This is a genomic window from Listeria immobilis (assembly GCF_014322845.1).
GTDB lineage: Bacteria > Bacillota > Bacilli > Lactobacillales > Listeriaceae > Listeria > Listeria immobilis.
This window is the reverse complement of record NZ_JAASUA010000014.1, coordinates 1-56,922: the sequence shown is the minus strand read 5'-3', so window position 1 is coordinate 56,922 and position 56,922 is coordinate 1. Positions and strand designations below refer to the sequence as shown.

Here is a 56,922-nt window from a genome sequence, read left to right as displayed (position 1 = left end):
CTAAAAGAGCTTTATCAAAAGTACCATCCATTATTTCAGAATAATTATCAAAGAAAGTTTTAACAACTGCTTTGATTAATCCTCCTCTAATAAATCTTGTAGACCATTCTTGGAAAATGCATATGTCTTGTGTGCCATTCTTTTTTATTTCAGATAATTCATCATATTTATAGCGTATTATAGAATCCTTACTTTTCTCAAATTGAGATTTTAATGTGTCTAAAATGACATCGATAGTAAGAATACCTTTTTTTATGGCATCTTCTAAATCAGCTATTAAGTAGCTAATATCATCTGCTGCCTCTAATAAAAAAGTAACTGGATGTCTTTTTTGAAAAGTTCCTGTTTTCTCTACGATTTGTTTGAATATATCTTCCTCAGAATAAAAGTAACCCATTTTCTTGCTTTTTATATGCTTTTTATTTATTTCTAGTGAATTTACAGGATATTTAATAAACGAATTCAGTGTTGCGGCAGTTAAATTCATGCCGTGACTCGTTTCAAAAAGTTGATGTAATTTAGTTACAACACGTAAAACTTGTGCATTACCTTCAAAATTCAAAAAATCTTCTCGCATTTGTGAATCTAAAATTGTCTCAACAGGAATATTATTCAATTTAAGGGAAGGAAAATTTTTTGCAAACCATTGTCGTATAGCTGTTTCCCCAAAATGGCCGAATGGTGGGTTTCCAATATCATGAAGTAATCCAGCCGATGCTAAAAGATCAGACAATTCTCGAATGTTTGTTTCTGTGAAATTCGGATCAATGTTCTCTTCAACAATTTGTGTTCCAACTAAAGTCCCCATCGATTTAGCGATTGTAGAAACTTCTAAAGAATGCGTTAATCTCGTTCTAATAAAATCATTTTTCTCTAGAGGGAAAACCTGCGTTTTATCTTGAAGTCTGCGAAATGAAGCACTCAATATTATTCTTTGATAATCATTTTCAAATGCGCTTCTTAAATCCCTGTTGCTAGTAGTTCTCTTTCTCGTTAATGTTTTACGGTGTAACAAAGTTGTCCATTCCATCTCCATCATCCTTTTTTAAATTTATATTAATACAATCATTGTGAATAATCAAACAATATCCACGGTAAATTATATCGAAACCACCTTGACATCTCCAGCTTAAGGTGTTATGATATTCAAGGTGCCTCTACTATAGAAAGAGGTCTGAAAATAAAACAGTGTTGTAGGTCGATCTTACAGCCATTTTATTTTACCGAAAAAATGAACCACCTGGATGTGTGGAACTACTAAATAAGGAAGGAGGAATTTATCCCATGCCTACAATTAACCAATTAGTACGCAAACCTCGTCAATCTAAAATTAAAAAATCTACATCACCTGCTTTGAACAAGGGCCTAAACAGTTTTAAAAGAGAATTAACAGATGTTAACTCTCCGCAAAAACGTGGCGTATGTACTCGTGTTGGTACCATGACTCCTAAAAAACCTAACTCGGCGCTTCGTAAATATGCCCGTGTACGTTTGAGTAATGGTATTGAAGTAACAGCTTACATTCCTGGTATTGGTCACAACTTACAAGAACATAGTGTTGTTCTTATTCGTGGTGGACGTGTAAAAGATTTACCAGGGGTACGTTATCATATCGTTCGTGGCGCTCTTGATACAGCTGGTGTTGAAAATAGAGGACAAAGCCGTTCTAAATACGGTACGAAAAAACCTAAAAAATAATACTTATAAAATATGAAAGGAGGATATCCGATGCCTCGTAAAGGTCCTGTTACTAAACGTGACGTGTTACCAGATCCGATTTATAATTCGAAACTAGTAACTCGTTTAATCAATAAAATGATGGTTGACGGAAAACGTGGAAAGTCTCAAGCTATCCTGTATTCCGCATTCGATATCATTGCACAAGAAACTGGTAAAGATCCAATGGAAGTATTTGAACAAGCTATGAAGAACATCATGCCTCTTCTTGAAGTTAAAGCTCGCCGTGTTGGTGGTGCTAACTATCAAGTGCCTATCGAAGTACGTGCTGACCGTCGTTCTACTCTTGGTCTTCGTTGGTTAGTAAATTATGCTCGCCTTCGTGGAGAGAAAACAATGGAAGTACGTGTTGCTCGCGAAATCATGGATGCTGCCAATAATACTGGTGCTTCTGTTAAGAAACGCGAAGATACACACAAAATGGCTGATGCTAACAGAGCGTTCGCGCACTATCGTTGGTAAAAAAATCACTAACAAATTCCAGGTTATTGCCTGAAAAATTGTTTTAATGGAAGGAGAAATACAACATGGCTAGAGAGTTCTCCTTAGAAAAGACTCGTAATATTGGTATCATGGCCCACATTGATGCGGGTAAAACTACCACTACTGAACGTATCCTTTTCTATACAGGGCGTATTCACAAAATTGGTGAAACCCATGAAGGTGCTTCTCAAATGGACTGGATGGAGCAAGAGCAAGAACGTGGTATTACAATCACTTCTGCTGCGACAACAGCTCAATGGAAAGGCTACCGAGTAAACATTATCGATACACCTGGACACGTAGACTTCACAGTTGAAGTTGAACGTTCGCTTCGTGTACTTGATGGTGCTGTAGCGGTTCTAGATGCACAATCTGGTGTAGAACCACAAACAGAAACAGTTTGGCGTCAAGCTACTACTTACGGGGTTCCTCGTGTAGTATTCGTCAACAAAATGGACAAAATCGGCGCAGACTTCCTATATTCTGTAGGTACTTTGCATGAACGTTTGGCTGCTAATGCGCATCCAATCCAACTCCCAATCGGGGCCGAAGATACATTTGAAGGTATCATTGACTTAATCGAAATGAACGCATTATATTACGAAGATGATTTAGGAAATGATCCTCATATTAAAGAAATTCCAGCTGATCTAAAAGAATTAGCAGATGAATACCGCGGTAAGTTAGTGGAAGCAGTTGCTGAACTTGACGAAGAGCTAATGATGAAATATCTAGAAGGCGAAGAAATTACAAAAGAAGAACTTAAAGCAGGTATCCGTAAAGGAACACTTAACGTTGAGTTCTATCCTGTAGTTTGTGGTACAGCATTTAAAAACAAAGGTGTTCAACCAATGTTAGATGCAGTACTTGATTACCTTCCAGCACCAACAGATGTTCCAGCTATTAACGGCGTATTGCCTGATGGAGAAGAAGCTGCTCGTCACGCTGATGATTCAGAACCATTCTCTTCCCTAGCATTCAAAGTTATGACTGACCCTTATGTTGGACGCTTAACTTTCTTCCGTGTTTATTCTGGTACTTTGAACTCAGGTTCTTATGTACAAAACTCGACTAAAGGTAAACGTGAGCGTGTTGGACGTATCCTTCAAATGCATGCTAATCACCGTGAAGAGATTTCAATCGTATACGCTGGTGACATTGCTGCTGCTGTTGGACTTAAAGATACAACTACTGGGGACACTTTATGTGATGAAAAAGATCAAATTATCTTAGAATCCATGGAATTCCCAGAACCAGTTATCCAAGTAGCTATCGAACCTAAATCGAAAGCTGACCAAGATAAAATGGGGCAAGCTCTTGCGAAACTAGCGGAAGAAGATCCAACTTTCCGTGCTGAAACAGACCAAGAAACTGGCCAAACACTTATCTCTGGTATGGGTGAACTTCACCTTGACATTCTTGTTGACCGTATGAAACGTGAATTCCGCGTTGAAGCTAACGTTGGTGATCCACAAGTTTCTTATCGTGAAACATTCCGTAAATCTGCTCAAGTTGAAGGTAAATTCGTACGTCAATCTGGTGGACGTGGACAATATGGTCACGTTTGGATTGAATTCGGACCAAATGAAGAAGGTAAAGGATTTGAATTTGAAAATGCAATCGTTGGTGGGGTTGTTCCACGTGAATACATCCCAGCTGTTCAAGCAGGTCTTGAAGGCGCACTAGATAATGGTGTACTTGCAGGATACCCATTGATTGACATCAAAGCAAAACTTTACGACGGATCTTACCATGACGTCGATTCCAATGAAATGGCCTTTAAAGTGGCTGCTTCAATGGCTTTACGTAATGCTGCTAAGAAATGTGACCCTGTAATCCTTGAGCCAATGATGGCTGTAGAGGTTGTTATCCCAGAAGAATATCTTGGTGATATCATGGGTAATATTACTTCCCGTCGTGGTCGTGTAGATGGTATGGAAGCTCGCGGTAACGCTCAAGTTGTTCGCGCATTTGTACCACTTGCAAACATGTTTGGTTATGCAACTCACCTTCGTTCAGGTACGCAAGGTCGTGGTGTATACACTATGCAATTTGACCACTATGAAGAAGTTCCTAAATCTATTGCTGAAGAAATCATTAAAGCTAATGGTGGAAACAACAAAGAAGATTAATTGATTTTTTTCGCAACATCAAGTATAACTTTAGTTAGAAGTATTACTTAGTTTAAAATTTAAGCTAAGTAAAAAATAATTATTGAATTATCGAGGAGGATATTTTAAAATGGCAAAAGAAAAATTTGACCGCTCTAAACCCCATGTTAACATTGGTACTATTGGACACGTTGACCATGGTAAAACTACTTTAACTGCTGCAATTACAACTGTACTTGCTAAAAAAGGCTTTGCTGATGCACAAGCTTACGACCAAATTGACGGTGCTCCAGAAGAAAGAGAACGTGGAATCACAATCTCTACTGCACACGTTGAGTATCAAACTGACAACCGTCACTATGCACACGTTGACTGCCCAGGACATGCCGATTACGTTAAAAACATGATCACTGGTGCTGCACAAATGGACGGAGCTATCTTAGTAGTATCTGCTGCTGATGGCCCAATGCCACAAACTCGTGAACATATCTTACTTTCACGTCAAGTTGGTGTTCCATATATCGTTGTATTCATGAACAAATGTGACATGGTTGACGATGAAGAATTACTAGAATTAGTTGAAATGGAAATTCGTGATCTATTAACTGAATATGAATTCCCTGGCGATGACATTCCTGTAATCAAAGGTTCAGCTCTTAAAGCACTTCAAGGTGAAGCTGATTGGGAAGCTAAAATTGATGAGTTAATGGAAGCTGTAGATTCTTACATTCCAACTCCAGAACGTGATACTGACAAACCATTCATGATGCCAGTTGAGGATGTATTCTCAATCACTGGTCGTGGAACTGTTGCAACTGGGCGTGTTGAACGTGGACAAGTTAAAGTTGGTGACGAAGTAGAAGTTATCGGTATTGAAGAAGAAAGCAAAAAAGTAGTAGTAACTGGAGTAGAAATGTTCCGTAAATTACTAGACTACGCTGAAGCTGGCGACAACATTGGCGCACTTCTACGTGGTGTTGCTCGTGAAGATATCCAACGTGGTCAAGTATTAGCTAAACCAGGTTCGATTACTCCACACACTAACTTCAAAGCTGAAACTTATGTTTTAACTAAAGAAGAAGGTGGACGTCATACTCCATTCTTCAACAACTATCGTCCACAATTCTATTTCCGTACTACTGACGTAACTGGTATTGTTACGCTTCCAGAAGGTTCTGAAATGGTTATGCCTGGCGATAACATTGAACTTGAAGTAGAATTAATTGCACCAATCGCTATTGAAGATGGTACAAAATTCTCCATCCGTGAAGGTGGACGTACAGTAGGCGCTGGCGTTGTTTCTAACATCAGCAAATAATATCTGATACACTTCAAACCGACAAAGCTATTTAGCTTTGTCGGTTTTTTTATACATAAAACTAAAATACACTTGAAAAATTTCACATTTTCGCATAACCTTAAGATAGACATATCTTTTTACCTTCTAGACCGAAATCAGGGAGGTAGATTAAATGGTACAATTGGATGCCAGAAATATGACGTTACTTGAATCACTCGTAGTGGCGAATGTATACCTTGCACCCGAGAAATTACAGGAAGAACTTGGAATTTCCAAGCGAACACTTCAATACGATGTTGAAAAAATCAATAAAGAATTAGATGGTGCTGGACTGGATGGTATTCAATCAGTTCGCGGACAAGGCTATTATTTATTGGAAGAAGAAAAAGGAGTAATTAAAGAACTTCTTGAAAATAGGGAAACGAGGCACAAAGTTTTTTCGGCAAGTGAACGTCGCATTCGTATTTTATTTTTTCTGCTTATAACAGATGCGAGAGTAATCATAGATACAATTAATGAATGCAATGAAGTCAGCCGTAATACAAGTTTACAAGATATTAAACAACTAAAATTAGCCCTCAAACAGTTTAATCTAAAGCTTACATATGATCGTAAAAACGGCAATATGGTTGTTGGTGACGAGCGAAGTATCCGCCAATTTTTCCTTCATTATTGTATGAACAATGAAGAAATAGCAATGGCGGATCAGCTGCTCGATTTAATGAAAATAAATCCAATGATTAAAAACAAAGAACTTTTTCCACATTTAGATACGATATTTGAAATATTAGCAGTGACAGAGAAAAAAATTGGTATTCGCTATACAGATGAAGTTATTGAGCGAATTGGCGTTATGATCTTGTTCTTTAAAGAACGAATGAAGCGAGATTGCTATTTAAATGAACAGGAAGAACAGAAAGTAGAATCTTTTGATATTGCGCAGGAAATTTATGAACAGTTACAGAAAACAGAAGATTTTAAAATCAACCATGCGGAAATCACTTATTTAGGAAAACTTTTACTTGGCGCTAGTCGTTTAAATGATAATGCAGCTGTCGCAGGAAAATTAGATATTATCGTTGAGAAAATAATTGCTGAATTTGAACGGCTCGCATGTGTGAATTTTGAAGACCATCGCAATTTAAAAAAAGACTTATTACTTCATTTACAACCAGCCTATTATCGCCTTAAGTTCCAAATTGAATGGATTAATCCGTTACGTACAGATATTAAACAGAGTTATAGTGATGTTTATGAAATTACGAAAAAATCATTAGAACCATTAGAAGATTTACTCGGAGAAACAATTCCAGAAGATGAAATAGCCTATGTAACGATTTTATTCGGAGGCTATCTTTCGCGTAAAAATAATACGTTAGTTGAACGGAAAAAGCTTTTAATTGTTTGTTCAAAAGGAGTTGGGACTTCACGGATGATTGAACGGCAACTTTCGCAATTGCTCGGCGAACGAGTCGAAATATTGGAGCCGATTTCCATCCGTGAATTTGAAAAAGGGATTTATACGCCGGACTTTATCGTTTCTACTTTGCCCATTATGGAACCAAAAGCGCCAGTTTTCATCGTTAGCCCAATTTTAACCGAAGTGCAGAAACAACAACTTATGAAGGCGATTGCCCCGCATATTTTGCAAAAAGATTCGGATGCGCGGATGTTATCGTCTGTACTTGATGTGGTCGATCAATATGCAAAAGTAGAAGATCGTGAAAAATTGGCGTCGAAATTGAAATCTGTTTTATTCCAAGTACAACCAGACAGTCAATTTGAAAAATCCCCGACACTTGAAGAACTTTTGCCAAAAGAACGAATTGTTTTTAAAGAAAATGTAGCTGATTGGCGTGAAGCAATTCAAGTTGCTTCAAAACCGCTACAACAAGAAGGATATGTATCAAGAAACTATCCACATGCCATGATTGAAAATATTGAGAAACTCGGTCCGTATATTGTTATTGCCCCAGGAATTGCACTTCCGCATGCGTCGGCTGATGATGGGGTGTTTCGACTTGGAATGAGCTTATTACGATTAAATCAGCCAGTTTCATTTTCAAGTAAAGCGAAAGATCAAGTCAAATTAATTATTGTGCTCGCTTCCATTGACTCCTACACACATATAAATGCATTAAGTCAACTTACGAATTTAATTATGAAATATCACTTGCTTGAGCAGATTGAAAAAGCAGAAACAGTAGCAGAAATTGCTGAAATGTTAATAATAAAATAAAGCAACAAAGCCAGTTGGACAATAAAAAGTTCTGCTGGCTTTTTTGCATGTCTGCTAACAACAAAATGTAACAGTCTATTCTTTGCACTTTCAAAAAGAAAGGAATTGGGCTTTTTTAAACAGTCATACTGCATCTATAATAAAAGTGTAAGTTATTGATAGCGCTATCAATTAGTTAGAAGGGATGAAGAGATATGTCTTTTTTGGATAAAGAGCTTGTAAATCTGCAGGGAACAGCAAAGAAAGCGGATGAAGCCATCACGCAAGCAGGAGAATTATTAGTAAATGCAGGTTATGTAAGCGAGCAATATGTAACAAAAATGGTGGAATCTTATCATGAAAATGGTGCGTACTTTGTTATTGCGCCTCAAATAGCGATACCACATGCAAGACCAACTGATGGTGTAAAAAATTCAGCAGTTTCTCTAGTCGTATTAAAAGAAGGCGTGAATTTCGGACACGCTGCAAATGATCCCGTGCGATTAGTATTTGGACTCGCAGCAACTTCAAGTGAGGCGCATTTAACAGTTATTCAAAAAATTGTCTCCTTGCTTAGTAATAACGATAATATTGAAAAAATGATGCAAGCAAAAGATTACCAAGCAATTGGAGAATTAGTGGAGGGATAATGATGAAAATTTTAGCAGTGTGTGGACTTGGTCAAGGTACCAGTTTAATTTTACGAATGAATGTAGAAACAGTTTTACGAGACATGGGTGTGGATGCAGATGTCGAGCATATTGATGTATCAGCAGCTCGCTCAATGAATGCGGATATTATTGTTACAAGTCAAGAATTAGCAGAAACACTAGGAAATGATACAAATGCCAAAGTAATTATCGTCAATAACTACTTTGATAATGCAGAAATTAAAAATGCGTTGTCTACGGCAATAAATAACTAAATAAGTCAAAAAAGGTGGGAAAAAAATGGAGATTATTACATGGATTGCCAATAACTTTTTTGGGACCCCAGCTATACTTTTAGGATTTATCGTATTACTTGGATTGCTTTTACAAAAGAAAAATTTAAGCCAGGTTATTAGCGGTACTTTCAAAGCAATTATTGGATTTTTAATTATTAATGCTGGTGCCGCAGTTATTACTGGTTCACTTGGGATTTTTGAGCCAATGTGGAAAGAGGTATTCGGGCTTGAAACGCCGCCACTCGCTGGATTTTTAGGTCAAGAAACTTTTAATGCTAAATTTGGTAGTGCCGTTACATTAGCAATGACACTTGGATTTTTAGTTAACGTGTTATTAGCAAGATTTACCCCGTTTAAATACATTTATTTGACTGGACATATGATGTTTTGGACAACGACAATATTTGCCGGGATTACTGTTCAAGCGGTTGGGGGAGATATTCCGTTTTGGGGACTAGTGCTCTTCTTAGCGATTATCATGGGGCTTTACTGGACATTGCAACCAGCCATTACACAACCGTTCTTACGTAAAATTACCGGAAATGATAATGTCGCATTGGGACATACTTCTTCCAGTGTTGCGATTCTTTCTGCATTGCTTGGAAAAGTGTTTGGCAATAAGAAAAATGATGCAGAACATATTAATTTGCCGAAAAAATTAGAGTTCTTACGTGATTCCAATGTTATTACTGCTCTTACAATGGGGATTCTGTTTGTAGTTGGTGCAGTGATTTTAATGATTAAGAAAACCCCTGGAGCAGAAAAACTAATTGCAGAAGCTGGAAATCAAAGTTTTATCGTTTACTCAATCGTGCAATCATTTACTTTTGCAGCAGGGATTGCGATTGTTCTTGTAGGTGTACGGATGTTTATTGGTGAAATTGTACCAGCTTTCAATGGTATTGCAACCAAACTAGTTCCAGGTGCCAAACCTGCATTAGATGCTCCGATTGTTTATCCATATGCGCCAAATTCCGTGATTATCGGTTTTGTAGGTGCTTTTATCGGCGCGATTATCTGGTTAGTAGTACTTGGAAATACAGTTGGTTACGTATTTGTTCCAACAATGATTGTACTTTTCTTCCACGGAGCTGTTGCTGGAGTATTCGGTAACTCGACTGGTGGGGTCAGAGGTGCATTAATAGGGGGATTTTTAACAGCTACGGTTGTCGCCTGGGGTCAATATATTATGGTAACTTTCTTTATCAATACAACGGTACCAGATACAGCAATGTGGGCGGCAGACTCGGATATGTTTATTCTCGGACCAATTGTTAGCATGCTAGCGAAGTTATTCTTTTAAGTAAAAACAAAACCTCTTCCTTGTCTAACATTCAAGAGGAAGAGGTTTTTTGAAAGGAAGTTATAAAAATGAGTTTTATTCGTACTTTTTATGGAGATATTACCCCGGATCAGTTGGGATTTACTTACTCGCATGAACATATAGTTTGTGTTCCTGCTTACTGGCAAGAGCGTAAGGCAGATGATTTACTATTAGATGATAAAGCGAAATCACAATTAGATGTACAGGATTTTGCTGATTTAGGTGGGAAAACAATTGTTGATGCCACTGCGGTTGATTACGGCAGAAGGGTAGCGGATGTTGCGCAAATCTCCAAAGAAACAGGTATTCAAATTGTTGGTACAGCTGGATTTAATAAAAGCTTCTTATGGGATGGGAAAATTAAACCTGAACTTAAACCAATTATTGGTGATTTTGAAAGATATTATGATTGGATTGAAGCGACATCCATTGAAAAACTAACTGAATTTGTCGTAAGCGAAGTAGAAGAAGGGCTTGAAGGAACCGCATATAAGGCTGGTCAGGTGAAATTTGGAACTGGCTACAATATGATTACCCCTTTAGAAGAAAAGACGATACGCGCCGTTGCAAGAGCGCACCATGAGACAAAAGCGCCGATTCATTCGCATACAGAAGCTGGAACAATGGCATTGGAACAAATAGAAATTTTAAAACAAGAAAATGTTAATCTTGAATATCTTTCTATCGGTCATATGGATCGCAATCTAGACCCTTATTATCATAAACAAGTTGCAAAAACGGGTGCATTTATGTCATTTGATGGGATTGCAAAAATAAAATATGCTCCAGAAAGCGCACGAATAGCAGCTATTTTATATTTAGTATCGGAAGGTTTTGAGGACCAAATTCTTGTGAGTGGAGATACCGCGCGGAAAACATATTATAAACATTATGGTTATGGGCCAGGACTTGAGTATATTGCTAAAAAATGGGTGCCTCGTTTTATCGATGAGGCCAATCAAAAAGGTTTTGATGGGGAAAAATTAATCCGTAAATTCTTCATTGATAATCCAGCAAGATGTTTCACTTTTAAAAAATAGGAGGTGAAATCTGTGTTATATGCAGATGAAAATTCATTTGATATTGGTGCAAAAATCACCAAAACAACCCCAGTGATTTTACCGATTGGGGCAGTTGAAGCGCACGGGCCGCATTTGCCGCTGGGGACAGACAATATTTTAGCGTCGGAATATTCTGCTAAAATAGCGTCAGAAACAGGTGCCTTTGTTCTGCCGGTATTGCCTTATGGTCAAGTGTGGAGTTTGCAAGATTTTCCAGGGAGCCTGACTGTATCCAATGAAACAGTGACAAAAATGGTCGTTGAAATTGGCGAAAGTCTTTATAGACAAGGGTTTCGGTTGTTTGTTCCAGTGAGTGGACACCTTGGAAATATGGCAGCGTTAAAAGATGCAGCCCGAGAATTATTTGCGAAATTTCCAGATATGATTACATTGCATATTTTTTACCCAAATATCCAAAAACTCGCAATGGATGTAAGGGAAGGTAAAGCAAGTCATCACACATACATTCACGCCTGCGAAATCGAAACATCCCTTATGCTGTATCTATCCCCGGAAAATGCTAATATGGCTCGTGCGATTGATGATCCGCCAATTTTACCAATTGATGCGGATTTTACACCAACCCCATGGCAAAACTTCACCAAGACAGCCGTTCTAGGAGAAGCAACCCTAGCAACAGCGAAAAAAGGCGAATACTTAATTGAAAAAACGTTAAAAACATGTGTGGAGTTGATAAAAATTGAACAAGAAAAAATTCGAAAGTTTACCGAAATGGAATGATTTTGCGCTATTTAATTTTTTAGCGAAAGATAAAGAAAATGGAAAAGAAGTAATGGATGCCGCACGTGGTTATGCGGTTCCCGGAATTGTTGCAACAAACTATACAACTGCTGAAGAAGCTGCAAAAGCAATAGATGACTTACAAAAGACAGCAGAAGTTGTAAGTGTTGGCCTAGGTGGCGGTGGTGATTGGAATAATTGGCGTAATGTTCTTCATATTGCACGCTTAAAACCAGATTGCCATATCAACCAACCAATCGAAACAGCTGGTTTAACAAATAAGTTGTTACCAGAAACTTATACAAATGCACTAGTTCGTCCTACCGGGAAAATCGGTATTGTAAAATTATCTTCTGGAGATGAGATTACAGCGGAAGAAGCAGTAGACTATTGTCTTTCAGCGGGTATTCCATCAATTAAATTTATGAGCGTGGAAGGTACTAAATATTTAGACGAGCTTATTTATTTAGCCAAAGTAGCTGCTGATAAAGGGATTTATGGCATTGAACCAGCCGGCGGGATAGGTGCAGAAAATATTTATGAAATAACCACAGCTATCCAAAAAACAGGTATTCCTTTTTATATGCCGCATATTTTTGGGAAAACCATTGATCAAGCGACTGGACGAACAAAACCCGAAGAAATTGAGAAAATCATGGTTGCGTTGGAGGGGAAATAAATGCTAAACAATTATATCGATATTACTATTCGGTTATTAGAAAATATACTAGATACTGAAGCAGACGCCATAAAAAAAGCCGGTGTTAAAGTAGCAGAATCAATTGAAAACGATGGTATCATTCATTTGTTTGGTTGCGGACATTCGCATATTTTAACGGAAGAAGTATTTTATAGAGCGGGTGGCTTAGCAGCAATTCACCCAATTTTACATGAACCGTTAATGCTACATGAGGGCGCAGCGGCATCCTCTGTTCTTGAACGGAAAAATGATTATGCGAAAACATTTATGAACGCTGAGGATATTCGTCCAGGGGATATTATGATAGTATTATCGACATCTGGTCGTAATCCTGTGCCAATTGACGTAGCTGAAATTGCTCGTGAAAAAGGAGCTTTCATTATCGTTGTTACGTCACGCCAATACTCCGCAAGCCAACAATCTCGTCACACATCAGGAAAACGTCTATCAGATACTGGGGATATTGTTATTGATAATGGCGCGGTTAAAGGTGATGCAGTTTTAAAAGCAGATAAATTTGATATTCCATTCGCTCCGACATCAACAGTAACCGGAGCAGCTATTTTACAAGCCGTCTTTGCAGAAGCAATTGACAAAATGGTGCAGGATAATTTCACACCACCAGTATTTATTAGCGGTAATATCGAAAATGCAGACGAGCATAACCAGGCATTAGTGGAAAAATATACAGTCCGCATTCCATTACTCGGAATGAATTTATAAAAGGTGATCTAGGAATTTTATATTCCTAGATTTTTGTTATAATAGAGCTATAAATATTCTAAGGTGGGTTTTATGTTATTAACAAAAAAAGCACAATATTATTTGGATAAAGGAAAGACAAAGGAAGCAATCCGGTTGCTCGAAGATGTTTGGGAGCGAGAATTAAATCAAACCAATGTAAGTAATGTTTTTCCGGCGACTGTGCTACTGAGTGATGTTCTTTATCAACAAGGCGAAAGATTTCCAGAAATTTATCAACACTTAATTGCTAGTTTGGCAAATATAAAAGACAAAAATCTCCCTATTGATGCATTCTATTTTGAACAAGAGCAAGCAAAGCAAATTTTAAAAGAGTTAGAAGATTTTTTTAGTGAAACAGGTCGTTTTTTTAAAGAGGAAAGTCTTAAAGGGCTTTGGATGGAAACTTCTGCTAATGACTACATTGACGTATACCCAACTTCGCAAAGAGTGGTGGAAATAGAACGAGAATTAGGGTATAAATTGCCAGAATCCTATATTTATTTAATGCGCCACACGCAAAATGGAGGGTATGTTCACCGAGATTCTATTGCTACAAAACAAAGTACATCATGGGCTGAAGATTGTGCTGCGATTACTGGGATAATGGGTATTGGTAGTCACGCTAGTAATTCGCTAAATGGGCACTTTAATACGGATTTTTGGGTAAGTGAATGGGGCTATCCGCCAATTGGTTTGGCGATTGCAGATTGTCCTTCCGCAGGGCATGATATGGTTTTTCTAGACTACCGAAAATGCGGAAAACAGGGTGAACCGGAAGTCGTTCATATTGATCAAGAGGCTGGCTACAAGATTACCTGGCTAGCCAAGGATTTTGAGTCTTTTATTGATGGTTTGTACGTAGAAGAATTTTAAACAAAATAATAAATTACAAAGGAGTGCAACTATGAATTCAGAATATGTTTTTGATAGTAATCAGGCGACAAAATTGTTAATGCAAAATTATGATTTAGTAAAAACAAGTGGTGTGAGTTTTGTTGATAAGCGCATCCGTTTCCTAATTGCTCGGCTTTTTGCAGGGAATAATGAAGTGATTAATCCGGAAAAATTTAGTGAAGTAAATAAAGAAATTAAGCAACAATTAGGTTTTTTTACAGCACTTAATGGAAATGTCCGTGCTTCCTTAGCTGGACTACTGCTAGCCAGTAACAGCGCTAATTCCGTAACCAAGGTCATTTCCAATTACAAAACATTAATTGATGTAGGTTTTAAACGGACAGAATATACTTATTTTGCTGCCTATTTATTGCTGAATTCGGTCGACCCAGTTTTTACAGCGCGAAAAGCAAAAACGATTCATGAGCTTTTCAAAAAAGACCATCCATTTTTAACAAAAAGCGAAGATGTGACAACCGCAGTTTTTTTAGCTAATTTGCCAGAAGAAGATACAGCAAAGTTAGCTGCAATAACAGAATATTATTTTCAAGGCTTTGCCAATAAAGGCTTCCGCAAGAATGATAGTTTGCAATTTTTGGCAACAACAGGAACGCTTATTTATGGGGTAGAAAATAGTGGGTTTATAAGAAAAGTGGATAATATTGTAGAAGAATTGCGACGAAAAGGGGTTAAAATCAAACCGTTACATTATTCCAGCATTGGTATTTTGGCATATGTAATGGATGGACGGAAAATAGACTCTGGTTTAGTTAATTTAATTGATGAGCTAATACAACAGCCAGGACTAAAATTTGGCCGAGATTTTGTTGTAGCGCTAGCGATAAGCATGTATACAGAAAAGCAAGCTGGTCAAATGAGTAAAGAGCAATTAGAAGGTTTAATGGTAAATGTGCATATATTAATTGCTATGGAACAAGCGGTAGCAGTAAGTGCAGCAGCCGCAGCAAGTGCCGCCGCTGCATCTAACTAATATAACTAAGAAAACCCTTGACAGCATATGGCTATCGGGGGTTTTGGTTAGGGGCTAACATAATAATCATTACTTTTTTTCGGTGGATTAGAGGTATTTAAAATATATTCTTTCAAAAAGGAATTTGGAGCGGAGTCCCATAAAGCCATCCCGGCAGATTTTGGCGGGGCAGTTCCAGCGAAGAAATACATATTATTTAATGCCATCGTATCAGCCATCTTTTCTTTATCCGATTGACTGTACGAGTTAAAGGAATCATTCGTCATCAAATCCGTAATTGCTTTGTCATAACCACTGTTGTAAAAAGTTTCATAATCAAACGCATCAAAATTCAGCAGATTTTTATCTGTTGCGCCATTCTTTTTCGCCCAACCTTCAATATCTAGTTTTTCCGACTGGTAAGTGAAATTTTCTTTTTTTGCATCATAAGTAATATTTCCATACTTATGTGGATAAACAGACAACGCATTGGTCACAATATCTGTTATTTTTTTACCGTCTGTACTTTCTGCTTCACGAATATTTTGGGTGTGAATATGTCCGCTAAGAGAAAAGTCCATATTGCCCGCGGTAAGTGTATCAATGACTTGCTGATTGTAATTAATTGTGTAGCCTTTTTGGATTACATCGCTATGGTCAGTTAAATTATGATGCATTACAGGGATAAGTTTAGCACCATTTTTCTTGGCTAGAGCGCTACATTCTTTTATCCAGTCTAATGTACCTGCTGTTAATCCACCTTCTGTTGTTGGTGTACCTTGCTGCATATTTGTTTTGTAAATAGCAGTATCAAGCATTAACAACCAGACTTTTGAAGAGGGAGCAGCTAGATAGCTTAGTGAAAAATCATCATTAGAAATCGCTTCATCATAACCAAAGTCACCATAAATTTTACTGAAATCTTTTGGTGTAATGGTATCAGTTGGTAGTTGCTTATCTTTTTCAAACTTGCGTGCCCAAGGATTATTAATATCATGGTTTCCGGGAACAACAAATACTTGTGTTCCTGTTTTTTCAACCGTTTTGAGTTTTTTTGCTAATCCTTCATGGCTAGCTTTCTCGCCATTGTTGGTCAAGTCGCCGCTGATTATTAACACATCTGTTTTTTTCGCTTTAATATCATCTAAAAAAGCATCGGTTATTTCATTACTATAAGCAAGTTGTTTACCATCACCGGCAGCTACATATTTTTTAAATGCAGTTCCATCATCTGTTAACGACGGATCAAGATAATGAACATCTGTTGTCTCAACTATTGATAAATCACGGTTTTTTTCAATAGGTGTAGTAATATCTTCCGTTTGGCCGCTCGCTGAACTACAAGCAACTAAAAAACAAGCTAGAATTAAGGGTAAAGCTATTTTAAAAAATCGAATCACGTTCATCACGCTTTCATGTTTGTATTTTCACAATAAGAGATAAATTTTAGAACAAAACTCACTAAAGAGAAATGTTCTAAATAAATTAAATATCTCGATCTAGAATACTTTTAGTTAGGCGGTACATATCATCTCGATATGCGCCAGCTGGTAATTTTTTAATTTCACGAAGAGCTTTGTTTGTATATTTATTTGCTAGTTTAAATGCTTGCTCAACGCCGTTATATTTTGAAATAAGTGCTAAAACTTGTTTAGACTCTTCATCAGACATAGCTAATTTTTTTGAAAGTAGTGGTTCGAATTCCGCCAAATGCCCTTTCATCGCATAAATGAGCGGAAGTGAATAAATACCTTGTTTCATATCATTTAAAACTGGTTTTCCAAGCCCTTCATCTGTACTTGTATAATCAAGAACGTCATCAATAATTTGAAAAGCCATACCAAGATAGTGACCAATATTATAACATTTGGCAACAGTCATACGCGATGCTTTACTACCGCTAGCGCCTGAATAACAGCTAAGCGCAAAAAGTTGAGCTGTTTTACCAGAAATTCGTGTTAAATATTCACGCACAGTAACATCCATTTTGTAACTTGTACGCATTTGGTCTAGTTCACCCATTAGAATCTTTTCGATATTTTTACTATTAAATTCAATATTCTCCACTGAAGATGCGTGGGCAGATAAAATGTTAAAACAAATGCAAAACAGATAGTCCCCCGTATAAACGGCATAATTCCGGCCATATTTTGAATGAATGGTTGGAACGCCACGACGTAAAGGTGAGTCATCCACTACATCATCATGAATAAGGGTGGCCATATGAAGGACTTCTAGTGCAGCTGCTATAGAAACAGCACGATCTTTATCAAACTCAGGTCCAGCTTGAGCTGAAAGAAGTGCAAAAGCTGGACGAAGTAATTTTCCGCCAGCATGAATCAAATCTTTGACATTTTTCTCTACACGCTTATCTCGAATTTTAATATTTTTTTCGATTGTTTGTAAAACTTCTTTTAAATCATTGGAAAGCGCAGGATAGTCATCCCACATAGCATGAAGTTGCATATTGAACTCCTTTTTTAAATATTATTTTTGTGTCGCTGCTTGATTTTGTTTTGCATCGGCAAACATGCGTAATGTTTGGACGTTTTTTAGTAGATAGTTTGCAGCGATACCGACTGCGATACCTGAAAGAATCCCGATAAATGATAATACTGGCAAGTAAAGCATGACCGACCAAGTACCTGCAATCCAACTTGCGATAACAAGTTGCCCAACATTATGCAGAATTCCACCAGTAACACTAACCCCAATAATGCTAACACGTTTTGGCCCAAGTTTTTGGACTAGCCACATCCCAAGAAAACTCAGTATCGCCCCCGCAGCACTATACATAAACGTGGAAATCGTTCCGCCGAGCAAAGTAGATAATACAAGTCTAATGCAAATAATCATAAATGTATCTTTTGCTGATAACGTATAGAGTGAAATACAAGTAATGATATTAGCAAGTCCTAATTTTGCTCCTGGTGCAAAGGCAAAAGGAAACGGAATCGCGCGTTCCAGCAAACTTATAACAACTGCTTGTGCGGCTAGTAGTGCTATATATACTAATCGTCTATTTTTTGTCATAGAAACACTTTCCTATCTATTAGAGGATAAGGTCAGGAAGAGATAATTGGATCATCTGAATCACCTGAACTCCCATCGCTCGCTTTTACTTCAATTACTAGTTTATGCGGTAGGCAAACAACAGTATCTCCTTGTTTGTCAATCGCGCCAGTTCGGACACATACTTGATCATTACAGTTCGCCTTACTAATCCGGATTTCTTCGCCTGAAACCTCGATAGTATTAGAATGTCCATCGGGTTGTGTCACATCAAAGCTTTCAGTCCCCTTATGTCCCGTGAGTGTGACGGTTTTATATTCCTTGCTATCCACCGAAATAACCGCGATAAGTTCTGTTTTTCCGCTAGCAGGAGCCGGTTCATTCGCTTTAACAAATGAAAAAATAGCAATCGGTAAAAAGGAAAGCACACAAAGAGATAAAATAATAATAATATCCCAACGTTTTACCATATATAAATACTTCTTCACCGCATTGCCTCCTTTTCAAAAGTCATATCCAAATCCTATTTTAAAGGATATCGCTCAAATATAATAGGAAAAAGTCCAGAAAACGAATAAATAATAAAAACGGAAGCACTTCCTATGCCAAAAACGGCTTTTGGATGCACTCCCGATTTTTTATTTAAATTTTACTAGTAGTTATTTTATTTGTCTCTATAAACAGATTTTGGTTTTCCGTACCACCAATGACCAAGATGTTTTTGGAACCAAGGAACTGCCCAATAATCAAGACCGAATGTACGACCAGCACCATTTAGAAGTGCGATAGAAGCTGGTAACGCCCAGAATTTGTCCCAACCAAGCATAGCACTTAGAGTGAACATTACTAGGAATCCGGCACTTCCGATACTTACTAGCCAAGTGAATAGACCAACAACCATAGCAAGACCAATTGCAAGTTCAACAAAAGGAACAACTTTTTGCATAACTAATGCAACATCAAGGTTTGGCATTAGAAGTTTCATAATCCATTCAAACCAACCAGGCATATGACTAAGAATTGGTGTTGTTACGTTTGTTGCAGCAGCACCAGCAGCATCTCCGGCAGCTTGACTCGCGCCAGATGTAGCGGAAGTTTGTAACCATTCGAATGGCATTTTAGAAGTTGTAGCAGTTAACCAAGAATCAGAACCAACACCATTAAATAATGGTTTTAAATTCGTAATACTTACTTTATCCCAAGTTGTTTCGCCGTAGATTTTAGAAAGAGCTTCGTCAATCCAGAACCAACCTAGATAAACACGTAATGGAAGTGTCCATAGTACGTTTCCGTAACGAGAAGTCCAACCACGGAAGATATTACGGTGATCTTTAATATGGAAGAATTCATGCATAACATATTGCCACATGTAATAACCACTACGAATACCAAAGAAGTAATAAAGGTTAACCATATGTTTCATTAAAATAGCGAACCAACCAGATAGATGCATACCACCAAGGTGAGCAACGCCATATTTAGCGCCAATTGAAACCATAACTCCATGATATTTACCTTGGAAGGCTTCTTTTTCACCAGTACCGCTCATTTCAACGATGATACTTTTCGCTGCAGTTAGAGCAGTTTGTTCAGCACCTTCAACGATTTGCGGTGTTGGTTTGCCTTCTTCATCTTCAAAGTAAGCAAGGTCACCAACGACATAAACATCTTTAAGACCTTCTGCTTCCATATATTGATTTACTTTTAAACGTCCTGCACGAGCAGCTTCCATGCCGTAATCTTTTGTATCAGAGTTAGCACGAACACCAGCAGTCCAGATTAAAGTACTTGTTGGAATTTCTTCGCCAGATTTAAGCACAATGCTATCAGGTTTAACTTCAACAATTGCAGCGTTTTTCAAGATTTCAATACCTTTTTTAACCATGTAACGTTCTGCTTTGTCAGCGTCTCTTCTTTCTAGCATGTTAAGAATAGTTGGAGCTGCCTCTACGACAACTAATTTAATTTCAGAAGGATCAATTTTGTTATCTTTTGCTAAGCGATTTTTCCATTCTAAAAGTTCCCCAACCATTTCGATACCAGTAAAACCGGATCCACAAACAACAAATGATAACATTGCTTTGCGTTTTTCTACATCTTGTTCAAGAGATGCTTTTGTTACAGTTTCTTCAATATGTTTGCGTAACTTAACAGAATCTTCCCAAGACCAAAGTGTGAAACCATTTTCGCTTACACCAGGTGTTCCAAAATCATTAGGTTCGCCGCCCATACCTAATACTAGGTAATCAAATGGATAGCTTCCGTGTTCTGTTGTTACAATTTTTTTATCATGATCTACATGCGTCACGTTATCAGTTACAAGATTAACTTTTGTTCTATTAAACAAACGACGTAAATCATATTGAACTGCAGTTGGTTCAACACGACCACCAGCAACTTCATGAAGTTCAGTCATCATCGTATGGTACGAATGACGATCAATTAATGTAATATTAACGTCTTTGTCTTTCTTGTATTTCTTTGCTAATTTCTTAGCAGCGTGTACACCTGCATATCCTGCCCCAATTAAGACAATATTCTTTTCAGGCATATGCTTCCTCAACTCCTTGTAAGTTTATTCACAAAAATAAAATGAGTCCAAAATTCCCCACAGTATTATTATAACCTATCATAGTTTAACAGAAACCTCCTACTAATGTCTAGATAGTATAGAATAATTCTAATCTAAAAAGTGAAAAATAGGACTTTATACAAATAGAATAAAATTAAGCAGTTATAAAGTCCCTGTTTCTACTAGGTTTTTAGGCATTTTTGTTTCCAATTTTCTTTAGCAAGTGTGCTTTTATTAATACGATATACATCAATAGTCATTTTTTAGAAAATTAGATAAATTACGTCTATAGAATTACAGTAGACAAAAGGAGGCGCTGATGGTATCATTTGTATTGTAAAAGTGATATCGCTTTACCGGATTATTCGTCTGTGTTCACGTTATCACAATCAACGTTTTAATAAAACAAAAGGTGGGAGCAAATATGAAATTGAAAAAAGTAGCAATGGGTATTACCGTAGTAATGGCTTCAAGTTTATTACTAGTAGGTTGCGGTAGTAGCGATGATAGCAGCAAGGACAAGAAAGACTCAGACACAAAACAAACAGAAACAAAGAAAACAGCAGCAAAAACTGATGGTACTATGACTGATGGTACTTACAAATTAGAAGAAAAAAATTACGATGACAATGGTTGGAAAGCATTTATGTCCATCGAAGTAAAAGATGGCAAAATCACAAAATCCGACTATGATTACAAAAATAAAGATGGCAAATTAAAATCTGAAGATGCAGACTACGAAAAAGCTATGAAAGCAAAAGAAGGCGTTGGTCCTCAAGAATACTTGAAACAACTAAATGATTCTTTAGTTGAAAAACAAGCAGCAGGATCTGTAGAAGTAGTTTCAGGAGCAACTCATTCTTCTGACGTTTTCATTAACTACGCTAACCAATTAATCCAAGCAGCACAAAAAGCTGATACAACTACAATTTCCATCAACAATTTAGCTAAAATGGAAGATGGAACTTATAAATTAGAAGAACAAAACTACTCACACAATTATCGTGTGGCATTCAGCATTGAAGTAAAAGATGGTAAAATCACTAAATCTGATTACAACTATGTTGATAAAGACGGCAACCTTAAATCAGACGATGCTGAGTATGAAAAAAATATGAAAGCAAAAGAAGGTACTGGTCCAGCTGAATATATTCCAGCACTTAACAAATCTCTTGTAGATAAACAAGCTCCTGCTGAAGTAGATACAGTTTCTGGTGCAACTAACTCTTCTAACCAATTCAAAATCTACGCTGCACAACTTGAAAATGCAGCTCAAAATGGTAACACAGATACAATTAAAGTGTACAACCTAGTAGAAGCTGAATAATTTCTGCAAAGAAACGTACAAAACGGCTGGCCCTTATTCTTGGGCTAGCCGATTTTTTTATCGAAAAACAAGGAATTGCCCCCTTTTACTGTAGATTTATTCCTTTAATTACGCTATAGTTATTCAAGTAAAGATCATGATTAGAAAGGTGTAAAAGCTAATGAATAAATGGAAATTAATACTTTCGATAATTATGTTGGTGCTCGTTGTGTCAGCTTGTGGAAACGCCAAAGAAGATACAGCTGAAAAACCAAGTGATTCGAAAAACCTAATTGATCAACCATACTCTAAAACCGACTTCCTCATGGGGACAGTGGTTACATTAAAGATTTATGATAAAGATAAAGAAGCCGTTCTTGATAAAGGCTTTGATCGCATTAAAGAATTAGCAGCTAAGATTACAACAAGTGACTCTGGAAAAACATCAGAAGTAGATAAAATAAATGAACAAGCTGGAAAAAAACCAGTAAAAGTGTCAGATGATATTTACTATCTAATTCAAGAAGGGCTTAAGTACTCTGAAAACTCTGGAGGAAGCTTTGATATTACCATTGGTCCGTTAACCTCTTTATGGCACATCGGTTTTTCTGATGCACGTAAACCTTCACAAGCAGAAATTGACGCTGTTTTACCATTAATTAATTACAAAAACGTCAAAATGAATGATAAAGACAAAACTGTTTATCTTGAAAAAGAAGGAATGGAGCTTGATCTAGGAGCGATTGCTAAAGGATACATTACAGATGAAACGCTCAAAGTATTTAAAGAAAATAAAGTAACGACTTCCATTATTGATTTAGGCGGAAATATTTATGTACAAGGAAATAATCCAAATGGTAATAAGTGGAATGTAGGAATTCAAGATCCATTTTCCCCTCGAGGTAGTGTGATTGGGAAACTTCCAGAAGCGAACATGTCGATTGTGACATCTGGTATTTATGAGCGATATTTAGAAGTGGATGGAAAAACATACCACCATATTTTAGATCCGAAAACCGGCTATCCATTTGATAACGATATTGCAGGAGTTTCGATTGTATCCAAAAAATCAATCGATGGCGACGGCCTATCCACTGCTACATTCTCCAAAGGTGTTAAAGGCGGAATGGATTACATTGAACAATTTAAAGGAGTAGATGCTATTTTTATTAGTAAAGATAAAAAAGTATACGAAACTTCTGGATTGAAAGGGCAATTTGAATTAACCGACAAAAACTTTGAAATGGAAACATTAAAATAAAACTATTTAATATAGAAGAAAGTGAGCAGAACTTTGACAAAATCTGCTCACTTTATGTCAGAAAGGGGTTAAAAAGGGGCTATGTCGATTCCGTCTTTTTTGAAATTAGTCGAAATTCAGACTAAAATTGCTAGTGTATTCCCATTTATGCTAGGGACGTTATTTGTTGTCTATCAATATGATTTATTTAAGCCAGTTAATACACTCATATTTTTTGGCGCCATGTTGATATTCGATTTAACTACAACGGCAATTAATAATTATATGGATTATCGTAAAGCAACAGATAATCATGATTACGATTATCGAACAACAAGTAATGTCATCGGGCAAGAACGCATTTCTGAACGAACAGTTATAATCACGATTTTTCTAATGTTCTTTATTGCAACTGGTTTAGGTGTTTGGCTAGTAGTTAGAACCGACTTGCTTGTGCTATTAATTGGCTTTGTTTGTTTTTGTATTGGTATTTTGTATACATTTGGACCTGTACCACTTTCTCGTATGCCCTTAGGAGAAATTTTCTCAGGTGTGACAATGGGATTTGGCATATTCTTTTTAGCAGTATATGTAAATGCTTATGATGCTGGAATTGCAAATTTACTTTGGCAAGGGGAAATGGTTACAATTCAGTTCAATTTAATAGAAATTATTCGGATAGGTGTGGTATCCTTACCGTGTATTTTTACGATTGCTAACATTATGTTGGCGAATAACTTATGCGATTTAGACGAAGATATTAGAAACCATCGTTATACACTTCCTTATTATATAGGAAGAAAAATGGGTGTCATACTATTTAATGGATTATATTATGCATCATTTTTAGCCGTAGCTGTTTCCGTTGCAGTTGGCTTCTTGCATCCTATTATGCTGCTGTCACTACTTGTAGCTTATCCAGTCTATCGTAATTTGGTTAAATTTAACAAAGAGCAAGTAAAATCGAAAACATTTGTTATCGGAATACGGAATTTTGTACTGATCAATGCGACATTGACAATCTTAATGGCAGTGAGCGTTCTGTTACAAAAATTGGCATAAGGAAAGGGGGCTTCTTTGAATGATAGAAAAGCTAATATTAGGTCGCTTTGTTCCAGGGGAGTCCTTGATTCATGGCCTTGATGCAAGAACAAAGCTACTCGCAGGTTTTTATTATATTGGAATTTTATTTTTAGCAAACAACTGGTGGACATATGCCTTAATGGTTTTGTTCACACTAATGATTATCCAGTTAACTGGAATTAAAGTAAAAGTTTTCATCAAAGGAATAAAACCGCTCATTTGGTTGATTCTATTTACAGTCATCATGCAGGTCTTGTTTACGAGTGGTGGAACAATTTATATTGACTGGGGTCCGTTTACAATATCTTCATTCGGACTTTTAAATGGTGTTTTTGTATTTTTACGTTTTGCGCTTATAATAATGATGTCAACAGTCATCACATTAACAACTACTCCCATGGATTTAACAGATGCAATAGCTTATATCCTTCGACCTTTCGCAGTGCTAAAAGTTCCTGTAAACGATATTGCTTTAATGATTTCTGTGGCGTTACGCTTTATCCCTACACTTATGGGTGAGACAGACAAAATTATGAAAGCTCAGCGTGCACGTGGTGTAGATTTTGGTGAAGGGAATTTATTTGAACAAATGAAAGTGGTAGTGCCGATTTTTATTCCGCTGTTTGTTAGTTCCTTTAATCGTGCGGAAGAGCTTGCTGACGCGATGGAAGCAAGAGGATATAGAGGCGGTGAAGGAAGGACGCGTTTTCGGATACTGCATTGGCGTTTCGGGGACTTGATTGCAGGATTTGTAATGGTTCTTTTAACAATAGGATTATTAGTACTTCGGTCAACCTAAAAACATTCGGTCTTTACGGATGTTTTTTTGTATGCGTAAAATCCATATATATAGCCGTTTTCTATTATATATAAAGTGTGTTTCTACTATATAAAAGCTTCAATAAAAATAACTTGAAACTTTTTTTGAAAAGCGGTTGATTACTATGCCTAACCCGTGTATAATAGATAAAGTGCAAATGGACAGGCATTGGTCTGCCCTTTTGGCAAAAAGCACCCCGGTATTGCCGGGAATGCCCATGTGATGAAGTGAAAGGTTGCTGACACACCCGGCCGCTTTGCCATGGCGGATGTTCAGGTAATTTTCACGGAGAATGTCTATTTTGAAAATAGGCGAAAAGGAGGGAAAGTAATGGCAAAACAAAAAATTCGTATTCGTTTAAAAGCGTATGATCACCGTATTTTGGATCAATCAGCAGAAAAGATTGTAGAAACAGCGAAACGCTCAGGTGCTTCCGTATCTGGTCCAATCCCACTTCCAACAGAGAAGTCAATCTACACAGTCTTGCGTGCGGTCCACAAATATAAAGATTCTCGTGAGCAATTCGAAATGCGTACACACAAACGTTTAATCGACATCGTTAATCCAACACCACAAACAGTTGATAGCTTGATGCGTTTAGACTTGCCAAGCGGTGTGGACATCGAAATCAAACTATAATAAGAATATATTAAATTAACAGGAGGTGTGACTCATGACCAAAGGAATCTTAGGTAGAAAAGTAGGGATGACACAAGTTTTCACTGAAAACGGCGAACTTATTCCAGTAACAGTAATTGAAGCAGCACAAAACGTGGTACTTCAAAAGAAAACTGTTGAAACTGACGGCTACGAAGCTGTACAAATCGGTTTCGAAGATAAGCGAGCAAAATTGTCAAACAAACCCGAACAAGGTCATGTAGCAAAAGCCAATACTACTCCTAAGCGCTTCATTCGCGAATTCCGCGATGTAAACTTAGACGAGTATGAGATTGGTGCAGAAGTAAAAGTAGACGTATTCGCAGAAGGTGACATCATCGACGCGACAGGCGTATCGAAAGGTAAAGGATTCCAAGGTGTTATTAAACGCCACGGACAATCCCGCGGCCCTATGGCCCACGGTTCCCGTTACCATCGTCGCCCTGGTTCAATGGGTCCAGTAGCACCTAACCGTGTTTTCAAAAATAAACTACTTCCAGGTCGTATGGGTGGAGAACAAATCACTATCCAAAACCTAGAAATCGTAAAAGTAGACGTTGAAAAGAACGTTCTTTTAGTAAAAGGTAACGTTCCAGGCGCTAAAAAAGCATTAGTTCAAATTAAAACTGCTACTAAAGCAAAATAATTTATTTGGAAAGGAGGACTAACGAATGCCAAAATTAAGCTTACTTAAACAAGATGGAACAAACGCTGGCGAAATTACTTTAAACGACACTGTTTTCGGTATCGAACCAAATGAAAAAGTTGTTGTTGATGTGATTTTGAGCCAACGTGCATCCCTACGTCAAGGGACTCATAAAGTGAAAAATCGTTCAGAAGTACGTGGTGGCGGACGTAAACCATGGCGTCAAAAAGGTACAGGTCGTGCCCGTCAAGGTTCAATCCGTTCCCCACAATGGCGTGGCGGTGGTGTCGTATTCGGCCCAACACCTCGTTCATATGCTTACAAATTACCTAAGAAAGTTCGTCGTTTAGCGATTAAATCAATTCTTTCTTCTAAAGTAAATGAAGAAAAATTAGTTGTACTTGAAGGTTTAGCTTTCGATGCACCTAAAACAAAAGAATTTGCGGCTTTTCTTAAAAATATCTCTGTAGATACTAAGGCACTAATCGTAGTTGCCGGTGAAAGTGAAAATGTAGAATTATCTGCACGCAACTTACAAGGCATTACAGTTATTCCAGCTGAAAGTATCTCAGTACTAGAAGTTGCTAAACATGATAAGTTAATTATCACAAAAGCAGCTGTCGAAAAAGTAGAGGAGGTGCTCGCATAATGGATGCACGCGACATCATTAAGCGCCCGGTTGTAACTGAAGAATCTACAAGTATTCTCGACGATAAGAAATATACATTTGAAGTAGATACTCGCGCAACTAAAACGCAAGTAAAATACGCAATTGAAGAAATTTTCGACGTGAAAGTTGCTAAAGTAAACGTAATGAATTACAAAGGCAAACTTAAACGTATGGGCCGTTATGCAGGTTACACTAACAAACGTCGTAAAGCGATTGTTACTGTTACAGCTGACAGCAAAGAAATTCAATTCTTTGAAGTATAATTCGTCTAACTTTAAATAAATCTAACGAGGAGGGGAAACAATGGCGATCAAAAAGTATAAACCTACCACAAACGGGCGCCGGCATATGACTAGTTCAGATTTCGCTGAGATTACTACAAGTACTCCAGAAAAATCTTTACTACGTCCTCTTAAAAAGAAAGCCGGACGCAATAACCAAGGTAAGTTAACTGTTCGTCATCACGGCGGTGGACATAAACGCCAATACCGCGTGATTGATTTCAAACGTAACAAAGATGGTGTTCCAGGACGCGTTGCAACGATCGAGTACGATCCAAACCGTTCTGCTAATATTGCTCTAATCAACTATGCTGATGGAGAAAAACGTTACATCATTGCAGCAAAAGGCCTTGAAGTAGGTCAAACAATTTATTCAGGAGCAGAAGCCGACATTAAAATCGGTAATGCACTAGAATTAAAAGATATTCCAGTGGGTACTGTTATCCACAATATCGAAATGAAACCTGGTAAAGGTGGACAATTAGTACGTTCTGCTGGAACAAGTGCTCAAGTGCTTGGTAAAGAAGGTAAATACGTATTAATCCGCTTAAACTCTGGTGAGGTTCGTATGATTCTTGCTACTTGTCGTGCTACAATCGGTCAAGTTGGTAATGAACAACATGAACTTATCAACATTGGTAAAGCAGGTCGTTCACGTTGGATGGGTAAACGCCCAACTGTTCGTGGATCTGTAATGAACCCGAACGATCACCCGCACGGTGGTGGTGAAGGTAAAGCACCAATCGGTCGTAAATCACCAATGTCTCCATGGGGTAAACCAACTCTTGGATACAAAACACGTAAGAAAAATAACAACTCCGATAAATTTATCGTACGTCGTCGTAAGAAAAAATAATCGGCATAATAGATTGAATAAAATTGGTAGCAGGATAGCGAGGACATGTGTTCTCAGCTTCCTGACTATGCGAAGGGAGGTTCCGTCATGGGTCGTAGTTTGAAAAAAGGACCTTTTGTTGATGATCACTTGATGAAGAAAGTGGAAGCAGCAGCAGAAAGCGAAAAGAAACAAGTAATTAAAACTTGGTCTCGTCGCTCCACGATTTTCCCAACTTTTGTTGGACAAACAATCGCAGTATATGATGGACGTAAACACGTTCCTGTTTATGTTCAAGAAGATATGGTAGGACACAAACTGGGCGAATTCGCACCAACTCGTACGTACCGCGGTCATGCGGGCGACGATAAAAAAACTAAACGCTAATTTGAGAGGAGGATATCCTAATGGCAAGTGAAGTTACAAGCGCAAAAGCCGTTGCCAAAACGGTTCGTATTGCTCCTCGCAAAGCTAGAATCGTCATTGATTTAATTCGAGGCAAGCAAGTTGGCGAAGCAATTGCAATCTTGAAGTATACTCCAAGATCCGCTTCCCCAATTATTGAAAAAGTATTAAAATCCGCTATTGCTAACGCAGAGCATAATTATGATTTAGACATTAACAACCTTGTAGTAGAGGAAGCATTTGTTGACGAAGGTCCAACACTTAAACGTTTCCGTCCACGTGCACAAGGTCGTGCAAGTGCAATCAACAAACGTACTAGCCACATTACAGTTGTGGTATCTGAAGTGAAGGAGGGATAATTCGTGGGTCAAAAAGTACATCCAATAGGTATGCGTATCGGTGTCATCCGTGATTGGGACTCCAAATGGTACGCGGAAAAAGATTATGCGGACTTCTTACATGAAGATTTACGCATCCGTGATTATGTTGCAAAACGTTTATCTGACGCTTCTGTTTCTCGTGTAGAAATCGAACGTGCAGCTAATCGTGTGAATATCACTATTCATACTGCTAAACCTGGTATGGTTATCGGTAAAGGTGGTTCTGAAGTTGAAGCATTACGCAAAAACTTAAACGAACTTACTAAAAAACGTGTCCATATCAACATTGTAGAAATTAAACGTGCTGACCTAGACGCAAAACTGGTTGCTGAAAATATCGCTCGTCAATTGGAAGGTCGTGTATCTTTCCGTCGTGCGCAAAAACAAGCTATCCAACGTACTATGCGTGCTGGAGCAAAAGGTATCAAAACTCAAGTATCTGGTCGTCTTGGCGGAGCGGATATCGCTCGTGCTGAACACTATAGCGAAGGAACAGTACCTCTTCATACATTGCGTGCCGACATCGACTACGCATGGGAAGAAGCTGACACAACTTATGGTAAACTAGGCGTTAAAGTCTGGATCTACCGTGGTGAAGTCCTTCCTACGAAGAAAAACAATGTGGAAGGAGGAAAATAATAATGTTAGTTCCTAAACGTGTAAAATACCGTCGTGAATTCCGCGGAAACATGCGTGGACGCGCGAAAGGCGGAACTGAAGTTGCATTTGGTGAATATGGTCTTCAAGCAGTTGAAGCTTCTTGGATTACAAACCGTCAAATCGAAGCAGCTCGTATCGCAATGACTCGTTACATGAAACGTGGCGGTAAAGTTTGGATTAAAATTTTCCCTCATAAATCTTACACTTCTAAACCAATCGGGGTTCGGATGGGTAAAGGTAAAGGTGCTCCGGAAGGTTGGGTAAGCCCAGTCAAACGCGGCAAAATTATGTTTGAAATCGCAGGTGTTCCTGAAGATGTAGCGCGTGAAGCATTACGTCTAGCAGCACACAAACTGCCGGTCAAAACTAAGATCGTTAAACGCGAAGAAATTGGTGGTGAAGCAAATGAAAGCTAATGATATCCGTGATTTATCCACTACCGAAATCCAAGATCAAGAAAAAGCTTTGAAAGAAGAGCTCTTCAACCTGCGCTTTCAATTAGCTACTGGTCAATTAGAAAACACCGCACGTATTCGTGAGGTTCGTAAAGCAATTGCCCGTATGAAAACAATCGTTCGAGAAAGAGAACTTGCTTAAAAAAGAATCGTAAGGAGGTTTTAATACATGGCTGACCGTAACCAACGTAAAGTTTATACTGGTCGTGTTGTATCCGACAAAATGGATAAAACAATTACCGTGGTTGTTGAAACGTACAAGAAACATGGTTTGTACGGTAAACGCGTGAAGTATTCTAAAAAATTCAAAGCGCATGATGAAAATAACATTGCAAAAACTGGCGATGTAGTTCGTATTTCCGAAACTCGTCCATTGTCTGCAACTAAACATTTCCGTTTATTAGAAGTTGTAGAAGAAGCAGTAATTATCTAAATCAAAAGTTAAAAATAGATTGTGAAGAATTGCCAAGTGCAATTTTTCCGACCCGTTATTCTGGAAGGAGGGTGTCCTAATGATTCAACAAGAAAGTCGTATGAAAGTGGCTGATAACTCTGGCGCGCGTGAAGTTTTAACAATTAAAGTGCTAGGTGGATCAGGACGCAAAACTGCTAACATTGGCGATGTTGTCGTGTGTACCGTTAAACAAGCAACACCAGGCGGCGTTGTCAAAAAAGGTGAAGTTGTTAAAGCAGTAATCGTTCGTACCAAGAGTGGAGCACGTCGTCAAGACGGTTCTTACATCAAGTTTGATGAAAATGCATGTGTCATTATCCGTGACGATAAAAGTCCTCGTGGAACACGTATTTTTGGACCTGTTGCTCGCGAACTTCGTGAAAACAACTTTATGAAGATCGTTTCTTTAGCTCCAGAAGTTCTTTAAAAAATAAGTTCCAAGAAATCAAGGAGGTGCTATACCAATGCATGTCAAAAAAGGTGATAAAGTAAAAGTTATTACTGGTAAAGATAAAGGCAAATCCGGCAAAGTGCTCGCAGCATTTCCGAAAAAAGACCGCGTACTTATTGAAGGAATTAATATGGTTAAAAAACATACAAAACCTTCCAACATCAACCCGCAAGGCGGAATCTTGAATGTTGAAGCACCGATCCATGTTTCAAACGTAATGCTAATTGATCCTAAAACAGGCGAACCTACTCGTGTAGGCTACGAAGTTAAAGGTGATAAAAAAGTACGCGTAGCAAAAAAATCCGGTGAAGTAATAGATAAATAATAGTCGTAGGAAGGAGGGAATATTACATGAATCGCCTTAAAGATCAATATCTTAAGGAAATTGTTCCTGCTTTAATGAGCAAATTCAATTATGACTCCGTAATGGAGGTTCCAAAAATAGATAAAATCGTAATCAACACTGGTGTTGGTGACGCTACAGCAAATGCTAAAGTTTTAGACAGTGCAGTTGAGGAGTTAGCTCTTATCACTGGTCAAAAACCTGTAATTACAAAAGCTAAAAATTCTATCGCTGGTTTCCGTCTTCGTGAAGGAATGCCAATCGGTGCTAAAGTAACTTTGCGTGGTGAACGCATGTATGATTTCTTAGATAAATTAGTTACTGTTTCACTTCCACGTGTTCGTGATTTCCGTGGTGTATCGAAAAAAGCTTTCGATGGCCGTGGTAACTATACGTTGGGTGTAAGAGAGCAACTTATTTTCCCTGAAATTGATTACGATCAAGTATCAAAAGTACGCGGTATGGACGTAGTAATCGTTACAACTGCCAAAAGTGATGAAGAATCTCATGAGTTACTTACTCAACTAGGGATGCCATTTCAAAAGTAATCAAAATTAATTTTAGTAGGGAGGCGTAAACGTGGCTAAGAAATCAATGATCGCGAAGCAAAAACGCACACCAAAATACGCTGTTCAAGCATATACTCGTTGTGAACGTTGTGGTCGTCCACATTCCGTTATTCGCAAATTTAAATTATGCCGTATTTGTTTCCGTGAACTTGCCTATAAAGGTCAAATTCCCGGCGTGAAAAAAGCAAGCTGGTAAGAAAGAGTTTAAGGAAGGAGGGTATTATACATGGTGATGACAGATCCAATTGCAGATTTTCTAACTCGCATTCGTAATGCAAACATGGTTAAACATGACAAATTAGAACTGCCTGCATCCAAAATCAAAAAAGAAATTGCTGAAATATTAAAGCGTGAAGGTTTTATCCGTGACGTTGAATATATTGAAGATGACAATGCTGGAACAATCCGTGTTTTCTTAAAATATGGAGCGACTGGCGAACGTGTAATCACTGGTTTGAAACGTATTAGTAAGCCAGGTTTACGTGTATATGCAAAATCAACTGAGGTGCCTAAAGTACTTAACGGTCTAGGTATCGCAATCGTGTCTACTTCCCAAGGCGTTTTAACCGACAAAGAAGCCCGTGCTAAACAAGTCGGCGGAGAAGTACTAGCATACGTTTGGTAAGAAAAAGTAAACCATAAGGAGGTGCAATAAATGTCCCGTATAGGTAAAAAAACTATTGTGATTCCTGCAGGTGTAACAGTTACACTTAATGGATCAACAGCAACAGTTAAAGGTCCTAAAGGTGAACTTGTAAAAGAGTTCAACCCAGAAATTACTATTAATATTGAAGGCAATGAAATTAACGTTTCTCGCCCGACTGATAATAAAAACCACCGCGCGCTTCATGGTACAACACGTGCTATTTTAAATAACATGGTTGTCGGAGTTTCCGAGGGTTATGAAAAAAAATTAGAACTTATCGGTGTTGGTTACCGTGCGCAAAAACAAGGCGACAAGCTTGTTCTTAACGTAGGGTACTCTCATCCAGTAGAATTTGTTGCTCCTAAAGGCGTAGAAATTGAAGTTCCTGCAAACACACAAGTGATTGTTAAAGGATACAACAAAGAACACGTTGGAGAACTAGCTGCAAACATTCGCGCTGTACGTCCACCAGAGCCGTATAAAGGTAAAGGTATTCGTTACGAAGGCGAACATGTACGCCGTAAAGAAGGTAAAACTGGTAAATAATGCCGCTTAATTAGGCAAATGAGAGAAGAGGTGAGTCGTGTGATTACCAAAATCGACAAAAATAAAGTTCGTAAAAAAAGACATGCTCGTGTTCGTTCTAAAATTTCCGGAACTGAAAGTCGTCCACGTTTAAACGTATTCCGTTCAAACAAAAACATTTATGCACAAGTAATTGATGATGTAAATGGTGTGACACTTGCAAGTGCGTCTAATTTAGATAAAGATTTCGGTTCTGCTGAATCCAAAGTTGATGCAGCAAGCAAAGTTGGCGAACTAGTTGCTAAACGTGCTTCCGAAAAAGGTATTACTTCTGTCACTTTTGACCGTGGAGGATACTTATATCATGGCCGCGTGAAAGCTCTTGCTGAAGCAGCTCGTGAAAATGGTCTAGAATTTTAATAAGAAGGAGGGACATATTACATGCCTGAGCAAATTGATGGAAACAAATTAGATTTAGAAGAACGCGTTGTTACAATCAACCGTGTTGCTAAAGTAGTTAAAGGTGGACGTCGTTTCCGTTTCACAGCACTTGTTGTTGTTGGAGACAAAAATGGTCATGTTGGTTTCGGTACTGGTAAAGCACAAGAAGTTCCAGATGCAATCCGCAAAGCTGTTGAGGATGCTAAAAAGAACATGGTGTTAGTACCTACTGTAGATACAACAATTCCACACACTGTAGTCGGACATTTTGGTGGCGGAGAAATTCTTCTTAAACCTGCTAGTGCCGGTTCTGGTGTAACTGCTGGTGGTCCCGTTCGTGCGGTCCTAGAGCTTGCTGGTGTTGCTGATGTATCTTCCAAATCGCTTGGATCTAATACACCAATTAACATGGTACGTGCTACAATCGACGGAATTAAACAACTTAAAAATGCTGAAGATGTTGCGAAACTTCGTGGCAAAACAGTAGAAGAATTGTTAGGATAAGGAGGGAATTATCGTTATGGCGAAGTTAGAAATCACTTTAAAACGTAGCTTAATCGGACGCCCTCAACCACAACGTAGAACTGTTCAAGCATTAGGTCTTGGTAAAACAAATTCTGTAGTGGTTAAAGAAGATAATCCTGCAATTCGTGGGATGATCACTAAAGTAAGTCATTTAGTGGACGTCAAAGAAGTTTAAGCTTAATATAATAATATGCAATTGATAGAATTTGTTAAATAGGAGGAGGTGCTTGACATGAAACTACATGAACTTAAGCCTTCAGAAGGTTCTCGTAAAGAACGTAATCGTGTTGGTCGTGGAACAGGCTCTGGTAACGGCAAAACTTCCGGACGCGGTCATAAAGGACAAAAAGCTCGTTCTGGTGGTGGCGTACGTTTAGGCTTTGAAGGTGGACAACTTCCACTTTTCCGTCGTATTCCAAAACGTGGATTCACAAATATCAACCGTAAAGAATTTGCAATCGTGAACTTAGATGTTTTAAACCGCTTTGAAGATGGTACAGAAGTAACACCAGAACTTTTAATTGAGACTGGAATTATTCGTAACGAAAAATCTGGAATCAAGGTTTTATCAGACGGTAAAATCGAGAAAAAACTTACTGTGAAAGCGAACAAATTCTCTGCAGCTGCTAAAGATGCAATTGAAGCGGCTGGCGGAAAAACTGAGGTGATCTAATGTTTCAAACGTTAGTTAACTTCTTCAAAGTAGCGGACATCCGAAAAAAAATACTATTTACGTTAGCAATGTTAGTTATTTTCCGTATTGGTACATTTGTGCCAGTACCGGGAGTTAACGCTGCAGCATTGCAATCTAGTGTGGATGGCGGTATTTTGGGGTTTTTAAACACATTTAATGGTGGGGCGTTAAAAAACTTCTCAATTTTTGCCATGGGTGTAATGCCTTATATTACATCTTCCATTATTGTTCAGTTACTTCAAATGGATGTTGTTCCAAAGCTAACTGAGTGGTCGAAACAAGGCGAAATGGGTCGTAAAAAACTCAATCAACTTACTCGATACATGACGATTGGACTTGGTTTGGTTGAAGCATTTGGTATGGCATACGGATTTAACCGTTTGTCAGCTGCTGGTCTGGTTATTGAACCATCCATTGGTAGATATGCCATTATTGCAATTGTTCTAACCACAGGTACAATGTTCTTAATGTGGTTAGGTGAGCAAATCACTGTTAAAGGCGTTGGTAATGGTGTTTCTATCATTATCTTTGCTGGTATTGTTGCACGTATCCCAGATGGAGTACGTCAATTATACGTTTCGCAAATTGAAAACGCTGGTGATCAACTTTTCCTACACATATTAACTCTTGCCGGTGTTGTGGTTGCGATTTTAGCTATTGTTGTAGCTGTAATTTTCTTCCAACAAGCACTGCGTAAAATTCCAATTCAATACTCTAAACGTGTAGCAGGAGCGAAACAATCGGGCGCGCAAGCAACACACTTGCCGTTAAAACTTAACTCTGCCGGAGTTATCCCAGTTATCTTTGCAAGTGCATTTATTATTACACCTCAAACTATTCTTACTTTCTTTGATCAAAGTAATGATGTTGTAAAAGTATTGAAAGACGTATTTGATTACACAAAACCAATTGGTATGATTTTATATGTTGCACTAATTGTTGCTTTCACTTATTTCTACGCTTTCATTCAAGTAAACCCTGAGAAAGTTGCAGATAACTTGAAAAAGCAAGGTGGGTATATTCCTAGTAAACGTCCTGGTCGGGAAACACAAGCATATCTGACATCGGTTCTTTATCGATTAACATTTGTTGGTGCAATTTTCCTTTCAGCGGTTGCTATACTTCCAACTATCGGTACTACTGTATTTAGTTTACCGCAGTCACTTGCCGTTGGTGGTACAAGCCTACTAATTGTTATCGGGGTAGCATTAGATACTACGAAACAACTCGAAGGACAACTTGTAAAAAGGAACTATCGGGGATTTATCAAATAACACGCAGTTCTTGTTAGGGTTCCCTAGCAGGAGCTAGCGCGTAATAAGGGGCGAAACAGTTGAAATTAGTATTAATGGGACTGCCCGGCGCCGGAAAAGGCACACAAGCGGAACAGATTGTTGAGAAATACAACATTCCTCATATTTCCACTGGAGATATGTTCCGAGCAGCTATGAAAAATAATACAGAATTAGGAAAAAAAGCTAAATCCTTTATGGATAATGGTGACCTAGTTCCTGATGAAGTTACAAATGGTATCGTTCGTGAACGTTTAGCCGAAGATGACGCTAAGAATGGTTTCCTGCTTGATGGTTTTCCTCGTACAGTGGAACAAGCAAAAGAGCTTGAAAATATTCTAAGTGACTTAGGTACAGAACTTGATGCTGTGATTAACATTGATGTCGAAAAAGATGTTTTAATGAAACGTCTTACAGGTCGCTGGATTTGTCGGACTTGCGGTAAAACTTATCATGAAATTTACAACCCGCCCAAAGAAGCTGGGAAATGTGATTTAGATGGTGGAGAACTTTACCAACGTGAAGATGATAAGAAAGAAACTGTTGAAAATCGACTAAATGTTAATATGAAACAGACCAAGCCGCTTCTTGATTTTTATTCTGAAAAGAGTAAGCTTCATAGCATAAACGGCGAGCAAGATATTAAAGACGTTTTTGTAGATGTGGAAAAAATTCTTGCTTCTTTTTGAGGGGTAAACTGTGCTGAAATCACTGTCAAAATCAATGCGTGCAAATTATTTTAATTTGTAGTATAATGGGTAATTGGCAGTGGAATAAAGACATCTAAGCAAATCATGATGAACGAGAGAACCGTTTGAAGATCATCCGAATGACGTATATGTTCTACCTGACCTGTTCAGCCGCAACACTTTTGCGCGCAACAGTTCTTCTGGTTTTACGGATTTCACTTTTACAGGTTGTCTGAAAAGCTGGCGAAATTGAGTTGCCTTTTAAAGAAGTGCATCCATTTTTGCATGTTTTACGTTTTTTTCATGTAAGAGAAATAGTTACACTGAAAGGATTAGGCCTGCATCAGGAACAAATCCAAGAATACAAGAAGGAGGTAGCAAACATATGGCAAAAGAAGATGTTATTGAAGTAGAAGGCGTTGTACAAGAAACTCTACCAAACGCGATGTTCAATGTAGAACTCGAAAATGGTCATAAAGTACTGGCAACTGTTTCAGGTAAAATCCGTATGCATTACATTCGTATTTTACCCGGAGATAAAGTGACAGTAGAGCTTTCTCCATACGACCTGACACGCGGAAGAATTACTTATCGTTTTAAATAATTTGCACTCCGAAATTGAATTTATATACCGGTCTGGTTCGCCAGCTTAGAAATTATCGGTTTATAGAGACATTTTCTCTAATAAACAAGGAGGTATATCTATATGAAAGTAAGACCATCAGTGAAACCTATGTGCGAAAAATGTAAAGTTATTCGTCGTAAAGGTAAAGTAATGGTAATTTGTGAAAATCCAAAACATAAACAAAAACAAGGATAAGAGGAGGTGCTTAAGTAAATGGCACGTATTGCAGGTGTGGACGTTCCACGTGAAAAACGTATTGTTATTTCCCTGACTTACATTTATGGTATCGGTAAACAAACAGCTAGCAAAGTTCTTGCTGAAGCTGGTGTTTCTGAAGATACTCGTACTCGTGATTTAACTGAAGAAGAGCTAGGTAAAATCCGTGAAATCTTAGACCGTATTAAAGTTGAAGGTGACCTTCGTCGTGAAGTAAACTTAAACATTAAACGTCTAATCGAAATCGGTTCTTACCGTGGCATGCGTCACCGTCGTGGACTTCCAGTTCGCGGACAAAATACAAAAAATAATGCCCGTACTCGTAAAGGCCCGTCCAAAACAGTAGCAGGCAAAAAGAAATAATAGTAAAGGAGGTAGTTAGTGAATGGCTCGTAAAACAAATACTCGTAAACGCCGTGTGAAAAAGAATATCGAATCTGGTATTGCACACATTCGTTCTACATTTAATAATACGATCGTAATGATTACTGACACACATGGTAATGCTTTAGCTTGGTCAAGTGCAGGTTCCCTAGGATTTAAAGGTTCTCGTAAATCTACTCCTTTCGCAGCGCAAATGGCAGCTGAAAGTGCAGCAAAATCAGCACAAGAACATGGTTTAAAAACATTAGAAGTAACTGTTAAAGGTCCTGGTTCAGGTCGTGAAGCGGCTATCCGTGCACTACAAGCAGCTGGTCTTGAAGTAACAGCTATTAAAGATGTAACTCCAGTTCCACATAACGGATGTCGTCCTCCAAAACGTCGTCGCGTATAAGTGGTCGTTTTCTTTTGCCAATAGTAGATTTTTACTGTCTTAACTATTAAGGCAGAGAGTTTGACATAAAGACTGATATTCTAGACGTTTTGAAGGAGGGTAAATTTGAATGATCGAAATTGAAAAGCCAAAAATCGAGACGATTGAGATCAGCGATGATGCCAAGTATGGAAAGTTTGTTGTAGAGCCACTTGAGCGTGGATATGGTACAACTTTGGGTAACTCCTTACGTCGTATTCTATTATCTTCTCTTCCAGGTGCAGCAGTAACCTCTATCCAAATTGATGGAGCTTTACATGAGTTTTCTGTAATTGAAGGTGTAGTAGAAGATGTAACAACCATGATTTTAAATATTAAAAAACTTGCATTAAAAATCTATTCTGATGAAGAAAAAACATTGGAAATTGATATGCAAGGTCCTGGTGTAGTAACTGCAGCTGACATTAATTATGACAGTGATATTGAGATTTTAAATCCCGACTTACACATTGCTACATTAAGTGATAATGCTAAATTTCATGTGCGTTTAAATGCTACTCGTGGTCGTGGTTATACACCTGCTGATCAAAATAAACGCGAAAATATGCCAATTGGTGTACTTCCTGTTGATTCAATCTTTTCACCGGTTATCCGTGTGAACTATCAAGTGGAAAATACCCGTGTTGGACAATTAACTAATTATGATAAGCTTACGTTTGACGTGTTAACTGACGGTAGTATCAGCCCAGAAGAAGCAGTTTCACTTGGAGCTAAAATTCTTTCTGAGCACTTAAGTATCTTCGTTAACTTAACAGATGAAGCGCAAAAAGCTGAAATTATGATTGAAAAAGAAGAAAGCCATAAAGAGAAAGTGCTTGAAATGACTATTGAGGAATTAGACTTGTCTGTTCGTTCATATAATTGTTTAAAACGCGCTGGAATCAATACAGTACAGGAACTTGCTGATAAATCCGAAGACGATATGATGAAAGTCCGTAACTTGGGACGTAAATCGCTTGAGGAAGTAAAAGTAAAACTGGCTGACCTTGGCTTATCTCTAAGAAACGAAAACTGATAAAGGAGGCAATTCCATGGGTTACAGAAAATTAGGTCGTACAAGCTCACAACGTAAAGCTTTACTACGTGATCTTGCAACGGATTTAATCGTACATGAACGTATTGAAACAACAGAAGCTCGCGCTAAAGAGATTCGTAAAGTTGTTGAAAAACTAATCACTTCTGGGAAAAAAGGAGACTTGCACGCTCGTCGTCAAGCGGCTGCTTTTGTTCGTCATGAAGTTGTAGATGTAGTTCAAGTAGATGCAAAAGGTAAAGATGGTTCTACTGTGAAGAAAAACCGTCCTGTTTATGCGCTACAAAAACTATTTGATGATGTTGCTCCACGTTACGCGGAACGTCAAGGTGGTTACACTCGCATCTTGAAAAAAGGTCCACGTCGCGGTGACGGCGCACCAATGGTTATTATTGAATTAGTTTAATAACAAAACGTTTAAAGCAAGTGGAGTGTCATGATATGGAGACTTTCTGTTTCCTTGTCTAGCTCTGTGTTTCTTAGTCTACTTAATCGTAGGCTAGGAAGCAGGCTTTTTTTGTTTGACCTGCTTTAGAATTTGATATGCAGGTCAAACTTAAAAAGTGATATTTTTCTTGCACTGTATTAAAAAAACATCTATAGTATACTCCAAAGAAGAGCAAAGGAGTGACTGTCGATGAACCTGATAACAAACTCAGAAATAGTTCAAAATCGTTTGTATAATTCTGGGTTACTACATAATAAATTTTCTAGCGCACCTGTAGCTTCAAGTGCGCTATTTGGCATACAGTCACAATATCAGCAATTCGGCGAAATTAGTCTATTTAATCGTGTAACTAATCTAACTAAAAAAGATTTGCAGAGCGATTATGATCAGAAAAAGTTGATTAAAATATGGGGTCAAAGAATGACTGTGCATATGTATACGCCCGCTGACTGGTTTTTTATTCATAATGTATATGCGAATAGGAATAATTGGATAAAAAAGCATACAGAGGCTCTTGGTTATGATTTAGATGCACTCTTAGAAGGAATGGAACAGTTGCTTTTGAGTGAAGAAAAAATACCTAAAGAAGCATTTGCGCAATTATTTGGCGAGCAAGCGAAAAAGTTGATGACTTGGGGTGGTGTTTTTATCCAAGGTTCTCTTGATGGTAAATTGTTTTGTGTTCCTGAGACACCAAAAACCAAATTTTATAGTCATCGTTATTGGATAGATTCTGAGACAGAAAAATCGTGGCTAACTACTTCTCGTGAGCATACTGGGCTGGAAGAGATGGTTGAACGGTATTTTAGCGCATATGGTCCTGCAACAATTCAAGATTTTAAGCATTGGACGGGACTACCAAACTTCGAATTTCAAGCGACACTTGATAAATTACTCCCAACTTATTTTTGTTATCTAGGTGAAGATGGGAGAAACTATTATAGCAAAACAGAAGTTCAGAAAGAGCTAAAGTCAGAAAAGCCAATTTTACTCGGTAAGTTTGATCCGCTTTTTGTTAGTTATCAGAAAAAAGATTGGTTAGCTACCGAAAAAGAGGTAAGTCTGATTTGGCGGTCTGCAGGTCAAATCGAAGCAGTATTGATTTTAGATGATTTGTTTTATGGTACTTGGAGATATAAAATCACAGGAGAAAAAATTGTGTTTCATTTTTATTTAAGTAAAAAAATGTCTAAGAAAAATCAAAAGCAGACTGAGAAAGAAGCCATTCAACTTGCTTTATTTCTAAATAAAAATTACCAAGGAAGTAAATTTGAACAAATATAAAAAGAACTCTATCGCGTGAATTTTACGCAATAGAGTCTTTTTTATAAAAATGGCATTTCTGGAAAATATTCTAATGCTAATTTGATGCTCGCTGTCTGGTTAGGTTGGCATAACTGGCATATCTGAAAGTCGCCATCAAGTGATAGTAAGAATACGGCATCTTCAATGGTCATCTGATTATTATCTGTTAGCAAATTGACCATGTTTTGCAAGGCGGTTTTAGCTGCACTTTCGATAGTAGGTTTTGAGGCAATACAAATTAAGTAATTGTCTTGAATGATGACAGGTGTTGGCGCTTTTTTATTTTTTAAAATTTGTAATCGTAATGTTACTTCTGCTGGGATTTCTGCATAGCTTGAGGTGATTTCTCCAAGACCGGTAGTGGCATGTACATCACCAACATGAAGTAAACCGCCATTTTTTTCAACTGGTAAAAAAACAGTCGCTCCCTCTGTCAGATGTGATGAATCAAGTGTACCACCATAATTTGTGGGCAGGTGAAATGGCTTTGACTCATTTCTAGATTCTGTTTTTAATAAGCCAATCGTTTTCTTTACGTTGATGTTAATTTGTTCAGAATAAATGATTTTATTATTTTGAATTTTGTAACGCCTAATACTATTATTTGGTAATAAATCATCTAGTATCCCGATGTTAGGCCCGTTTAGCAATACAGTATCGTTACTTGTGAGCTTGATTTTTTCAATCGTTACTGCGAGTAAATCACCAGGCACTGCTTGATCAACAAAAATTGGTCCGCTTGTAGGTGAAAACTGCTTCCAATCGATTTCCCCGTAATGAAGGCGTTCTTCGTGAATTTGGCTATTGAAATGGTCTTTTATTTTTAATTTGACGACCGAGCCATCTTTCACTGTAAGCGCAGGTTGCGTCAATTTATCCATCTCATAAGTTGACTGCTCTCTGGTTACAAGTTTTTTCATCTCATCCCTTCTCTCTATTCACTTTTATACTGACGGGTGAATTATAGCAAACACAGAAGTCTGATGTAAATGGATATTCTGTGAACAATTCAAACGGTTTTGGTTGGAAAGAGGGCTAGATTATTCCATTTTCTCAATTGTCATATGAGGGAGGTTTTGAATAAAGTGAAATAGTTCGGATTCATCGGTCTTATTCTTTGTTTTTATTACAATATTCACTTTAAAAATAAGGTTTTCACCAACCATATCTCTTTCTGTGTTATAGGAAATTATCTGCTGGTTATTTTGCTGGATTTTATCTGTAATTTTCACAAGATTGGAGTTGTCGGTAGTAGAATACATTAGGGATGTTGTGTGGAGACCAAAGGATTTAAAAACGATGCTAAGAAACTCCAAACCAATCAATGTAAGTAAAGTAGCGGCTATTCCGACAGCGTACATACCCGCACCAACTGCAAGACCAATTCCGGCAGTAGCCCAAAGTCCTGCTGCAGTCGTCAAACCACGTACAAATTTCTTTTGAATGATAATGGTCCCTGCGCCAATAAAGCCAATACCGCTAACAACCTGTGCAGCGACACGACTAGGATCAAATGATATAGTTTGCATTTTGGCGATTTCTGAAAAGCCGTACTGCGAAACAATCATAATTAAAGCACTACCAAGAGAGACTAGAAAATGTGTTCTAAATCCTGCTTCTTTAGCTCGAATTTCCCGATCAAGGCCAATAATCGCCCCAAGAACACCAGCAACAACTAAACGTAAAATAAAATCGGGTAACATAGTATCACTTCCTTTGTTTCTATGTACTTTCTTTTTACCCCAAATAAACGAACGCAATCAAAAAGGAAATTTTGCGCCAGATGGATGTTTATACTATAATATACAATGAATGGTCAAAAAGTGAGGTGCTAAGCGTGGCGGAAAGTTTTGTAAGATTGGAACACGTTTTTTATAAATATGAAGATGCAGAGAATTTTGCAGTCAAAGATGTGACAATTTCTGCGGAAAAAGGTGAATGGTTGGCGCTAGTTGGCCATAATGGTTCGGGAAAATCAACCATTGCTAAACTACTAAATGGGCTGCTCTTTCCAGAAGATGGTTTAATTAAAATCGGGCATTTTGTTTTGTCTGAAAAAAATATATGGGAAATTAGAAGGCAAGTTGGAATGGTTTTTCAAAATCCCGATAATCAATTTGTGGGTGCGACAGTCCAAGATGATGTTGCTTTTGGTCTTGAAAACCATGGAATCCCGCATGATGTAATGGTAAAACGTGTCGAATCAGCACTAGATGAAGTAGGAATGCAAAGTTATGCATTACATGAACCAGCTAGACTTTCAGGTGGTCAAAAACAACGGGTTGCAATTGCTGGGGTGCTTGCGTTACAACCAGATGTTATCATTTTAGATGAGGCAACTTCCATGCTTGATCCAAGAGGCCGGGCGGAAGTGATGGAAACGATTCGGATTATGCGCGAAAAAGAAGACATAACAGTTATTTCTATTACGCACGATTTGGATGAGGTTCTTTTTGCTGACCGAGTAATTGTGATGAACGAAGGAGAAATTCATAGTGAGGGGATACCAAAAGAAATTTTCCAACAGGCAGATGCGATGCGGAAAATTGGATTAGGCGTACCATTTATTATTGAATTGCAAGAAAAATTAGTTGCTGGTGGCTTTGAAACTGGAAGTACCGTGCTATCGGAAGGAGCCTTACTGGATCAATTATGGAAATTAAACTCGAACAATTAGGTTATTGTTACCAAAAAAATAGCCCGTTTGAAAAGCGAGCATTACTTGATGTAAATGTTTCTTTTGATTCTGGTAGCTATTCCGCAATCATTGGACATACTGGTTCAGGTAAATCGACCTTGCTCCAACATTTAAATGCGCTTTTAATGCCAACAGAAGGTAAAATAACAGTTGGTGATAGAGAAATTATTGCCGGAGTAAAACAAAAGAAACTTCGAGATCTTCGTAAAAAAGTAGGGATAGTTTTTCAGTTTCCAGAGGCGCAGTTATTTGAAGAGACGGTTGAAAAAGATATTTGCTTTGGACCAATCAATTTTGGTGTCTCAGAAGAAGATGCCAAAATTCGAGCAAAAAAAGTGATTTATGAAGTAGGGCTAACTGAAGATATTTTGTCTCGTTCTCCATTTGAACTTTCGGGTGGGCAAATGCGTCGAGTTGCGATTGCTGGTGTTTTGGCTATGGATCCCGAAGTACTCGTGCTAGATGAACCAACTGCAGGTCTAGATCCTCATGGGCGAGAAGAAATTATGGAGATGTTTTATAATCTTCATAAAGAAAAAGGATTAACAACTGTACTTGTAACACACAGTATGGAAGACGCCGCGAGATATGCGGAAAAAATTGTTTTAATGAAGGCGGGGACGGTACTGCAAATTGGGAACCCCCGAGAAATATTTGCTAATCCAGCTGAATTAATTGATCTTGGTTTATCTGTTCCTGATGTTGTGCGGTTTCAAGGGTTGTTTGAGCAGAAATTTAATGTTAAACTTTCCAAAACTTGTTTGACTATTACTGAATTAACAACGGAAATGGCGCCACACTTAGCGAAGGGCGGGGCTTAATCATGATGGATAAAATGATTCTCGGACGATATATCCCGGGAAATTCTTTGTTACATAGACTTGATCCTCGTGCGAAAATCACTGCTGTTATGGCGTTTATCGCAATTGTTTTTTTAGCTAACAATTGGCAAACGTATGCATTAATGTTTTTATATATTTTATATCTAGTTTTAACCTCGAAAGTGCCATTTTTATTTTTTATTAAAGGGTTACAACCGATATTTTGGCTAATTTTAATTACACTGTTGCTACAAGTTTTTTTCACAAAAGGCGGCACGGTTTTAGTGGATTTAGGCTTTTTACAAATAACCACGCTCGGACTGGCAAATGGGGCTATGATGTTTTGTCGATTTGTCCTAATTATTTTTATGACCACTTTGCTAACATTAACAACAAGCCCAATTGAACTAACAGATGGTCTAGAGAAAATCCTAGCTCCATTTCGCTTATTTCATCTGCCTGTTCACGAACTTGCGCTTATGCTAAGTATTTCGTTACGATTTATACCTACGTTGATGGATGAGACGGAGAAAATATTGAAGGCTCAAAAGGCACGTGGGGTAGAATTTACAAGTGGCAAATGGAGCGAGCGGATTAAGGCGGTTATTCCACTTCTCGTCCCGTTATTTATTAGTGCATTTAAACGTGCAGAAGATTTAGCGATTGCGATGGAAGCAAGGGGGTACCGCGGTGGTAAAGGACGAACGAGATTTCGTTTGTTACACTGGCGGTTTGCAGATACATTTTTACTTATTTCACTAGTTATTTTAAGTGGATTATTATTTTGGTTGCGGAGTTGAACGGGATGACAAGATATAAAGCGGTAATTTCGTATGATGGAAGTGAGTTCTATGGTTATCAAGTGCAGCCGAACACACGGACAGTTCAAGCGGAAATTGAAAAAGCGCTGAAAAAGATGCATAAAGGGAAAAATGTGCGGGTGACAGCTTCGGGGAGAACTGATACGGGTGTACATGCGAAAGGTCAAGTGATTCATTTTGATTCAGAATTAGATATCTCAGCAGAGAAATTCCAAAAAGCACTTCAGGTAATGACGCCATTTGATATTAGTTTTTTAACAGTAGAAGAAGTGTCAGGAGATTTTCATGCTAGATTTGGCACAGTTGGAAAAGAATATCGTTATGTTATAAAACGGACAAAAGTTTTTGATCCATTTAGTCGGCATTTTGCGCTTCATTATCCCTATGAACTTAATGTGGAAAAAATGAAACTTGCGAGCAGCCGCTTAATTGGCGAACATGATTTTACAAGTTTTTGTTCCGCGAGAACAGAGCGTGATTCGAAAATACGTACGCTTTATAGCATTGATTTTTACGAGGAAGATGAGGAGACTTTAGTGATTGCTTTTCAAGGTAACGGGTTTCTTTATAATATGGTGCGAATTTTGACTGGAACTTTACTTGATGCTGGACAAGGTCGTATTTCTCCAGATGAAATTACAAAGGCACTTCTAGCTTCTGACAGACAAAAACTTATAAGCAAAACAGCACCACCACAAGGATTGTATTTATGGCGAGTTGACTATGAGTGAAATAAGCGAATAAATATTGAATAATGCATTGACTTTTTGACTGGAAAACGGTATTATGGACTATGGTATTGTTTGCCCCACAATAAGCCCCGGAAGGTTGTTGTGTTTAAACAATAAAAATATAGAATAGCATTTCGGGAATTAGGAACAGTTTTCGGGAGCTAATTTGTTTCAATTTATTTAGGAGGGTAATTCATGCGTACAACTTATATGGCGAAACCCGGCGAAGTAGAACGTAAATGGTACGTTATCGACGCTACTGGTGTTTCTTTAGGACGTTTATCCAGTGAAGTTGCTTCAATTCTTCGCGGAAAAAACAAACCACAATTTACTCCACATATCGATACTGGAGACTTTGTAATCATCATTAACGCTGGTAAGATTGGTCTTACTGGTAAAAAAGCTACTGACAAAATTTACTACCGTCACTCACAATATCCAGGCGGTTTGAAATCTCGTACTGCAGGTGAAATGCGTACAAACAATCCGGAGAAATTATTAGAACTATCTATCAAAGGTATGCTTCCAAAAAATTCTCTTGGACGTCAATTATTCAAAAAATTACACGTATATGGTGGAGCAGAGCACGAACATGCAGCTCAACAACCAGAAGTATACGAATTACGCGGTTAATTAATAAAGGAGGAATACTAAGTGACTCAAGTACAATATTACGGAACTGGTCGTCGTAAAAGCTCTGTAGCTCGTGTACGTTTAGTACCAGGCGACGGCAAAATCGTTATTAACAATAGAGACTGGGAAGATTATATCCCATTTGCAGCTCTTCGTGAAGTTATCAAACAACCTTTAGTAGCTACAGAAACTTTAGGTAACTATGATGTACTAGTAAACGTTCACGGTGGTGGTTACACTGGTCAAGCTGGTGCTATCCGTCATGGTGTAGCTCGTGCACTATTACAAGTGGCACCTGAGTACCGCCCAGCACTTAAATCTGCTGGTCTACTTACTCGTGACCCACGTATGAAAGAACGTAAAAAATACGGACTTAAAGGCGCGCGTCGTGCACCTCAGTTCTCAAAACGTTAATATCGACGTTTCAAAGCATTTCCTTTTTCGGAGGGGAATGCTTTTTTTGTTTTTTACTCCGTGAGATAGCCACTATAAAATTACACAGTGGAAGTTGAAATAGTGGCAAAGGATATTGCTTTGTTACAATTGGTAGTAAAGTCAAGGAGGATTACCTTGGCAACTCAAAAGGCGCTATTTATTGTGTTACGCTAGTGATAAGTATGTATAGATTAAGAATAATAAGGACCCCTCTCACATAAAATGGTGAAGGGTGTTTTTTCTAGTGTTTCTATTTGTGAATGATATAATAAAGACTGGAGAATGGACTCCTATTAACACCAACTGAGAGGATGCGAATACATGCAACGGGAAAAACATCTTATGTCAAGACACAGGGAGTTGACGCTCATTGAGTCGAATTGACATTGCTGAATTAACTGAATTTCTACATAACTTGAAGAAAAGTAATGACGAAGCAAGAACGATGCTGAAAAATATCCAAACTGCCGCCGAAGAGTACGCTACCGATACGAGTTTAAAAGGAAAAGCCATAACCACCTCCCAAACTTATTTTCAGGAAACCTATCCAGTACTTTGTAAAACACTTATCGAAGCATTGAATGAAAGTGAAGATAGGTTGGAACAATATATCCGAGAGTTTGGCGAACAAGTGGGTCCGTCACCTAATTCCAGGGTGGACGCCCAGTTGTTACAAGAAGCAATGGACAGACTAGCTGAGATTAAGCGAAAACAAGAAGATTTACTCTTAAGAATGTCTGCTGGTACTGGAACATTATATGAAGGTCAGCAACAAAGTCTTCGAACGCAATTCACGGATGCAATAGAACAAGAGAATATCTTAGAACGTTATATTACCTTTGAACAAAGTCACACTAACTTTTTCGACTCATTTAGTGAACTTGTCAATCAAGCAAAGAAAGCCATCCAAGAACTAGTGGATCATGTTACTTTTAACAGCCAAACAGGTACATATGGGTTAGAGAAGCTAGATACTACTCGATTTGAAGCATTGCAAGAATTGTTGCCTAAAAAGAAAAAATACAACTTTAATGAATATGAAATCAGATATAACGGGGCTACTCATATTTTATTGAAGAATGGAATAGTCGATGTAGAAGCCACCAATGCGTACAATGAAGCCATTAAAAATGGTGAACTGGATAAAGTATCCAATCAAGCAACCGAAAGCGCTGAGGTAATCAAGGCAGTTGTTGCAGCACTCAAAAAAGGTCGAGACCCCATCACCGGACAGAAAATAAGCAAAGCTCAGAGTTTTGGTATTATCGCAGGATTAGTCTATATGTACGCAGGAGGCAGATACAAAGGAAGAAAAATAAAAATCCCCAAAAGCGCACTAGAAAACTTGGAAAAGGGAAAAACATTTAAAGGTAAAAAAATAAGTAGTGGGGGAAGTAGCTTAAAATATAAAGATACGTACTTTGCAGGTAGTTCAAAAATTGGCGGAGTCCAAAAAGATATAAGTAGAAAAGTACATCAATTGGAAAATATAGACTTGAATAGAATTGATGAAGCAACTGGACTAACAAATTTAGAATTAATGAAAAAAGGTAAAAGTCCAATATGGGAAGATGGGAGCAAAATAGAATTGCATCACATGTTGCAAATAGAACCTGGACCAATGGCGGAACTGCCTGCAAGTTTACATGATAAATATTATTCTGTCCTTCATGGTTTGGCTGAGAACGGAAATAGCTTTAGAAACAATGCTGAGCTTGCTAAACAATATAACAATTTTAGAAGCCAGTATTGGAAATGGAGAGCTACACAAATTAAATAAGTGAGGAGAGTTAGAATTCATGGTAAATAGAATTGATATTGAAAAATTAATTAATAAATATGAAGAAGAATATGATTTTACTGGTAAAATTTCAATGGAACGAATTAAATTGGTAGAAAATAACCTTGGAATTTCATTCTCAAGTGATTATGAATGGTTTTTGGAAAATTATGGTAGTGGAGGAGTTCTAGGAATTGATGTGCTAGGTATTGCCAGAAATAATATAGCAACTGTCGCAAACACTACTGAAAGATTAAGAAAAGGATTTAATTTAGATAATAAATTGTATATCGTGGAAGACTGTGATGAATTCTTTTACTGTGGCAAATCAGGAGAAGATAAAATTTATTACTGGGATAGAGAAGAGGGGATTGGACAGGTTGAGGCAGATAGCTTTTTAGAATTTTTGCAGTATAGAATTCTAGGAGCAGCGGAAGATTTGGAATAAAGGTATATTAAAAAAAGGCACTTTATAACGAACGAGACTGATTATCAAATGATAACTGCTAGATAGTAAGCACAGATATATATTTAGAAAAACAAACCATCTAATTTCGGTTTGTTTTTTTATTTGCCTAGTATTCCTAGATTCTCAGCATAGCGAAATTTGAAAGTGCGAGCTGGATTTAAAACGAAGAAAGTAAATTGGTAACCAACATATTCGTGGAAACTCCTGAAATGAGACCTGGCTAAAATAGCAGATGAACGTTTTCGCAATGTTGTTACTTCTATTTCTAAACAGGCTTATTTAGCTATTGGCTCTCTTTTTTAATAAGTTTAGTTAAAATGACAAAAGTAGTTCAATTTTACGGTTAAATTCGCGTGTTTTTATGCAATTTTGTATCATCTTACAGGTGCTGGATGTGTTATAGTGTTATAGTCAGAACTCGACCTATTAATAAGTGGGGGAGAAGTGGCGTAAACTTTAAATCCATTTGAAGCGTTTTATTACACATACTACAAGAAGCTATTCTGCCTATTTAATAGACATCTACACTTTGCGGACGCTTATTATAAATTTTTTTAGAATAATAATGTAGCATAAATAAAATAAATCTTGATGAATTAGAAGTTTTAAAGAATGGTATCAGTAAAATAAACTGATTTCCCGTAAGGAAGGAGAACAACAAATTTGCACATAAAAAATATTTATATTAGATGGATACCTTATTTGCTTATAATAACATTGATTTTCTTGATTACAACACAGAGTCTAGCACCTTTTGCTGTCATTTATTCAATCACAGCTGCCGTTTTACTCGTTTATCTTTGGTTGTCGAAAAGCAAAATACGGACGAAACTTATTTTGTCACTGATTTACTTGGTTATCTTAGCTTTACAACAAGTGTTGGCTGCACTCTATCTATTCTCAGGTGGGGAAAGTTGGATGTTTTTCACTATAAAAAAAGTGGCGGCAATTTTGATTATTTTTGTGCCATTTTTGGTTGGATATTTCTATTATTTATACACATTGCAACGTGAATTTTCAATCAAAGAAGCAACGTCCATTAGTTTTGAAATGTTAAGAGAAGTTTATTTGGTGGGGACAGCTTACAAAACAAAGTGGCAAAAAAGCAAAAACTCATTTTCAAAAGATAATTTGAATGAAATATTAAAAGATATTCCTAGGCATAGTTATACAAAATACCTTAATAAAAATACGTTAACAGAAGCTTATTTTGAAGAATGTACAAAATCCTTAAATGACAAACACCTATACATTGTAATATCTAGCACAGGCAGCCCGGCAAGTGAAGTGATTTCCTTATTTACGAATAAAACTTATAACCATGTTTCCTTAAGTTTTGATCGGGATTTGAAAACGACTATCAGCTATAATGGCGGAGAAAACATTACAATGCCTGGACTTAACCCAGAAAAAATCATGTCATTTAACAAAAAAAGTGATGCTTCTGTTATGGTGTATCAGCTCGAAATATCTAAAGAAAAAAAGCAGCTGATTATTGATAAAATTAAAGAAATTAACGAAAAGGGGAGTGCTTATAATCTCGTTGGTCTCGTAACGAAAGTGTCTCTTCGGCCGAATATTATGTTTTGCTCGCAGTTTGTTTATAACATTTTGCAATTCGCGCAATTAGAATATTTTCAGGATTCGGCTACTAAAATTAAACCAACTGATTTTGTTGAAAGAGACTATTACCGAAAATTAGCATTCTGTTATGAAATTAAATTTAATGAACAACTCTAAAAAGAAGAAGCAGGAAAGGGCGGCCCAACTATTGCAACTTAATCATGAGCAGGAAAAAAGTTATATGAAACTTGATAACACATCTATTATTCATTTAGCTTCCAAAAGTAAAAAATGGATAAATTTGTTTCGATTATCTGTTTCCTTAAAAGACCCAGTTGATCCAAAGATTTTACAACTTGCTTTAAATAAGACGGTTAAACGTTTTCCAACAATAGCTGCTCGAATTCATAAAGGGGCATTTTGGTATTACCAATTGGCAGTAAATAATCCTCCAAAAGTTATACCAGATCAAAATGCGCTCCTATGCTATATGTCTGATGAAGAACTTGAACAATGCGCTTTTCGCGTGTTGTATGCTCCAAAAGCCATTCATGTGGAAATTTTTCATGCGTTGACAGACGGGAGAGGTGGAGAAGTTTTCTTGAAGTCTCTTCTTGCGGAATACCTTACGATGAAACACCATATATCTATTCCGGCAGTTGATGGGATTCTCGAACGAACTGAGGCAGCAAATGAAGCAGAATTCACTGATAAATATTTAGAGGTGGCAGATTCAAGACCTCAAAAACTGCCGAAAGAAAAAAACAAAAAAATTTACCAATTCCGCGAAGAAACAGGAGGAGCATTGCAGCTTACAACGATTAAATTATCTGTCAAAGAACTAAAAAAATTAGCTAAAAAACTAGGTGTAAGTTTGACGGTTTTAATCGCAGCTTTTGTTTCTGAAGCAATACTTGCCAATCAAAAAGAAGATAAAAATCAGAAAGACCGGCTTATCAAACTTTTCTTGCCAATTGACTTGCGCAACTTTTATCCAAGCCAAACACTGCGCAATTTTGTGCTTTATGCCAAACCGGAAATTGATTCAAAAGAAACGAATCTTCATTTAACAAAAATTGCGCACGCGATTCGACAACAACTAACTGAGGAGCTATCAGAAAAACGACTTCGCGCAAGAATTACTCATAATGTTCGACTGGAGCAAAATCCAATTATTAAACGTATCCCTTTATTTATAAAACGCTATTTGATGAAATTCTTTTTTTCTTTTAGTGAAAAAACCACTTGTTTGACGCTTTCCAATTTAGGTGAGATGAAGGTACCGGAAGAAATGGCGCGCTATGTTGAGTGTTTTGATTTTATTTTAAGCCCGCGCTCTAAGACTCCTTATAACATTGGTGTGTGTAGTTTCGACGGTGAACTGAGAATTAATATAAGTAGGAATGCGCAGAGCCCGCTTTTAGAAGACGCTTTATTTACACTATTTACTGCGCAAGAAATAGCTTTTGAAGTAGAAAAACAGTGATAATCCAATTATACATGTTAAAAAGTGCGCTCCCGTATCTTGGGAACGCACTTTATTTGTGTTTTGTGAGGATAATTTAAATCAGGGAGTCTACAGAATTTTTGCTTACCCTACGCCAGAACTTGCTTTTGTCTAAAACAGAATACGGAAGCGATTATTAATAATACAATCGCTGGAAATGCTAACAGAGCAGTTAGAACAAAACAAGCGCACCCAATTATTCCTAAAATGTGCCCAACAATAGAAAGTCCGGCTTTTTTAGATTTAACTAGAGCAATAATATGAATGATAAGTCCGATTCCTGCCATAACATAAAAGAAAATTCCGACTGCACTTGTTTGTGAGCCATCTCCACCTGAAAAACTCTCGCTAAAAGCCATGAACGTAATTATAAACCAAGATGTGGTAAATAAGATGGCATTAATAATATCTAGAATTGCAGCAGTGGTGTTAATTCCTAATTTTGTTTTTTTCATTGTTATCTCCTTTTTTATTTTTCTATATAATCGCAGTGCGTTTATACCTTTTGGAACGATGGATGTTGATTATGTAAAACCATCTTAAACATTACCACTTTTTGTAAATCAACTACCCATATAATATAATAAGCTAAATAACATATTATTGGAGGAATGACTAATGGCGGAAGAACGGTTTAAGAAAATATACACACAAGGAAAATTAAATATGATAGAAATCTTGGTAGATCAGGAAACAGGTGTGCAGTATCTTTTTCGTCTTTCTGGATACGCGGGCGGGATAACCCCATTGTTAGATAAAGATGGAAAACCTTGTATAGCAGATGTGAATGAGCTTGATGTATAATAGCAGAGCATAAAATAAGAAAATTGTTCCTCTACTCTATATAATAACAATAATCATTCGGAATTTATTATGCTCCATGCTTAAAACAAGAGTCAGATTAGATTATTCACTTTGACTACTAGTATTATCATAAATTCTGGAGATGAAACAATTTGTCTAAATAAAAAAACGAAATCGCACGGATTGTGCGATTTCGTTTTTTTAGCTTTGAATATCTGTGGCTTTAATCCAACCAAGAGAACTGTCATTATCTTTGAGATGTAACCATTTTTCATTGAGAATAGTTGCTTCTTTATCAACAGAAAGTAATTTTCCATAATAATAACCAATTGCTTTTAGTTCTGTGCTTGCTGTTTCTATTGGTTTACTGTAAACAATAGTTTCTGGAGATTTTATATATGCGACTTGAGTTGTTGGTTTTTCTGATGCTGGCGTATAAATTATTGTTAAATCTTTTTCGCTAGCCCAGCCAATTAACTGCCCATCTACTTTAAATTGATACCAAAGTGTATTTCCAACGGTAGCTTTGGTAACTAATTCTAATTTATCTTTAGCGTAGTTAGTAAGAGGTGCTGCTTTTTCCGCATTTTTGGTATTGTAAGGGTAGGTCCAAACGTTATCTGTCGCAGAGGCTTTAACGCTAGCGTAGCCATTGTATGCCTGTTGCTCCGTAATTCGGTCGTATAGTCGATCATTCAACTTATCCGCGCGCACCCATCCAATCTCGCTGCCGCCTTCTGAAAGTCTAAACCAAGCATAACCATCACGTGTGATTTTTTTATCCGCGTGAAGTGCTTTTCGGTCATAACTAGCGATGACGCCTTTATCAAATTGCTTTTCAGGAGAAGGTAAACGATAAACAGTTGCATTTAAATCATCAACATATCTAGTTAAATTTACATTCTCGGCATCTTTGGGATGATAAGTAAGATTAAGGGAATTGCTATTTATCCAACCAATATCTTTGTTATTCTCACGGATGAAATACCAAAGTCCTTTCTCGGTTTTGGCTTCCCAAGAAATTTCGAGATTACGGTTGGCGTAATTTGCAAGCGTGCCGATTTCCTCTGAGTCAACAGTGTTATATGGAGCTGACCAGATGATTTCTTGTGTTTTATTTGGGGCTACTTTTCCTGTAGCAGCCATTTCGCTATGCGTTTCGATTTTATCATATATAACATCATATTGAGTTAAATTGTAACGTTCAATAATTGTTACTAGTTTATCAACATATCCAGGGTCAGTTGCATAACCACCATCTTTAATTGCTTGTAGAGCTTTTCGATAGTCAGTTTCGCCGACAGCGCCTTTATAACGTTCATTATTTATAATTAAATCGGTATGATCTTCAATTGATTCTTTCCAACTAGGATAAACACGGAAGTTTGCCGTTGTGGCACCTGATGCTTCCATTGTATTCATTGAAACAGATTCACCTTCATATTTCCCTTTAATTCCAAATAAATTATTCGAGTTTTTGCTTAAGCCACTTTCTCCCCAATTAGATTCTAATATTGCTTGGGCAAGTGTAACGCTGACCAAAAGTTTCCCATCACGAAGGCCATCTTGGGCAGCAGGTAAAATTTCATCAATAAAGTTTTGTTGCTGCGAGCTAAGCGCCACTTGCGAAATGTCGCCTTCTCCCGTTTCAGCTCCAACATTAATCGAAACAACAAAAAATGCGATAATAAGTGTGATAATACCTGATTTAATAAACCTCTTATCCAAAGTCCAAAGCACTCCTTTTTTATCTATGTGACCCTATAATAGCAATAAATAAGAAATTTATTCTATTACAATTGTATGACAAAAAATGGTGAATTTGGATAATTGGTTGGTATGTAAAGCTTTTTAAGCATTTGGTAAAATGTGTAAAATTTGTGAAATTATTTTTATAAAAAACCTTACTTTTAAAAATAGCTTCAAAAACAGTCAAACTAAATTAATATAAACATTGATATAAAGCCTTTTTAATAATTATGTTTCATCCAGTAAAATAAAATCTAAAATACAAATTCTCCATATAGACAGTAATTTAATCAAAAAAAGACCGAAATTAAAAGCAAGGAATTCGTGATAAAACTATGTAGGCATGCTATAATAATCAGTATGTCAGCGCATTCATTTTGGAGGTTCTATAACTATGCTAAACGAACAACAAATTACTAGATTATTATATCGACTGCAAGATCCTGTTTTAGAAGTCGATTTAGAAGAAACAGAAGGTATCTTAGAAGTGCAAGTATTAAATGAAACAACCAATATAAAAATCGCACTAGCAGATCCAGCTGTAGAAACAGAACATTTTGTACATAATATAGAAGAACTTCTTACACAATTTGGTGTAAAAGAAATAAATATCGAACTAGAATACCTACCTGCCGCAGTAATAGACCGCATTTTCCAAGCAAGAGATAATATTCTCTCTGAAAATAGCCAAACAAAATTCTTGGCAATTGCAAGTGGTAAAGGTGGCGTTGGTAAATCAACAGTAGCAGCCAATTTAGCTGTCGCACTCGCAAACCAAGGAAAAAAAGTAGGATTACTTGATGCAGATATATATGGTTTTAGCATCCCTGTATTACTAGGAACAACAGAATCCCCCCACAAAGAAAATGGACAAATTATACCTGTAGAAACAAATGGCATCCAAATGATTTCAATGGATTTCTTTGTTGAACCGGGAGAACCAGTTATTTGGCGTGGGCCAATGCTAGGAAAAATGATTAAAATGTTCCTAGAAGAAGTGAGATGGGGAGATTTAGATTATTTACTTATTGATTTACCACCAGGGACAGGGGATGTTGCACTAGATATCCACACATTAATTCCCAAATGCAATGAACTTATTGTGACAACACCGCATTATGCAGCCGCGTCAGTAGCCTCTCGTGCAGGATATATGGCAATAAAAAACAATCATAAAATCATAGGGGTAATAGAAAATATGTCCTACTTTACACTCGAGGAAGGAAAGGACCTAAAGATATTCGGACAAGGTGGTGGGGAAAAAGTTGCTGCTGACTTAGAAACAGAACTTTTAATTCAATTACCTATTGAACAACCAGAAATCAATGAAAGTGGCTATATATCAGCCATTTATGACCGGTTTAGTGAGACCGGAAAAGCATATAAAAGTCTAGCAGAGAAAATAATTCCATATTTATTATAAAAACTTGATAAAAAGTATTGACGAAAGGCAAAAATCTTGGTATATTTATAAACGTTGCTGATGCGGACAAAACGCTTTTGCAACAAAAGAAACTGACCTTTGAAAACTGAACAAAGAAGAAGACGAAAAGCAATGAGACGTAAAGTCTCACTGGTAATCGCAGGGCA

At 37.4% G+C, this 56,922-nt stretch carries 70 protein-coding genes (1 of these 70 only partly in view); 60 read left to right on the top strand and 10 right to left on the bottom strand.

All coding sequences use genetic code 11. The annotated features are described in order from the left end of the window. Window positions 1-1,030 carry the 5' portion of a deoxyguanosinetriphosphate triphosphohydrolase gene (locus HCJ45_RS13900; RefSeq protein WP_187125194.1) on the bottom strand. It extends 365 nt beyond the left edge of the window, so 1,030 of the gene's 1,395 nt are visible here — the first part of the coding sequence; the start codon lies at window positions 1,028-1,030; the stop codon falls past the left edge of the window. A 254-nt stretch (window positions 1,031-1,284) separates the two neighbouring features. Between HCJ45_RS13900 and rpsL the strand changes: the two genes are divergently transcribed. From rpsL to HCJ45_RS13830, 14 genes are all read left to right on the top strand, one after another. Next, complete coding sequence (gene rpsL / locus HCJ45_RS13895; protein WP_003720973.1) at window positions 1,285-1,698, top strand: 30S ribosomal protein S12; 414 nt, start codon at window positions 1,285-1,287, stop codon at window positions 1,696-1,698. Between the two features lie 30 nt (window positions 1,699-1,728). Beyond that, a complete protein-coding gene (rpsG, locus tag HCJ45_RS13890) occupies window positions 1,729-2,199 on the top strand; it encodes a 30S ribosomal protein S7 (RefSeq protein WP_003753956.1) in 471 nt (156 codons plus the stop codon). Window positions 2,200-2,264: 65 nt separating this feature from the next. Next, window positions 2,265-4,352, top strand: a complete 2,088-nt coding sequence (gene fusA / locus HCJ45_RS13885) for an elongation factor G (protein WP_185348602.1) — start codon at window positions 2,265-2,267, stop codon at window positions 4,350-4,352. A gap of 109 nt (window positions 4,353-4,461) precedes the next feature. Next, window positions 4,462-5,649 (top strand): elongation factor Tu, encoded by a 1,188-nt coding sequence (tuf, locus tag HCJ45_RS13880; protein WP_187125193.1) that lies wholly within the window; start codon window positions 4,462-4,464, stop codon window positions 5,647-5,649. 154 nt (window positions 5,650-5,803) lie between these two features. Next, window positions 5,804-7,870, top strand: a complete 2,067-nt coding sequence (locus HCJ45_RS13875) for a BglG family transcription antiterminator (protein ID WP_187125192.1) — start codon at window positions 5,804-5,806, stop codon at window positions 7,868-7,870. 194 nt (window positions 7,871-8,064) lie between these two features. After that, entirely contained in the window at window positions 8,065-8,499 is a 435-nt protein-coding gene (locus HCJ45_RS13870) for a PTS sugar transporter subunit IIA (protein WP_187125191.1), read from the top strand. A gap of 2 nt (window positions 8,500-8,501) precedes the next feature. Further along, window positions 8,502-8,774: a PTS sugar transporter subunit IIB gene (locus tag HCJ45_RS13865; protein ID WP_185348077.1), complete on the top strand. Its 273-nt coding sequence runs from the start codon at window positions 8,502-8,504 to the stop codon at window positions 8,772-8,774. Window positions 8,775-8,799: 25 nt separating this feature from the next. Continuing rightward, window positions 8,800-10,098: a PTS ascorbate transporter subunit IIC gene (gene ulaA / locus HCJ45_RS13860; protein ID WP_187125190.1), complete on the top strand. Its 1,299-nt coding sequence runs from the start codon at window positions 8,800-8,802 to the stop codon at window positions 10,096-10,098. Window positions 10,099-10,166: 68 nt separating this feature from the next. Then, a complete protein-coding gene (locus HCJ45_RS13855) occupies window positions 10,167-11,159 on the top strand; it encodes a phosphotriesterase family protein (protein WP_185348051.1) in 993 nt (330 codons plus the stop codon). 12 nt (window positions 11,160-11,171) lie between these two features. Further along, entirely contained in the window at window positions 11,172-11,921 is a 750-nt protein-coding gene (locus HCJ45_RS13850; RefSeq protein ID WP_187125189.1) for a creatininase family protein, read from the top strand. After that, window positions 11,881-12,600, top strand: coding sequence for a KDGP aldolase (locus HCJ45_RS13845; protein ID WP_187125188.1), 720 nt, complete (start codon window positions 11,881-11,883; stop codon window positions 12,598-12,600). Before HCJ45_RS13850 ends, HCJ45_RS13845 begins: the two co-directional genes overlap by 41 nt. Then, window positions 12,601-13,344: an SIS domain-containing protein gene (locus HCJ45_RS13840; RefSeq protein ID WP_185348045.1), complete on the top strand. Its 744-nt coding sequence runs from the start codon at window positions 12,601-12,603 to the stop codon at window positions 13,342-13,344. 72 nt (window positions 13,345-13,416) lie between these two features. Then, window positions 13,417-14,238 (top strand): SMI1/KNR4 family protein, encoded by an 822-nt coding sequence (locus HCJ45_RS13835; RefSeq protein WP_187125187.1) that lies wholly within the window; start codon window positions 13,417-13,419, stop codon window positions 14,236-14,238. Between the two features lie 31 nt (window positions 14,239-14,269). Next, window positions 14,270-15,250: a DUF4003 family protein gene (locus HCJ45_RS13830; protein ID WP_187125186.1), complete on the top strand. Its 981-nt coding sequence runs from the start codon at window positions 14,270-14,272 to the stop codon at window positions 15,248-15,250. A 47-nt stretch (window positions 15,251-15,297) separates the two neighbouring features. Here the strand turns inward: HCJ45_RS13830 and HCJ45_RS13825 are convergent, their stop codons facing one another. The 5 genes from HCJ45_RS13825 to HCJ45_RS13805 form a co-directional block, all read right to left on the bottom strand. Continuing rightward, window positions 15,298-16,629: a metallophosphoesterase gene (locus HCJ45_RS13825; RefSeq protein WP_185381351.1), complete on the bottom strand. Its 1,332-nt coding sequence runs from the start codon at window positions 16,627-16,629 to the stop codon at window positions 15,298-15,300. Between the two features lie 85 nt (window positions 16,630-16,714). Continuing rightward, window positions 16,715-17,695, bottom strand: coding sequence for a polyprenyl synthetase family protein (locus HCJ45_RS13820; RefSeq protein ID WP_185348039.1), 981 nt, complete (start codon window positions 17,693-17,695; stop codon window positions 16,715-16,717). Window positions 17,696-17,716: 21 nt separating this feature from the next. Then, window positions 17,717-18,262, bottom strand: a complete 546-nt coding sequence (gene eetB / locus HCJ45_RS13815) for a flavinylation system FAD exporter subunit EetB (protein ID WP_185348037.1) — start codon at window positions 18,260-18,262, stop codon at window positions 17,717-17,719. A 32-nt stretch (window positions 18,263-18,294) separates the two neighbouring features. After that, window positions 18,295-18,729, bottom strand: a complete 435-nt coding sequence (gene eetA, locus HCJ45_RS13810) for a flavin-based extracellular electron transfer system protein EetA (RefSeq protein WP_187125185.1) — start codon at window positions 18,727-18,729, stop codon at window positions 18,295-18,297. A gap of 176 nt (window positions 18,730-18,905) precedes the next feature. Beyond that, the gene (locus HCJ45_RS13805) at window positions 18,906-20,792 is read right to left on the bottom strand and encodes an FAD-dependent oxidoreductase (RefSeq protein ID WP_187125184.1); all 1,887 of its coding nucleotides are present in this window, start codon (window positions 20,790-20,792) and stop codon (window positions 18,906-18,908) included. Window positions 20,793-21,237: 445 nt separating this feature from the next. Between HCJ45_RS13805 and pplA the strand changes: the two genes are divergently transcribed. The 34 genes from pplA (at window position 21,238) to HCJ45_RS13635 (ending at window position 41,300) form a co-directional block, all read left to right on the top strand. Continuing rightward, the gene (pplA, locus tag HCJ45_RS13800; RefSeq protein WP_187125183.1) at window positions 21,238-22,140 is read left to right on the top strand and encodes an extracellular electron transfer flavoprotein PplA; all 903 of its coding nucleotides are present in this window, start codon (window positions 21,238-21,240) and stop codon (window positions 22,138-22,140) included. Window positions 22,141-22,300: 160 nt separating this feature from the next. Next, on the top strand, window positions 22,301-23,380 hold the full coding sequence (locus tag HCJ45_RS13795) for an FAD:protein FMN transferase (RefSeq protein WP_187125182.1): 1,080 nt from the start codon (window positions 22,301-22,303) through the stop codon (window positions 23,378-23,380). An 81-nt stretch (window positions 23,381-23,461) separates the two neighbouring features. Beyond that, complete coding sequence (menA, locus tag HCJ45_RS13790) at window positions 23,462-24,421, top strand: 1,4-dihydroxy-2-naphthoate polyprenyltransferase (RefSeq protein WP_185348028.1); 960 nt, start codon at window positions 23,462-23,464, stop codon at window positions 24,419-24,421. Window positions 24,422-24,440: 19 nt separating this feature from the next. Further along, window positions 24,441-25,241 (top strand): FAD export ECF transporter transmembrane subunit FmnA, encoded by an 801-nt coding sequence (fmnA, locus tag HCJ45_RS13785; protein ID WP_187125181.1) that lies wholly within the window; start codon window positions 24,441-24,443, stop codon window positions 25,239-25,241. Between the two features lie 351 nt (window positions 25,242-25,592). Then, on the top strand, window positions 25,593-25,901 hold the full coding sequence (gene rpsJ / locus HCJ45_RS13780) for a 30S ribosomal protein S10 (RefSeq protein ID WP_003720954.1): 309 nt from the start codon (window positions 25,593-25,595) through the stop codon (window positions 25,899-25,901). A 34-nt stretch (window positions 25,902-25,935) separates the two neighbouring features. Then, entirely contained in the window at window positions 25,936-26,565 is a 630-nt protein-coding gene (gene rplC / locus HCJ45_RS13775) for a 50S ribosomal protein L3 (RefSeq protein ID WP_012986496.1), read from the top strand. Window positions 26,566-26,590: 25 nt separating this feature from the next. Beyond that, window positions 26,591-27,214 carry a 50S ribosomal protein L4 gene (gene rplD / locus HCJ45_RS13770; RefSeq protein WP_185348024.1) on the top strand — a complete coding sequence of 208 codons (624 nt, stop codon included), beginning with the start codon at window positions 26,591-26,593 and terminating at the stop codon, window positions 27,212-27,214. Then, window positions 27,214-27,498, top strand: a complete 285-nt coding sequence (rplW, locus tag HCJ45_RS13765; protein ID WP_003728540.1) for a 50S ribosomal protein L23 — start codon at window positions 27,214-27,216, stop codon at window positions 27,496-27,498. Before rplD ends, rplW begins: the two co-directional genes overlap by 1 nt. A 40-nt stretch (window positions 27,499-27,538) precedes the next feature. After that, on the top strand, window positions 27,539-28,372 hold the full coding sequence (gene rplB / locus HCJ45_RS13760; RefSeq protein WP_185348022.1) for a 50S ribosomal protein L2: 834 nt from the start codon (window positions 27,539-27,541) through the stop codon (window positions 28,370-28,372). An 87-nt stretch (window positions 28,373-28,459) separates the two neighbouring features. Continuing rightward, on the top strand, window positions 28,460-28,738 hold the full coding sequence (rpsS, locus tag HCJ45_RS13755; protein ID WP_003720946.1) for a 30S ribosomal protein S19: 279 nt from the start codon (window positions 28,460-28,462) through the stop codon (window positions 28,736-28,738). A gap of 20 nt (window positions 28,739-28,758) precedes the next feature. After that, on the top strand, window positions 28,759-29,115 hold the full coding sequence (rplV, locus tag HCJ45_RS13750) for a 50S ribosomal protein L22 (RefSeq protein ID WP_003727697.1): 357 nt from the start codon (window positions 28,759-28,761) through the stop codon (window positions 29,113-29,115). 3 nt (window positions 29,116-29,118) lie between these two features. Further along, window positions 29,119-29,775, top strand: coding sequence for a 30S ribosomal protein S3 (gene rpsC / locus HCJ45_RS13745; protein WP_061395551.1), 657 nt, complete (start codon window positions 29,119-29,121; stop codon window positions 29,773-29,775). Window positions 29,776-29,777: 2 nt separating this feature from the next. Continuing rightward, the gene (rplP, locus tag HCJ45_RS13740) at window positions 29,778-30,212 is read left to right on the top strand and encodes a 50S ribosomal protein L16 (RefSeq protein WP_003720943.1); all 435 of its coding nucleotides are present in this window, start codon (window positions 29,778-29,780) and stop codon (window positions 30,210-30,212) included. Continuing rightward, window positions 30,202-30,393: a 50S ribosomal protein L29 gene (gene rpmC / locus HCJ45_RS13735; RefSeq protein WP_003720942.1), complete on the top strand. Its 192-nt coding sequence runs from the start codon at window positions 30,202-30,204 to the stop codon at window positions 30,391-30,393. The genes rplP and rpmC overlap by 11 nt, the downstream gene beginning before the upstream one ends. Before the next feature lie 27 nt (window positions 30,394-30,420). Then, complete coding sequence (gene rpsQ, locus HCJ45_RS13730; protein WP_003720941.1) at window positions 30,421-30,684, top strand: 30S ribosomal protein S17; 264 nt, start codon at window positions 30,421-30,423, stop codon at window positions 30,682-30,684. 79 nt (window positions 30,685-30,763) lie between these two features. Next, window positions 30,764-31,132: a 50S ribosomal protein L14 gene (gene rplN, locus HCJ45_RS13725; protein WP_003723686.1), complete on the top strand. Its 369-nt coding sequence runs from the start codon at window positions 30,764-30,766 to the stop codon at window positions 31,130-31,132. 37 nt (window positions 31,133-31,169) lie between these two features. Then, window positions 31,170-31,481, top strand: coding sequence for a 50S ribosomal protein L24 (gene rplX, locus HCJ45_RS13720; RefSeq protein WP_003720939.1), 312 nt, complete (start codon window positions 31,170-31,172; stop codon window positions 31,479-31,481). A 26-nt stretch (window positions 31,482-31,507) separates the two neighbouring features. Continuing rightward, window positions 31,508-32,047, top strand: a complete 540-nt coding sequence (gene rplE / locus HCJ45_RS13715; protein WP_003720938.1) for a 50S ribosomal protein L5 — start codon at window positions 31,508-31,510, stop codon at window positions 32,045-32,047. A 31-nt stretch (window positions 32,048-32,078) separates the two neighbouring features. Next, window positions 32,079-32,264, top strand: a complete 186-nt coding sequence (locus HCJ45_RS13710; RefSeq protein ID WP_003723684.1) for a type Z 30S ribosomal protein S14 — start codon at window positions 32,079-32,081, stop codon at window positions 32,262-32,264. A 30-nt stretch (window positions 32,265-32,294) separates the two neighbouring features. Next, entirely contained in the window at window positions 32,295-32,693 is a 399-nt protein-coding gene (rpsH, locus tag HCJ45_RS13705) for a 30S ribosomal protein S8 (RefSeq protein WP_003720937.1), read from the top strand. A gap of 30 nt (window positions 32,694-32,723) precedes the next feature. Then, window positions 32,724-33,260: a 50S ribosomal protein L6 gene (gene rplF, locus HCJ45_RS13700; RefSeq protein WP_003749693.1), complete on the top strand. Its 537-nt coding sequence runs from the start codon at window positions 32,724-32,726 to the stop codon at window positions 33,258-33,260. 39 nt (window positions 33,261-33,299) lie between these two features. Then, a complete protein-coding gene (gene rplR / locus HCJ45_RS13695; RefSeq protein WP_003764129.1) occupies window positions 33,300-33,659 on the top strand; it encodes a 50S ribosomal protein L18 in 360 nt (119 codons plus the stop codon). 21 nt (window positions 33,660-33,680) lie between these two features. Next, on the top strand, window positions 33,681-34,184 hold the full coding sequence (gene rpsE, locus HCJ45_RS13690; RefSeq protein ID WP_003723681.1) for a 30S ribosomal protein S5: 504 nt from the start codon (window positions 33,681-33,683) through the stop codon (window positions 34,182-34,184). A gap of 16 nt (window positions 34,185-34,200) precedes the next feature. Further along, a complete protein-coding gene (rpmD, locus tag HCJ45_RS13685) occupies window positions 34,201-34,380 on the top strand; it encodes a 50S ribosomal protein L30 (protein ID WP_011703284.1) in 180 nt (59 codons plus the stop codon). A gap of 57 nt (window positions 34,381-34,437) precedes the next feature. After that, complete coding sequence (gene rplO / locus HCJ45_RS13680) at window positions 34,438-34,878, top strand: 50S ribosomal protein L15 (RefSeq protein WP_185348020.1); 441 nt, start codon at window positions 34,438-34,440, stop codon at window positions 34,876-34,878. Next, a complete protein-coding gene (secY, locus tag HCJ45_RS13675) occupies window positions 34,878-36,173 on the top strand; it encodes a preprotein translocase subunit SecY (protein ID WP_185348018.1) in 1,296 nt (431 codons plus the stop codon). The genes rplO and secY overlap by 1 nt, the downstream gene beginning before the upstream one ends. A 59-nt stretch (window positions 36,174-36,232) precedes the next feature. Beyond that, window positions 36,233-36,880 carry an adenylate kinase gene (locus HCJ45_RS13670; protein ID WP_185348016.1) on the top strand — a complete coding sequence of 216 codons (648 nt, stop codon included), beginning with the start codon at window positions 36,233-36,235 and terminating at the stop codon, window positions 36,878-36,880. A gap of 385 nt (window positions 36,881-37,265) precedes the next feature. After that, the gene (gene infA / locus HCJ45_RS13665) at window positions 37,266-37,484 is read left to right on the top strand and encodes a translation initiation factor IF-1 (protein WP_003720929.1); all 219 of its coding nucleotides are present in this window, start codon (window positions 37,266-37,268) and stop codon (window positions 37,482-37,484) included. A gap of 102 nt (window positions 37,485-37,586) precedes the next feature. After that, window positions 37,587-37,700: a 50S ribosomal protein L36 gene (gene rpmJ / locus HCJ45_RS13660; RefSeq protein WP_003720928.1), complete on the top strand. Its 114-nt coding sequence runs from the start codon at window positions 37,587-37,589 to the stop codon at window positions 37,698-37,700. Between the two features lie 18 nt (window positions 37,701-37,718). Beyond that, window positions 37,719-38,084: a 30S ribosomal protein S13 gene (gene rpsM, locus HCJ45_RS13655; protein ID WP_003720927.1), complete on the top strand. Its 366-nt coding sequence runs from the start codon at window positions 37,719-37,721 to the stop codon at window positions 38,082-38,084. Between the two features lie 22 nt (window positions 38,085-38,106). Further along, complete coding sequence (gene rpsK / locus HCJ45_RS13650) at window positions 38,107-38,496, top strand: 30S ribosomal protein S11 (RefSeq protein WP_003720926.1); 390 nt, start codon at window positions 38,107-38,109, stop codon at window positions 38,494-38,496. Window positions 38,497-38,605: 109 nt separating this feature from the next. Beyond that, window positions 38,606-39,550, top strand: a complete 945-nt coding sequence (locus HCJ45_RS13645) for a DNA-directed RNA polymerase subunit alpha (RefSeq protein ID WP_185348014.1) — start codon at window positions 38,606-38,608, stop codon at window positions 39,548-39,550. Window positions 39,551-39,566: 16 nt separating this feature from the next. Next, complete coding sequence (rplQ, locus tag HCJ45_RS13640; protein ID WP_014093808.1) at window positions 39,567-39,974, top strand: 50S ribosomal protein L17; 408 nt, start codon at window positions 39,567-39,569, stop codon at window positions 39,972-39,974. Window positions 39,975-40,205: 231 nt separating this feature from the next. Then, on the top strand, window positions 40,206-41,300 hold the full coding sequence (locus HCJ45_RS13635; protein WP_187125180.1) for a DNA glycosylase AlkZ-like family protein: 1,095 nt from the start codon (window positions 40,206-40,208) through the stop codon (window positions 41,298-41,300). A 41-nt stretch (window positions 41,301-41,341) separates the two neighbouring features. Here the strand turns inward: HCJ45_RS13635 and HCJ45_RS13630 are convergent, their stop codons facing one another. After that, window positions 41,342-42,241, bottom strand: a complete 900-nt coding sequence (locus tag HCJ45_RS13630; protein ID WP_187125179.1) for an acetamidase/formamidase family protein — start codon at window positions 42,239-42,241, stop codon at window positions 41,342-41,344. 120 nt (window positions 42,242-42,361) lie between these two features. Then, window positions 42,362-43,024, bottom strand: a complete 663-nt coding sequence (locus HCJ45_RS13625) for an MgtC/SapB family protein (protein ID WP_185398131.1) — start codon at window positions 43,022-43,024, stop codon at window positions 42,362-42,364. 134 nt (window positions 43,025-43,158) lie between these two features. Between HCJ45_RS13625 and HCJ45_RS13620 the strand changes: the two genes are divergently transcribed. The 10 genes from HCJ45_RS13620 to HCJ45_RS13575 all read left to right on the top strand — a co-directional run bounded on the left by HCJ45_RS13620 (window position 43,159) and on the right by HCJ45_RS13575 (window position 52,758). Further along, complete coding sequence (locus HCJ45_RS13620; RefSeq protein ID WP_187125178.1) at window positions 43,159-43,998, top strand: energy-coupling factor ABC transporter ATP-binding protein; 840 nt, start codon at window positions 43,159-43,161, stop codon at window positions 43,996-43,998. Further along, on the top strand, window positions 43,974-44,840 hold the full coding sequence (locus tag HCJ45_RS13615) for an energy-coupling factor ABC transporter ATP-binding protein (protein WP_187125177.1): 867 nt from the start codon (window positions 43,974-43,976) through the stop codon (window positions 44,838-44,840). Before HCJ45_RS13620 ends, HCJ45_RS13615 begins: the two co-directional genes overlap by 25 nt. A gap of 2 nt (window positions 44,841-44,842) precedes the next feature. Then, window positions 44,843-45,640 carry an energy-coupling factor transporter transmembrane component T family protein gene (locus HCJ45_RS13610; RefSeq protein WP_185381318.1) on the top strand — a complete coding sequence of 266 codons (798 nt, stop codon included), beginning with the start codon at window positions 44,843-44,845 and terminating at the stop codon, window positions 45,638-45,640. A gap of 5 nt (window positions 45,641-45,645) precedes the next feature. Further along, window positions 45,646-46,392 carry a tRNA pseudouridine(38-40) synthase TruA gene (gene truA, locus HCJ45_RS13605; RefSeq protein WP_185348000.1) on the top strand — a complete coding sequence of 249 codons (747 nt, stop codon included), beginning with the start codon at window positions 45,646-45,648 and terminating at the stop codon, window positions 46,390-46,392. A 195-nt stretch (window positions 46,393-46,587) separates the two neighbouring features. Beyond that, a complete protein-coding gene (rplM, locus tag HCJ45_RS13600; RefSeq protein WP_003720909.1) occupies window positions 46,588-47,025 on the top strand; it encodes a 50S ribosomal protein L13 in 438 nt (145 codons plus the stop codon). 21 nt (window positions 47,026-47,046) lie between these two features. After that, the gene (rpsI, locus tag HCJ45_RS13595) at window positions 47,047-47,439 is read left to right on the top strand and encodes a 30S ribosomal protein S9 (protein WP_038407925.1); all 393 of its coding nucleotides are present in this window, start codon (window positions 47,047-47,049) and stop codon (window positions 47,437-47,439) included. A gap of 391 nt (window positions 47,440-47,830) precedes the next feature. After that, window positions 47,831-49,240 (top strand): HNH/ENDO VII family nuclease, encoded by a 1,410-nt coding sequence (locus tag HCJ45_RS13590; protein WP_187125176.1) that lies wholly within the window; start codon window positions 47,831-47,833, stop codon window positions 49,238-49,240. A 19-nt stretch (window positions 49,241-49,259) separates the two neighbouring features. Next, window positions 49,260-49,688, top strand: coding sequence for an SMI1/KNR4 family protein (locus HCJ45_RS13585; protein ID WP_187125175.1), 429 nt, complete (start codon window positions 49,260-49,262; stop codon window positions 49,686-49,688). Between the two features lie 723 nt (window positions 49,689-50,411). After that, entirely contained in the window at window positions 50,412-51,449 is a 1,038-nt protein-coding gene (locus tag HCJ45_RS13580; RefSeq protein ID WP_246456581.1) for a hypothetical protein, read from the top strand. A 31-nt stretch (window positions 51,450-51,480) separates the two neighbouring features. Further along, window positions 51,481-52,758, top strand: coding sequence for a hypothetical protein (locus HCJ45_RS13575; RefSeq protein ID WP_187125173.1), 1,278 nt, complete (start codon window positions 51,481-51,483; stop codon window positions 52,756-52,758). A 110-nt stretch (window positions 52,759-52,868) separates the two neighbouring features. On the opposite strand, the gene HCJ45_RS13570 is transcribed toward HCJ45_RS13575, so the two are convergent. Next, a complete protein-coding gene (locus HCJ45_RS13570; protein WP_185347980.1) occupies window positions 52,869-53,234 on the bottom strand; it encodes a hypothetical protein in 366 nt (121 codons plus the stop codon). Between the two features lie 163 nt (window positions 53,235-53,397). Between HCJ45_RS13570 and HCJ45_RS13565 the strand changes: the two genes are divergently transcribed. Then, window positions 53,398-53,583 carry a DUF6440 family protein gene (locus HCJ45_RS13565; protein ID WP_003721154.1) on the top strand — a complete coding sequence of 62 codons (186 nt, stop codon included), beginning with the start codon at window positions 53,398-53,400 and terminating at the stop codon, window positions 53,581-53,583. 201 nt (window positions 53,584-53,784) lie between these two features. Here the strand turns inward: HCJ45_RS13565 and HCJ45_RS13560 are convergent, their stop codons facing one another. Then, window positions 53,785-55,311: a GW domain-containing glycosaminoglycan-binding protein gene (locus HCJ45_RS13560; protein WP_185381314.1), complete on the bottom strand. Its 1,527-nt coding sequence runs from the start codon at window positions 55,309-55,311 to the stop codon at window positions 53,785-53,787. Between the two features lie 415 nt (window positions 55,312-55,726). On the opposite strand from HCJ45_RS13560, the gene HCJ45_RS13555 reads away from it, so the two are divergent. Further along, window positions 55,727-56,755 carry an Mrp/NBP35 family ATP-binding protein gene (locus HCJ45_RS13555; protein WP_187125172.1) on the top strand — a complete coding sequence of 343 codons (1,029 nt, stop codon included), beginning with the start codon at window positions 55,727-55,729 and terminating at the stop codon, window positions 56,753-56,755. Window positions 56,756-56,922: the final 167 nt, after the last annotated feature.

Coding starts and splice junctions, on each gene's coding strand:
- rpsL (WP_003720973.1), top strand. CDS start 1,285: ATGCCTACAATTAACCAATTAGTACGCAAACCTCGTCAATCTAAAATT.
- rpsG (WP_003753956.1), top strand. CDS start 1,729: ATGCCTCGTAAAGGTCCTGTTACTAAACGTGACGTGTTACCAGATCCG.
- fusA (WP_185348602.1), top strand. CDS start 2,265: ATGGCTAGAGAGTTCTCCTTAGAAAAGACTCGTAATATTGGTATCATG.
- tuf (WP_187125193.1), top strand. CDS start 4,462: ATGGCAAAAGAAAAATTTGACCGCTCTAAACCCCATGTTAACATTGGT.
- HCJ45_RS13875 (WP_187125192.1), top strand. CDS start 5,804: ATGGTACAATTGGATGCCAGAAATATGACGTTACTTGAATCACTCGTA.
- HCJ45_RS13870 (WP_187125191.1), top strand. CDS start 8,065: ATGTCTTTTTTGGATAAAGAGCTTGTAAATCTGCAGGGAACAGCAAAG.
- HCJ45_RS13865 (WP_185348077.1), top strand. CDS start 8,502: ATGAAAATTTTAGCAGTGTGTGGACTTGGTCAAGGTACCAGTTTAATT.
- ulaA (WP_187125190.1), top strand. CDS start 8,800: ATGGAGATTATTACATGGATTGCCAATAACTTTTTTGGGACCCCAGCT.
- HCJ45_RS13855 (WP_185348051.1), top strand. CDS start 10,167: ATGAGTTTTATTCGTACTTTTTATGGAGATATTACCCCGGATCAGTTG.
- HCJ45_RS13840 (WP_185348045.1), top strand. CDS start 12,601: ATGCTAAACAATTATATCGATATTACTATTCGGTTATTAGAAAATATA.
- HCJ45_RS13835 (WP_187125187.1), top strand. CDS start 13,417: ATGTTATTAACAAAAAAAGCACAATATTATTTGGATAAAGGAAAGACA.
- HCJ45_RS13830 (WP_187125186.1), top strand. CDS start 14,270: ATGAATTCAGAATATGTTTTTGATAGTAATCAGGCGACAAAATTGTTA.
- HCJ45_RS13820 (WP_185348039.1), bottom strand. CDS start 17,695: ATGCAACTTCATGCTATGTGGGATGACTATCCTGCGCTTTCCAATGAT.
- eetB (WP_185348037.1), bottom strand. CDS start 18,262: ATGACAAAAAATAGACGATTAGTATATATAGCACTACTAGCCGCACAA.
- HCJ45_RS13805 (WP_187125184.1), bottom strand. CDS start 20,792: ATGCCTGAAAAGAATATTGTCTTAATTGGGGCAGGATATGCAGGTGTA.
- pplA (WP_187125183.1), top strand. CDS start 21,238: ATGAAATTGAAAAAAGTAGCAATGGGTATTACCGTAGTAATGGCTTCA.
- HCJ45_RS13795 (WP_187125182.1), top strand. CDS start 22,301: ATGAATAAATGGAAATTAATACTTTCGATAATTATGTTGGTGCTCGTT.
- menA (WP_185348028.1), top strand. CDS start 23,462: ATGTCGATTCCGTCTTTTTTGAAATTAGTCGAAATTCAGACTAAAATT.
- fmnA (WP_187125181.1), top strand. CDS start 24,441: ATGATAGAAAAGCTAATATTAGGTCGCTTTGTTCCAGGGGAGTCCTTG.
- rpsJ (WP_003720954.1), top strand. CDS start 25,593: ATGGCAAAACAAAAAATTCGTATTCGTTTAAAAGCGTATGATCACCGT.
- rplC (WP_012986496.1), top strand. CDS start 25,936: ATGACCAAAGGAATCTTAGGTAGAAAAGTAGGGATGACACAAGTTTTC.
- rplD (WP_185348024.1), top strand. CDS start 26,591: ATGCCAAAATTAAGCTTACTTAAACAAGATGGAACAAACGCTGGCGAA.
- rplW (WP_003728540.1), top strand. CDS start 27,214: ATGGATGCACGCGACATCATTAAGCGCCCGGTTGTAACTGAAGAATCT.
- rplB (WP_185348022.1), top strand. CDS start 27,539: ATGGCGATCAAAAAGTATAAACCTACCACAAACGGGCGCCGGCATATG.
- rpsS (WP_003720946.1), top strand. CDS start 28,460: ATGGGTCGTAGTTTGAAAAAAGGACCTTTTGTTGATGATCACTTGATG.
- rplV (WP_003727697.1), top strand. CDS start 28,759: ATGGCAAGTGAAGTTACAAGCGCAAAAGCCGTTGCCAAAACGGTTCGT.
- rplP (WP_003720943.1), top strand. CDS start 29,778: ATGTTAGTTCCTAAACGTGTAAAATACCGTCGTGAATTCCGCGGAAAC.
- rpmC (WP_003720942.1), top strand. CDS start 30,202: ATGAAAGCTAATGATATCCGTGATTTATCCACTACCGAAATCCAAGAT.
- rpsQ (WP_003720941.1), top strand. CDS start 30,421: ATGGCTGACCGTAACCAACGTAAAGTTTATACTGGTCGTGTTGTATCC.
- rplN (WP_003723686.1), top strand. CDS start 30,764: ATGATTCAACAAGAAAGTCGTATGAAAGTGGCTGATAACTCTGGCGCG.
- rplX (WP_003720939.1), top strand. CDS start 31,170: ATGCATGTCAAAAAAGGTGATAAAGTAAAAGTTATTACTGGTAAAGAT.
- rplE (WP_003720938.1), top strand. CDS start 31,508: ATGAATCGCCTTAAAGATCAATATCTTAAGGAAATTGTTCCTGCTTTA.
- rpsH (WP_003720937.1), top strand. CDS start 32,295: ATGGTGATGACAGATCCAATTGCAGATTTTCTAACTCGCATTCGTAAT.
- rplF (WP_003749693.1), top strand. CDS start 32,724: ATGTCCCGTATAGGTAAAAAAACTATTGTGATTCCTGCAGGTGTAACA.
- rpsE (WP_003723681.1), top strand. CDS start 33,681: ATGCCTGAGCAAATTGATGGAAACAAATTAGATTTAGAAGAACGCGTT.
- rpmD (WP_011703284.1), top strand. CDS start 34,201: ATGGCGAAGTTAGAAATCACTTTAAAACGTAGCTTAATCGGACGCCCT.
- rplO (WP_185348020.1), top strand. CDS start 34,438: ATGAAACTACATGAACTTAAGCCTTCAGAAGGTTCTCGTAAAGAACGT.
- secY (WP_185348018.1), top strand. CDS start 34,878: ATGTTTCAAACGTTAGTTAACTTCTTCAAAGTAGCGGACATCCGAAAA.
- infA (WP_003720929.1), top strand. CDS start 37,266: ATGGCAAAAGAAGATGTTATTGAAGTAGAAGGCGTTGTACAAGAAACT.
- rpmJ (WP_003720928.1), top strand. CDS start 37,587: ATGAAAGTAAGACCATCAGTGAAACCTATGTGCGAAAAATGTAAAGTT.
- rpsM (WP_003720927.1), top strand. CDS start 37,719: ATGGCACGTATTGCAGGTGTGGACGTTCCACGTGAAAAACGTATTGTT.
- rpsK (WP_003720926.1), top strand. CDS start 38,107: ATGGCTCGTAAAACAAATACTCGTAAACGCCGTGTGAAAAAGAATATC.
- HCJ45_RS13645 (WP_185348014.1), top strand. CDS start 38,606: ATGATCGAAATTGAAAAGCCAAAAATCGAGACGATTGAGATCAGCGAT.
- rplQ (WP_014093808.1), top strand. CDS start 39,567: ATGGGTTACAGAAAATTAGGTCGTACAAGCTCACAACGTAAAGCTTTA.
- HCJ45_RS13635 (WP_187125180.1), top strand. CDS start 40,206: ATGAACCTGATAACAAACTCAGAAATAGTTCAAAATCGTTTGTATAAT.
- HCJ45_RS13630 (WP_187125179.1), bottom strand. CDS start 42,241: ATGAAAAAACTTGTAACCAGAGAGCAGTCAACTTATGAGATGGATAAA.
- HCJ45_RS13625 (WP_185398131.1), bottom strand. CDS start 43,024: ATGTTACCCGATTTTATTTTACGTTTAGTTGTTGCTGGTGTTCTTGGG.
- HCJ45_RS13615 (WP_187125177.1), top strand. CDS start 43,974: ATGGAAATTAAACTCGAACAATTAGGTTATTGTTACCAAAAAAATAGC.
- HCJ45_RS13610 (WP_185381318.1), top strand. CDS start 44,843: ATGATGGATAAAATGATTCTCGGACGATATATCCCGGGAAATTCTTTG.
- truA (WP_185348000.1), top strand. CDS start 45,646: ATGACAAGATATAAAGCGGTAATTTCGTATGATGGAAGTGAGTTCTAT.
- rplM (WP_003720909.1), top strand. CDS start 46,588: ATGCGTACAACTTATATGGCGAAACCCGGCGAAGTAGAACGTAAATGG.
- HCJ45_RS13585 (WP_187125175.1), top strand. CDS start 49,260: ATGGTAAATAGAATTGATATTGAAAAATTAATTAATAAATATGAAGAA.
- HCJ45_RS13570 (WP_185347980.1), bottom strand. CDS start 53,234: ATGAAAAAAACAAAATTAGGAATTAACACCACTGCTGCAATTCTAGAT.
- HCJ45_RS13565 (WP_003721154.1), top strand. CDS start 53,398: ATGGCGGAAGAACGGTTTAAGAAAATATACACACAAGGAAAATTAAAT.
- HCJ45_RS13555 (WP_187125172.1), top strand. CDS start 55,727: ATGCTAAACGAACAACAAATTACTAGATTATTATATCGACTGCAAGAT.